Source organism: Pannonibacter sp. CBAS1226, from assembly GCF_055685825.1.
In genome coordinates this window covers 281,189-338,521 of the sequence record NZ_JBVOUO010000004.1, presented here as the reverse complement: position 1 = coordinate 338,521, position 57,333 = coordinate 281,189, and the positions used below count along the sequence as shown (strand labels likewise).

Annotated in this window: 51 protein-coding genes (1 of these 51 running past the window's edge); 27 read left to right on the top strand and 24 right to left on the bottom strand. The window is 63.7% G+C overall.

The window, feature by feature from the left end; genetic code table 11:
* The first annotated feature begins 43 nt into the window (after positions 1 to 43).
* Positions 44 to 1,048 (top strand): helix-turn-helix transcriptional regulator, encoded by a 1,005-nt coding sequence (locus AC0CMF_RS14180; RefSeq protein WP_040678141.1) that lies wholly within the window; start codon positions 44 to 46, stop codon positions 1,046 to 1,048.
* A gap of 104 nt (positions 1,049 to 1,152) precedes the next feature.
* On the opposite strand, the gene AC0CMF_RS14175 is transcribed toward AC0CMF_RS14180, so the two are convergent.
* Entirely contained in the window at positions 1,153 to 1,446 is a 294-nt protein-coding gene (locus AC0CMF_RS14175; RefSeq protein WP_019963598.1) for a response regulator transcription factor, read from the bottom strand.
* A gap of 161 nt (positions 1,447 to 1,607) precedes the next feature.
* On the opposite strand from AC0CMF_RS14175, the gene AC0CMF_RS14170 reads away from it, so the two are divergent.
* Entirely contained in the window at positions 1,608 to 3,044 is a 1,437-nt protein-coding gene (locus tag AC0CMF_RS14170) for a helix-turn-helix domain-containing protein (RefSeq protein WP_123193437.1), read from the top strand.
* A gap of 279 nt (positions 3,045 to 3,323) precedes the next feature.
* Here AC0CMF_RS14170 and AC0CMF_RS14165 read toward each other — a convergent pair whose 3' ends face one another.
* Positions 3,324 to 4,031, bottom strand: coding sequence for a GntR family transcriptional regulator (locus AC0CMF_RS14165; protein ID WP_058898161.1), 708 nt, complete (start codon positions 4,029 to 4,031; stop codon positions 3,324 to 3,326).
* A gap of 104 nt (positions 4,032 to 4,135) precedes the next feature.
* On the opposite strand from AC0CMF_RS14165, the gene uxaC reads away from it, so the two are divergent.
* From uxaC to AC0CMF_RS14120, 9 genes are all read left to right on the top strand, one after another.
* Positions 4,136 to 5,545: a glucuronate isomerase gene (uxaC, locus tag AC0CMF_RS14160; protein WP_123193436.1), complete on the top strand. Its 1,410-nt coding sequence runs from the start codon at positions 4,136 to 4,138 to the stop codon at positions 5,543 to 5,545.
* Positions 5,546 to 5,575: 30 nt separating this feature from the next.
* Positions 5,576 to 6,556, top strand: a complete 981-nt coding sequence (locus AC0CMF_RS14155; RefSeq protein ID WP_122519123.1) for a TRAP transporter substrate-binding protein — start codon at positions 5,576 to 5,578, stop codon at positions 6,554 to 6,556.
* A 74-nt stretch (positions 6,557 to 6,630) separates the two neighbouring features.
* The gene (locus tag AC0CMF_RS14150) at positions 6,631 to 7,143 is read left to right on the top strand and encodes a TRAP transporter small permease (RefSeq protein WP_208977344.1); all 513 of its coding nucleotides are present in this window, start codon (positions 6,631 to 6,633) and stop codon (positions 7,141 to 7,143) included.
* Between the two features lies 1 nt (position 7,144).
* Positions 7,145 to 8,425, top strand: coding sequence for a TRAP transporter large permease (locus AC0CMF_RS14145; RefSeq protein WP_123193435.1), 1,281 nt, complete (start codon positions 7,145 to 7,147; stop codon positions 8,423 to 8,425).
* A gap of 13 nt (positions 8,426 to 8,438) precedes the next feature.
* Positions 8,439 to 8,753 carry a cupin domain-containing protein gene (locus AC0CMF_RS14140; protein ID WP_374629186.1) on the top strand — a complete coding sequence of 105 codons (315 nt, stop codon included), beginning with the start codon at positions 8,439 to 8,441 and terminating at the stop codon, positions 8,751 to 8,753.
* Positions 8,754 to 8,780: 27 nt separating this feature from the next.
* The gene (gene kduI, locus AC0CMF_RS14135) at positions 8,781 to 9,605 is read left to right on the top strand and encodes a 5-dehydro-4-deoxy-D-glucuronate isomerase (protein WP_374629188.1); all 825 of its coding nucleotides are present in this window, start codon (positions 8,781 to 8,783) and stop codon (positions 9,603 to 9,605) included.
* On the top strand, positions 9,602 to 10,342 hold the full coding sequence (gene kduD, locus AC0CMF_RS14130) for a 2-dehydro-3-deoxy-D-gluconate 5-dehydrogenase KduD (protein ID WP_374629189.1): 741 nt from the start codon (positions 9,602 to 9,604) through the stop codon (positions 10,340 to 10,342). Before kduI ends, kduD begins: the two co-directional genes overlap by 4 nt.
* Positions 10,332 to 11,753, top strand: a complete 1,422-nt coding sequence (locus tag AC0CMF_RS14125; protein WP_374629190.1) for a mannitol dehydrogenase family protein — start codon at positions 10,332 to 10,334, stop codon at positions 11,751 to 11,753. The genes kduD and AC0CMF_RS14125 overlap by 11 nt, the downstream gene beginning before the upstream one ends.
* A gap of 12 nt (positions 11,754 to 11,765) precedes the next feature.
* Positions 11,766 to 13,289: a UxaA family hydrolase gene (locus tag AC0CMF_RS14120; RefSeq protein WP_374629191.1), complete on the top strand. Its 1,524-nt coding sequence runs from the start codon at positions 11,766 to 11,768 to the stop codon at positions 13,287 to 13,289.
* Positions 13,290 to 13,482: 193 nt separating this feature from the next.
* Here AC0CMF_RS14120 and lepA read toward each other — a convergent pair whose 3' ends face one another.
* Together lepA and AC0CMF_RS14110 are read right to left on the bottom strand one after the other, a co-directional pair.
* Positions 13,483 to 15,288 (bottom strand): translation elongation factor 4, encoded by a 1,806-nt coding sequence (gene lepA, locus AC0CMF_RS14115; protein WP_122519118.1) that lies wholly within the window; start codon positions 15,286 to 15,288, stop codon positions 13,483 to 13,485.
* A 101-nt stretch (positions 15,289 to 15,389) separates the two neighbouring features.
* A complete protein-coding gene (locus AC0CMF_RS14110) occupies positions 15,390 to 16,316 on the bottom strand; it encodes a LysR family transcriptional regulator (protein ID WP_374629193.1) in 927 nt (308 codons plus the stop codon).
* A gap of 88 nt (positions 16,317 to 16,404) precedes the next feature.
* Here AC0CMF_RS14110 and AC0CMF_RS14105 point away from each other — a divergent pair, with 88 nt between their 5' ends.
* Positions 16,405 to 16,932 (top strand): GNAT family N-acetyltransferase, encoded by a 528-nt coding sequence (locus tag AC0CMF_RS14105; protein WP_374629194.1) that lies wholly within the window; start codon positions 16,405 to 16,407, stop codon positions 16,930 to 16,932.
* 67 nt (positions 16,933 to 16,999) lie between these two features.
* Here AC0CMF_RS14105 and phnE (AC0CMF_RS14100) read toward each other — a convergent pair whose 3' ends face one another.
* The 6 genes from phnE (AC0CMF_RS14100) to AC0CMF_RS14075 all read right to left on the bottom strand — a co-directional run bounded on the left by phnE (AC0CMF_RS14100) (position 17,000) and on the right by AC0CMF_RS14075 (position 23,151).
* A complete protein-coding gene (phnE, locus tag AC0CMF_RS14100) occupies positions 17,000 to 18,331 on the bottom strand; it encodes a phosphonate ABC transporter, permease protein PhnE (protein WP_082675870.1) in 1,332 nt (443 codons plus the stop codon).
* A 1-nt stretch (position 18,332) separates the two neighbouring features.
* Entirely contained in the window at positions 18,333 to 19,211 is an 879-nt protein-coding gene (phnE, locus tag AC0CMF_RS14095; RefSeq protein ID WP_058898169.1) for a phosphonate ABC transporter, permease protein PhnE, read from the bottom strand.
* Between the two features lie 77 nt (positions 19,212 to 19,288).
* The gene (gene phnD, locus AC0CMF_RS14090) at positions 19,289 to 20,188 is read right to left on the bottom strand and encodes a phosphonate ABC transporter substrate-binding protein (protein ID WP_374629195.1); all 900 of its coding nucleotides are present in this window, start codon (positions 20,186 to 20,188) and stop codon (positions 19,289 to 19,291) included.
* Positions 20,189 to 20,252: 64 nt separating this feature from the next.
* A complete protein-coding gene (phnC, locus tag AC0CMF_RS14085) occupies positions 20,253 to 21,089 on the bottom strand; it encodes a phosphonate ABC transporter ATP-binding protein (protein WP_050474329.1) in 837 nt (278 codons plus the stop codon).
* Between the two features lie 276 nt (positions 21,090 to 21,365).
* The gene (locus AC0CMF_RS14080) at positions 21,366 to 22,424 is read right to left on the bottom strand and encodes an aromatic ring-hydroxylating oxygenase subunit alpha (protein WP_186392896.1); all 1,059 of its coding nucleotides are present in this window, start codon (positions 22,422 to 22,424) and stop codon (positions 21,366 to 21,368) included.
* Between the two features lie 130 nt (positions 22,425 to 22,554).
* Positions 22,555 to 23,151, bottom strand: a complete 597-nt coding sequence (locus AC0CMF_RS14075; protein ID WP_374629197.1) for a hypothetical protein — start codon at positions 23,149 to 23,151, stop codon at positions 22,555 to 22,557.
* Positions 23,152 to 23,283: 132 nt separating this feature from the next.
* Between AC0CMF_RS14075 and AC0CMF_RS14070 the strand changes: the two genes are divergently transcribed.
* The 4 genes from AC0CMF_RS14070 to AC0CMF_RS14055 all read left to right on the top strand — a co-directional run bounded on the left by AC0CMF_RS14070 (position 23,284) and on the right by AC0CMF_RS14055 (position 26,014).
* Complete coding sequence (locus AC0CMF_RS14070) at positions 23,284 to 23,661, top strand: tautomerase family protein (protein WP_050474326.1); 378 nt, start codon at positions 23,284 to 23,286, stop codon at positions 23,659 to 23,661.
* A gap of 224 nt (positions 23,662 to 23,885) precedes the next feature.
* Positions 23,886 to 24,704, top strand: coding sequence for a class II glutamine amidotransferase (locus AC0CMF_RS14065; RefSeq protein WP_374629198.1), 819 nt, complete (start codon positions 23,886 to 23,888; stop codon positions 24,702 to 24,704).
* Between the two features lie 64 nt (positions 24,705 to 24,768).
* Entirely contained in the window at positions 24,769 to 25,341 is a 573-nt protein-coding gene (locus tag AC0CMF_RS14060) for a helix-turn-helix domain-containing protein (protein ID WP_122519114.1), read from the top strand.
* 136 nt (positions 25,342 to 25,477) lie between these two features.
* Positions 25,478 to 26,014 (top strand): GNAT family N-acetyltransferase, encoded by a 537-nt coding sequence (locus tag AC0CMF_RS14055; protein ID WP_374629252.1) that lies wholly within the window; start codon positions 25,478 to 25,480, stop codon positions 26,012 to 26,014.
* Between the two features lie 16 nt (positions 26,015 to 26,030).
* Here the strand turns inward: AC0CMF_RS14055 and AC0CMF_RS14050 are convergent, their stop codons facing one another.
* The gene (locus AC0CMF_RS14050; RefSeq protein ID WP_374629200.1) at positions 26,031 to 27,647 is read right to left on the bottom strand and encodes a pyruvate kinase; all 1,617 of its coding nucleotides are present in this window, start codon (positions 27,645 to 27,647) and stop codon (positions 26,031 to 26,033) included.
* A gap of 205 nt (positions 27,648 to 27,852) precedes the next feature.
* Here AC0CMF_RS14050 and AC0CMF_RS14045 point away from each other — a divergent pair, with 205 nt between their 5' ends.
* Both AC0CMF_RS14045 and mepA read left to right on the top strand, forming a co-directional pair.
* Positions 27,853 to 28,944 (top strand): patatin-like phospholipase family protein, encoded by a 1,092-nt coding sequence (locus AC0CMF_RS14045; RefSeq protein WP_082675872.1) that lies wholly within the window; start codon positions 27,853 to 27,855, stop codon positions 28,942 to 28,944.
* 147 nt (positions 28,945 to 29,091) lie between these two features.
* On the top strand, positions 29,092 to 30,105 hold the full coding sequence (gene mepA / locus AC0CMF_RS14040) for a penicillin-insensitive murein endopeptidase (protein ID WP_374629203.1): 1,014 nt from the start codon (positions 29,092 to 29,094) through the stop codon (positions 30,103 to 30,105).
* A gap of 36 nt (positions 30,106 to 30,141) precedes the next feature.
* On the opposite strand, the gene AC0CMF_RS14035 is transcribed toward mepA, so the two are convergent.
* From AC0CMF_RS14035 to phnG, 10 genes are all read right to left on the bottom strand, one after another.
* Positions 30,142 to 31,185 carry a sulfate/molybdate ABC transporter ATP-binding protein gene (locus AC0CMF_RS14035; protein WP_374629205.1) on the bottom strand — a complete coding sequence of 348 codons (1,044 nt, stop codon included), beginning with the start codon at positions 31,183 to 31,185 and terminating at the stop codon, positions 30,142 to 30,144.
* Complete coding sequence (cysW, locus tag AC0CMF_RS14030) at positions 31,182 to 32,087, bottom strand: sulfate ABC transporter permease subunit CysW (protein WP_058898177.1); 906 nt, start codon at positions 32,085 to 32,087, stop codon at positions 31,182 to 31,184. Before cysW ends, AC0CMF_RS14035 begins: the two co-directional genes overlap by 4 nt.
* Positions 32,088 to 32,090: 3 nt before the next feature.
* Entirely contained in the window at positions 32,091 to 32,915 is an 825-nt protein-coding gene (gene cysT / locus AC0CMF_RS14025) for a sulfate ABC transporter permease subunit CysT (protein WP_122519108.1), read from the bottom strand.
* 124 nt (positions 32,916 to 33,039) lie between these two features.
* The gene (locus AC0CMF_RS14020; RefSeq protein ID WP_374629207.1) at positions 33,040 to 34,047 is read right to left on the bottom strand and encodes a sulfate ABC transporter substrate-binding protein; all 1,008 of its coding nucleotides are present in this window, start codon (positions 34,045 to 34,047) and stop codon (positions 33,040 to 33,042) included.
* Positions 34,048 to 34,255: 208 nt separating this feature from the next.
* Positions 34,256 to 34,939: a phosphonate C-P lyase system protein PhnL gene (gene phnL, locus AC0CMF_RS14015; RefSeq protein ID WP_374629209.1), complete on the bottom strand. Its 684-nt coding sequence runs from the start codon at positions 34,937 to 34,939 to the stop codon at positions 34,256 to 34,258.
* 3 nt (positions 34,940 to 34,942) lie between these two features.
* A complete protein-coding gene (gene phnK, locus AC0CMF_RS14010; RefSeq protein ID WP_208977349.1) occupies positions 34,943 to 35,704 on the bottom strand; it encodes a phosphonate C-P lyase system protein PhnK in 762 nt (253 codons plus the stop codon).
* A 14-nt stretch (positions 35,705 to 35,718) separates the two neighbouring features.
* Complete coding sequence (locus AC0CMF_RS14005) at positions 35,719 to 36,609, bottom strand: alpha-D-ribose 1-methylphosphonate 5-phosphate C-P-lyase PhnJ (RefSeq protein WP_374629211.1); 891 nt, start codon at positions 36,607 to 36,609, stop codon at positions 35,719 to 35,721.
* Positions 36,606 to 37,706: a carbon-phosphorus lyase complex subunit gene (locus AC0CMF_RS14000; RefSeq protein ID WP_374629212.1), complete on the bottom strand. Its 1,101-nt coding sequence runs from the start codon at positions 37,704 to 37,706 to the stop codon at positions 36,606 to 36,608. Before AC0CMF_RS14000 ends, AC0CMF_RS14005 begins: the two co-directional genes overlap by 4 nt.
* Positions 37,706 to 38,320 (bottom strand): phosphonate C-P lyase system protein PhnH, encoded by a 615-nt coding sequence (phnH, locus tag AC0CMF_RS13995; RefSeq protein ID WP_374629213.1) that lies wholly within the window; start codon positions 38,318 to 38,320, stop codon positions 37,706 to 37,708. Before phnH ends, AC0CMF_RS14000 begins: the two co-directional genes overlap by 1 nt.
* The gene (gene phnG, locus AC0CMF_RS13990; RefSeq protein WP_374629253.1) at positions 38,320 to 38,781 is read right to left on the bottom strand and encodes a phosphonate C-P lyase system protein PhnG; all 462 of its coding nucleotides are present in this window, start codon (positions 38,779 to 38,781) and stop codon (positions 38,320 to 38,322) included. Before phnG ends, phnH begins: the two co-directional genes overlap by 1 nt.
* Positions 38,782 to 38,935: 154 nt before the next feature.
* Between phnG and phnF the strand changes: the two genes are divergently transcribed.
* Positions 38,936 to 39,646, top strand: a complete 711-nt coding sequence (gene phnF / locus AC0CMF_RS13985; RefSeq protein WP_055454415.1) for a phosphonate metabolism transcriptional regulator PhnF — start codon at positions 38,936 to 38,938, stop codon at positions 39,644 to 39,646.
* A 115-nt stretch (positions 39,647 to 39,761) separates the two neighbouring features.
* Entirely contained in the window at positions 39,762 to 41,297 is a 1,536-nt protein-coding gene (gene murJ / locus AC0CMF_RS13980; RefSeq protein ID WP_472481989.1) for a murein biosynthesis integral membrane protein MurJ, read from the top strand.
* Positions 41,298 to 41,376: 79 nt separating this feature from the next.
* Here murJ and AC0CMF_RS13975 read toward each other — a convergent pair whose 3' ends face one another.
* From AC0CMF_RS13975 to AC0CMF_RS13965, 3 genes are read right to left on the bottom strand one after another with little or no spacing between them, the layout of a single operon-like run.
* A complete protein-coding gene (locus AC0CMF_RS13975) occupies positions 41,377 to 44,469 on the bottom strand; it encodes an efflux RND transporter permease subunit (RefSeq protein WP_472481987.1) in 3,093 nt (1,030 codons plus the stop codon).
* Positions 44,466 to 45,551: an efflux RND transporter periplasmic adaptor subunit gene (locus tag AC0CMF_RS13970; protein ID WP_472481985.1), complete on the bottom strand. Its 1,086-nt coding sequence runs from the start codon at positions 45,549 to 45,551 to the stop codon at positions 44,466 to 44,468. Before AC0CMF_RS13970 ends, AC0CMF_RS13975 begins: the two co-directional genes overlap by 4 nt.
* A complete protein-coding gene (locus AC0CMF_RS13965; RefSeq protein ID WP_472481983.1) occupies positions 45,548 to 46,621 on the bottom strand; it encodes an efflux RND transporter periplasmic adaptor subunit in 1,074 nt (357 codons plus the stop codon). Before AC0CMF_RS13965 ends, AC0CMF_RS13970 begins: the two co-directional genes overlap by 4 nt.
* Before the next feature lie 216 nt (positions 46,622 to 46,837).
* Between AC0CMF_RS13965 and AC0CMF_RS13960 the strand changes: the two genes are divergently transcribed.
* From AC0CMF_RS13960 to AC0CMF_RS13930, 7 genes are all read left to right on the top strand, one after another.
* Positions 46,838 to 47,455: a TetR/AcrR family transcriptional regulator gene (locus AC0CMF_RS13960; RefSeq protein ID WP_374629215.1), complete on the top strand. Its 618-nt coding sequence runs from the start codon at positions 46,838 to 46,840 to the stop codon at positions 47,453 to 47,455.
* 331 nt (positions 47,456 to 47,786) lie between these two features.
* Positions 47,787 to 48,893 carry a hypothetical protein gene (locus AC0CMF_RS13955; RefSeq protein WP_374629216.1) on the top strand — a complete coding sequence of 369 codons (1,107 nt, stop codon included), beginning with the start codon at positions 47,787 to 47,789 and terminating at the stop codon, positions 48,891 to 48,893.
* Positions 48,894 to 49,266: 373 nt separating this feature from the next.
* Positions 49,267 to 50,355 carry a hypothetical protein gene (locus AC0CMF_RS13950; protein WP_374629218.1) on the top strand — a complete coding sequence of 363 codons (1,089 nt, stop codon included), beginning with the start codon at positions 49,267 to 49,269 and terminating at the stop codon, positions 50,353 to 50,355.
* Between the two features lie 171 nt (positions 50,356 to 50,526).
* Positions 50,527 to 51,387, top strand: a complete 861-nt coding sequence (locus AC0CMF_RS13945) for a BrxR family helix-turn-helix transcriptional regulator (protein ID WP_374629220.1) — start codon at positions 50,527 to 50,529, stop codon at positions 51,385 to 51,387.
* Positions 51,371 to 53,563, top strand: coding sequence for a sigma-70 family RNA polymerase sigma factor (locus tag AC0CMF_RS13940; RefSeq protein ID WP_374629221.1), 2,193 nt, complete (start codon positions 51,371 to 51,373; stop codon positions 53,561 to 53,563). Before AC0CMF_RS13945 ends, AC0CMF_RS13940 begins: the two co-directional genes overlap by 17 nt.
* 40 nt (positions 53,564 to 53,603) lie before the next feature.
* The gene (locus AC0CMF_RS13935; protein WP_374629223.1) at positions 53,604 to 55,070 is read left to right on the top strand and encodes an ATP-binding protein; all 1,467 of its coding nucleotides are present in this window, start codon (positions 53,604 to 53,606) and stop codon (positions 55,068 to 55,070) included.
* Positions 55,067 to 57,333, top strand: partial view of a Z1 domain-containing protein gene (locus AC0CMF_RS13930; protein WP_374629224.1) — the 5' portion only. Its footprint extends 601 nt past the window's final position; 2,267 of the gene's 2,868 nt are visible here — the first part of the coding sequence; the start codon lies at positions 55,067 to 55,069; its stop codon lies beyond the right edge, outside the window. The genes AC0CMF_RS13935 and AC0CMF_RS13930 overlap by 4 nt, the downstream gene beginning before the upstream one ends.

The window sequence follows — 57,333 nt, the reverse complement described above, 5'->3', positions numbered from 1 at the left end:
TCATTCTGATTCTTTTTTGTTACCTGAAAACCGGCAGGCCGACATGAACCCGATCGAACGTGCCCTTGGCATCCTGCTGCTGCTTGGCAGCGGCAAGCTGGTGACGGCCACCGCCCTGTCGGAGCGGTTCCAGGTGTCGCTGCGCACCATATACCGGGATGTGGACCGGCTCATTGCGCTTGGCGTGCCGGTGGAGGCAGAGCGCGGGGCGGAGGGCGGTTACCGCCTTGCCAAGGGCTATATCCAGCCGCCCGTCGCCCTGACGCGCCGCGAGACGGCGGCGCTGCTGATCGTGCTGTCGGTGGCGCGCGGCCTGCGCACCACGCCGCTGGCGGCTGATCTTGAAACGGCGGAGCGCAAGCTCATCGCTTCCCTGCCCCGCCCGGCGCAGGAGCTGCTGACAAACGGCGAGCGGATCGTCGGGGTCGAGCCGCTGCCGCCGGACATTTTCCATGATTCGCCCTCGATCGAGCCCAATGCAGGCTGGCAGGAAGCGCTGGACCGGTTCATGGAAGGGCTGCTGGAAGGCCGCCGCGTGCGCTTCGAGCATCATAACCCCAGCCGGACGGAACCGCGCGCCCATGAGGTGGAGCCGCTGGGCGTCATCTTCGACCGGGATCTTTGGTATCTGGCAGGCCGCTCCGTCGAGGCGGATGACCTCAGGATCTACCGGGCCGACCGCATCTTCAACATGGAGGTCAGCGGCCTGCGCTTCCGTCCGCCGAAGGAGTTTTCGGTGCAAGCCCTGCTGAATGGTGCCTGGCTGTCCCGCGCCATGCGGCGCTGGCAGTCGGAAGACCCGTCCGGCATCATTCTGGTGAGTGATGAGCAGGCCCGCACGCTGGCACGGGACTGGTACTACCGGCATGCGGTATTTTCACCGGCGGGAAACGGCAAGGTGCGAATCACCCTGACGGACACAACGCAGGCCCGGCTGTTCCCGCTGCTGCGCTGGCTGGGCCCGGGCGCCGAGCTCATCGAGCCCAGCGCCCTCCGGCCTCTCTTCGCGGCGGAACTCGCCGCGATGTCCGCGGCCCATCAGGGATGAGCGGCGGCTTCCTCCCAGAAGCTGTTTGCCTGGTGGGCTTTAGCCAAGGCCCAGGGATGCTGTTACATCCGGCCTTGGCGAGGCTCAGGCGCCGCACGGGCTTGTCAGCAGCCGCCCTCGGCGCGAATCAGCATTGCCACCGCGTGAATGCGGTTCTTGGCGCGCATGCGGCGCACGGCGGCGGCGATGTGGGTCTTCACGGTGGCGACGCTGATGTCGAGGCGGTGCGCGATCTGCTTGTTGATCAGACCGTCGGCCAGCATGCGCATCACGTCCTTCTGGCGCTCGGTGAGCAGGGCAACCCGCTCCTGCGATACCGTCAGCCCGGCAACAGGCTTCGGCATCACCGGATGCAGTTCGACCGGATGGTGCCAGCTCTCCACGACTTGATCCAGCATGTGCGCTCCCTTTCGTTGCAGGCCCGTCCGGCGGCGCCTCCCGGGCAACCACCTCCTCCCGGGCCTGTGTGATGCAAGGACCATAGCCATTTGGCGGGCCTTCTGCGATATGCAAAAGTGTGTCATGTTAAACTGTAAAATCTTCGCAATTTGAGAAACCGATGGCCAGAAAGCTTTTTGCCGGACATGTGCTGCGCAAGCTGCGCGAACGGGCAGGTCTCACGCAGGTGGCCTTTGCCAGCCGGCTGGATCTGTCGCCCTCCTATGTGAACCAGCTGGAGAGCAACATCCGTCCGGTCTCCGCCTCGGTGCTGATCGCCGTCAGCCGTGAGTTCGGTGCCGACCTCGCCAGTTTCGAGGCGAGCGATCTTGACCGGCTGGTGGCCGACCTTGGCGAGGCGCTGGCGGACACCCGCTTTCATGACGGCAGCGTCGGGTTGCAGGACCTGAAGAGCGTCGCCACCCACACGCCGGACTTCGCCCGCGCCTTTCTGGATCTCTACGGCACCCTCAGGCGCATGAGTGAGCAGCAGGCCTCGCTGGACGATGCCATTGACGCCCATGGGGAGACCAGCGGCCGCGCCCCGCGCATGACCCCGCCCTATGATCAGGTGCGCGACCATTTCCACTATATCGACAACTATGTCGATGCGCTGGATGTGAGCGCCGAGGAGCTGGCCAGCAAACTGAGCCTAGCCTGGACGCCGGACCGGTTCGGCCGGCTCAGTGCCTGGCTGCGGGACACCCACGGCGTGCGGGTGGACGTCACCGAACGGCAGGCGGCAGATGGCGCCATCGTCGCCTTTGATGCCCGCGCCCGGCTCGTGACGCTGGACCGGGGCCTGCCGCGCCCGGCCATGGAATTCCAGCTGGGCTGTATCGTTGCGGATCTGACGGCGGAGAAGCTCATTTCCAGTCATGTGGAAAAGGCCGGTTTCTCCACGCTGGCGGCACGGGAGATCTGCCGCCTTGCCTTGCGCAACTATTTCGCGGGCGCCCTGCTGCTGCCTTACGGCGCCTTCCTGTCCCTCGCCAAATCCTACCGGCATGACCTCGACCGGCTGATGGTGACGACGGGGGCAAGCCTTGAGCAGATCTGCCACCGGCTCTCCAGCCTGCAGCGAACGGGGGAAAAGGGTGTGCCCTTCTATTTCCTGAAGGTGGACCGGGCAGGCAATGTCATCAAACGGCACAGCGCCACCCGCTTCCAGTTCGCCCGCTACGGCGGCTCCTGCCCCGTGTGGAACGTACATGAGGCCTTTGAGCTGAACGAGGGCCGCGTCTCGGCGCAGGTGGGCGAGATGCCGGACGGCACGCAGTATCTCTGCCTGGCCCGCAGCATTTCCAAGCCCGCCACCCGGTTCGGCGAGCGCGAGCGGCGCTATGCCCTCGGCCTTGGCTGCGAGCTGAAATATGCGGACATGCTGGTCTATGGCGATGAACTGGGCCTGACGGACCGGGTGAACCCGGCCCGCATCGGCATCAACTGCCGCATCTGCCCCCGCGCCAGCTGCCCGGAACGGGCCTTCCCCGCCCTCGACAAGGAAATCCAGGTGGAACGCGACTCCCGCGGCATCGTGCCGTTTTCATTGCGGTGACTGAAACAGAAGCACAGCGGCCAGAGTTGCCACAATCCCCTCCTCCGGCACTGAGTCACCCCGGCCAAGCGGAGCGCGAGCCGGGGTCTACTCGTTTGCAGAGAGCTTCCGTTGTCTCAAGCCGCAGTGCAGAGCGAACTTAAGTTAGCCCCTGCGCCGCGCTTCAGTTTCACCGCTCTGGAAGCGAGTGGCCCCCGGATCTCCGCTCCGCTGCGTCCGGGGCGGCGCCGAGTCTGTGGCGGGGCAATCCCGTCTCATCCCCCCTGAAACCGCTTCCCCTCACGCCTCTCCCGTCTCATGGGCGAAGTACTTCATGTGGCCGGCGCGGATGCGTTCCAGTTGCTGGCGGATGCGGGCAAGGTGGCTGCGCATCTGGGCAACCGCCGCATCGGCGTCGCGCTGGCGGATGGCCTCCAGCACCCGGCAATGATCGTCAAAGGCATCCTGCGAGGCGAAAGCCAGCGATAGGAACCGCACCCGGTCCATATGCGCCTTGTTCTCGCGGATCATTTCCCAGGCATGGGCGTGACCGGAGCGTTCGCAGATCTCCTTGTGGAAGAGATCGTCCAGCGCATGAAAATCCAGCGGCCGCTGGCCTGTGACGGCTTCGCGCTGCTGCTCGATGATATCCACCAGCGCCTGATGATCTGCCTCCGTCAGCTGGGCACAGGCCACGCGCACGGTTTCCGCCTCGATGGCGGTGCGGATGAACTGCGCCTGAAACACGGCACGCTCGGAAATCACCGACACGGATGTGGCCCGCTGCGGCCGGATGTGCAGGAAGCCGAGCTTGGACAGACGGTAGAAGGCATCGCGCACCGGCTGGCGCGAAACACCCATGGCCCTGGCCACGTCGATCTCCGAAATCTTGGCGCCGGGCGGCAGTTCCAGCGACAGGATCTGCCGGTGGAGCTGCTCGAAAACCGCATCGGCGACGAGCGGCCGCCCGACAGGTTCCAGCGCTTGCAGGTGTAGCGAATCCGGCATTTTTTCCTCCCATTGACTCCTTTTGGATACTAGCATATTAGCTGAAATACGCGAAGAAAAGAGCCGTTCTCCGGCTTAAGTCATCACTCGGGAGGAGAGCAAGCGTGGCGCTGCTGGATTCTGACAGATTGTTCCCCGTTGAACCCGGCGTTCGCAGCATTGCGCGCGGCCTTTACGAAGGCGTGAAGGATCTGCCGATCATCAGCCCGCATGGTCATACGGACCCGCGCTGGTTTGCAGAAAACAATCCCTTCCCGGACCCGGCCCAGCTCTTCGTCACCCCGGATCACTACGTCTTCCGCATGCTCTGCTCGCAGGGCATCAAGCTGGAGAGCCTCGGCGTGCCGCGCGCCGACGGCGGCTGGACGGAGACCGATGGCCGCAAGATCTGGCGCATCTTTGCCTCCAATTATCACCTGTTCCGTGCCACTCCGTCGCGCATGTGGCTGGATCACGCTTTCCAGGACGTGTTCGGCGTGACCAAGCGCCTGTCTGCGGAAACCGCAGACGAGACCTATGATCACATCGCCGATTGCCTGCAGCGTCCCGAGTTCCGCCCCCGCGCCCTGTTCGAGCGCTTCGGCATCGAGGTGATCGCCACCACGGAAGGCGCCCTGGACGATCTGAAGTGGCACCGCATGATCCGCGAAAGCGGCTGGAAGGGGCGTGTCGTCACCGCCTACCGCCCGGATCAGGCTGTTGACCCGGAATATGCCGGCTTCACCGAGACCGTCGAGAAGCTGGGCGAATTGTGCGGCACCGATGCCACCACGTGGTCCGGCTATCTGGAAGCGCACCGCATCCGCCGCGCCTATTTCAAGGAGCAGGGCGGCGCCACCTCGAGTGATCATGGCCATGCCACGGCCCGCACCGAGAATCTGAGCGAAGCTGAGGCGGCTCATCTTTTCGACAAGGCGCTGCGCGGCGCATGCACTGCGGAGGAGGCAGATGCATTCCGCGGCCAGATGCTGACCGAGATGGCCCGCATGAGCATTGACGACGGCCTCGTCATGCAGATCCACTGCGGCAGCTCGCGCAACCATTCCGGCCCGGTGCTGAGCACCTTCGGCCGCGACAAGGGCTTCGATATCCCGAGCCGCACCGACTATGTGCGCTCGCTCAAGCCGCTGCTCGATGCAGTCGGCATGCGCGACGATGTGTCGATCATCGCCTTCACGCTCGATGAAACCACCTACTCGCGCGAGCTTGCACCGCTCGCCGGCGTTTACCCGGCACTGAAGCTGGGGCCCGCCTGGTGGTTCTTCGACAGCCCGGAAGGGATGATGCGCTACCGTCAGCAGGTTACGGAAACTGCGGGCTTCTATAACACCGTCGGCTTCAACGACGACACCCGTGCTTTCTGTTCCATCCCCGCCCGCCACGATGTGGCCCGGCGCGTGGATTGCGCTTACCTCGCCCATCTGGTCGCCACAGGGCGGCTGGACCAGGACGAGGCGGGTGAGGTTGCCTATGACCTCACCTACAGGCTTGCCAAGCAAGCCTACCGGCTCTGAGGAGGGCCGTTCACTTGGGAGGAGAACCAAATGACATTCATGAAGATTGCGAAAGCCACACTGCTGGCAAGTGTAATGATGACCGGGGCTGCAACGGCCTGCGAGGTAACGCTCCGGTCATCTGATACCCATCCGGACGGCTATCCGACCGTCGAGGCCGTCAAGGCCATGGGCAAGATGCTCGAGGAGCGCACCGGCGGCAAACTCTGCATCGAAGTGTTCCACTCGGCTCAGCTCGGCCAGGAGAAGGACACCATCGAGCAGACGAAGTTCGGCGTCATCGACATGAACCGCGTCTCGATGGGCCCCTTCAACAACCTCGTTGAAGAAACCAAGGTTGTCTCGCTGCCCTATATCTTCCGTTCGGTCGATCACATGCACAAGGTGATGGATGGCCCGATCGGCGAGGAAATCCTGACCGCCTTTGAACCGCATGGCTATGTCGGCCTCGCCTTCTACGACGGCGGTTCGCGCAGCTTCTACAATGCCAAGAAGCCGATCGAAACCATCGACGACCTGAAGGGCATGAAGGTCCGCGTCATGCAGTCGGACATCTTCGTCGACATGATGTCCGCCCTCGGCGCCAATGCCACCCCGATGCCCTATGGCGAGGTCTATTCCTCGATCCAGACCGGCGTCATCGACGGGGCAGAGAACAACTGGCCGTCCTATGAATCCTCCGGCCACTTCGAGGTCGCCGGCTACTACACGCTGGATGAGCATCTGATCGTTCCGGAAGTGCTGGTGATGTCCAAGGCATCCTGGGACAAGCTCAGCGCCGAAGACCAGGCCGCCGTCCGCCAGGCCGCCAAGGACTCCGTGCCGATGATGCGCGAGATGTGGCAGGCCCGTGAAAAGGCATCTGAGGACAAGGTGCGCGCTGCCGGTGCCACGGTCGTCACGGACATCGACAAGCAGCCCTTCATCGACGCGATGAAGCCGGTCTACGAGAAGCACGTGACGTCCGACAAGCTGAAGGATCTCGTTGCCCGCATTCAGGCAACCGAGTGATGTGAAGCCCAAACCCGTGCCGCGCCCTGCGGCACGGGCCTTCTTTTGCGTGGAGACGTCAGGTGCAGGACACCATGAAATCAATCGCGCAGGCTTTGGGCCTCATCGCTCGCCTGGCTCTCTGGCTGGCTGGCGCCGGTCTCGTCCTGATGACCGCCATCATTTCGGCTCAGGTTTTTTTCCGCTACGTTCTGAACGACAGCCTCATCTGGAGTGAACCGCTCGCGGTCATTCTCATGGGCTGGTTCATCTTCTTCGGCGCGGCAGTCGGCATCCGGGAAGGCTATCACCTCAGCTTCGACGTGCTGCTCTACGTCATTCCGGTGAAAGCCAAACTGGTTCTCTACACCGTGTCGGATTCCCTCGTCGCCCTCTTCGGGGCAGGCATGTTCTGGTACGGGCTGCAGCTTGCCCTGTCTGCCTGGAACGTGAAGCTGCCGTCCATCGGCATCTCCGGTGCCTATGATTTCGCCCCGCTGATCGGCGGCGGAATTCTCGTCTTCCTGTTCTCGCTGGAGCGCATCGCCCGCCGGGCCGCAGGCCTGCCAACCGCCCGCTTCGGCGAAACCGACATGCAGGAGGCCTGAGATGGAACTCTGGATTCTGTTCGGCTCTTTTGCCGTTCTGCTGCTCATCGGCACGCCGGTGGCCTTCTGCCTCGGCATTTCCTCGCTGATGACGGTGCTCTATCTCGGCATGCCGCCGGTCATCGTGTTTCAGCGGCTGAATTCGGGTGTCTCCGTCTTCGCGCTGATGGCAATCCCCTTCTTCATCTTCGCCGGCGAACTGATGGTGCGCGGTGACATCGCCCGCCGTCTCGTGGCTCTTGCGGGAGCGGCTGTCGGGCATCTTCGCGGCGGCCTTGGCCAGGTGAACATCACCGCCTCCGTCATGTTCGGCGGCATCTCCGGCTCCGCAGCGGCAGATGCTTCGGCCATCGGCGGGCTGATGATCCCGCAGATGAAGGAGCGCGGCTACGGCGTCGACTATGCGGTCAATGTCACGGTGGTCTCTTCAATCATCGCCCTGATGATCCCGCCCTCGCACAACATGATCATCTATTCGATCTCGGCAGGCGGGCGTATCTCCATCGCCGATCTGTTCACGGCAGGCATCATCCCCGGCTTCCTTCTGGCACTCAGCCTGATGATGGCGGCCTGGTGGGTGGCACGCAGCCGTGGCTATCCCACCGAAGCCTTCCCCGGCTGGCAGGCGCTTGGCTGGCTCTTCGCCAATGCCATTCCCGGCCTGCTGCTCATCGGCATCATCTTCTTCGGCGTGCGCTCGGGCGTCTTCACCGCCTCCGAAAGCTCGTGCATTGCCGCCGTCTATGCCCTTGTGGTGACGGTGCTGGCCTACCGGACCATGACCTGGGAGAATTTCACCGCCTCCACTTTCGCGGCGGTGCGCACCACGGCCATGGTGCTGTTGGTCATCGGCTGCGCGGCCTCCTTCGGCTGGCTGATGGCCTTCCTGAAGGTGCCGGCGGAAATGGTCGCATTGCTGCGCGGTATCTCCGACAATCCCATCATCATCCTGCTGCTGATCAACGTCGCCCTGCTGTTCCTCGGCACGTTCATGGACATGTCGCCGCTGATCGTCATCACCACGCCGATCTTCCTCCCGGTGGCCACCGCCTTTGGTGTCGATCCGGTGCATTTCGGCGTGATCCTGATCCTCAACCTCGGCATCGGCCTGTGCACCCCGCCCGTGGGCGCCGTGCTCTTCGTCGGCTGTGCCGTGGGGCGGATCTCCGTCTGGGATGCCATCAAGACCATCTGGCCCTTCTACGGGGCGGCCATGGCCGTGCTGATGCTGGTCACCTATGTGCCGGCATTCTCGCTCTGGCTCCCTTCACTCTTCCATTGAGGCTGACTGTCCCATGCTGAAGACCTATCCCGCTGTCCCTGCAGATCCTGGCGTCACCCGCCAGGTTCTGTCCGAAAGCCCGGAACTCATGGTCGTTGCCTTCCGCTTCGGCCATGAGGGGGCCGAGGGCAAGCTGCACAACCACCCGCACATCCAGTCCACTTATGTGGAAAGCGGCCGCTTTCTGTTTCAGGTGGACGGCAAGGAGACCGAGGTGGGACCGGGCGACAGTTTCGTCATCCCCTCCATGGCCGTCCATGGCTGCCGCTGCCTTGAGCCCGGCACCCTGATCGACACCTTCACGCCCCGCCGTGACGATTTTCTCTGAGTTTGAAGTTAAGGAAGGACCCGTTCCATGCTGACCGTCGAAACCCGCCACGCCATCGATCCGCAGACCGCAAAGCGGATGGACACGGAAGAGCTGCGCAAGCATTTCCACATGGGCAACCTGTTTGCTGCCGGAGAGATCCGCCTTGTCTACACCCACTATGACCGCATGATCGTCGGCGCCGCCGTGCCCTCGGGCGCGCCGCTGATGCTGGATCAGGTCAAGGAATGCGGCACCGCCAGCATCCTCGACCGCCGCGAGATGGCCGTCGTCAATGTCGGCGCCAGCGGCAAGGTCTCTGCAGCAGGCGAAACCTACGCCATGGAACGCGGCGACGTGCTCTATCTGCCGCTGGGCTCCGGCAAGGTGACCTTCGAAGGCGAAGGCCGCTTCTACATTCTCTCCGCGCCCGCACACGCTGCCTATCCGGCACGCCTGATCCGCATCGGCGAAGCCGAAAAGGTCAAGCTCGGCTCGGCCGAGACCTCCAACGACCGCACCATCTACCAGTTCGTGCATCCGGCGGTGATGACCTCCTGCCAGCTCGTCGTCGGCTACACCCAGCTGCACAACGGCTCTGTCTGGAACACCATGCCCGCCCACGTGCATGACCGCCGCATGGAAGCCTACCTCTACTTCGACATGAAGCCGGAGCAGCGCGTGTTCCACTTCATGGGCGAGCCGCAGGAGACCCGCCATCTGGTGATGAAGAACGAGGATGCGGTGGTCTCCCCGCCCTGGTCCATCCACTGCGGCGCAGGCACCGGCAGCTACACCTTCATCTGGGCCATGGCCGGTGACAACGTCGACTACAAGGACGTGGAAATGGTCGCCATGGAGGATCTGCGGTGAACCCCTTCTCGCTTGAGGGCAAGACCGCCCTTGTGACCGGTGCCAATACAGGCATCGGTCAGGCCATCGCCATGGCGCTTGGCCGCGCCGGGGCGGACGTCATCTGCGCGGGACGCTCGTCCTGTGCGGAGACCGTTGGCCTCATCGCTGGCAGCAAGGGCAAGGCGCGCGAACTGGTGCTCGACTTCGCCGACCCGATGGCCGCCCGTGACGTGTTCGCCGCCGAACCGGTGGACATTCTCGTCAACAACGCGGGCATCATCCGGCGCGCCGATGCAGTGGATTTCACCGAGGCCGACTGGGATGAGGTGATGGACGTGAACCTGAAGGCCGTGTTCTTCACCTGCCAGGCCTTCGGCAAGGCCGTTCTTGGCCGTGGAGGAAACGGCAAGATCGTCAACATTGCCTCGCTCCTGTCATTCCAGGGTGGTATCCGGGTGCCGTCCTACACGGCCTCGAAGCATGGTGTTGCAGGCATCACCAAGCTTCTGGCCAACGAATGGGCGGCGAAGGGCATCAATGTGAATGCCATCGCCCCCGGTTACATCGAAACGAACAATACCGAAGCACTGCGGGCGGACCCGGTGCGCAACAAGGCCATCCTTGAGCGTATCCCTGCCGGCCGCTGGGGCCAGGCCTCGGACATCGGCGAAGCCGCCGTGTTCCTTGCCTCTCCGGCTGCCAATTACATCCATGGTACAGTGCTGAATGTTGACGGAGGCTGGCTTGCCCGCTGATCTGGAAATCGAACGTGTCGTGAATGCCAAGGTGGGCATCGTCCACCTGGGGCTTGGTGCCTTCTACCGCGCCCATGGTGCCATTTTCATCGAGGAAGCCGTTGCCCGCTCCGGCGGCAACTGGGCCATCACCGGCGTTTCGCTGCAGAGCCCGACGACGCGCGACCGCATGGCACCGCGCAATTTCGAATACACCGCCGTGGAGCTGGGCCCCGATGGGGAAACCCGCCGCGACGTGCGCATCATCCGTGATGTGCTGGTGGCCCCGGAAAGCCCGGACGCCGTGCTTGCCGCCATGGCCAGCCCCGATGTGAAGATCGTCACCCTGACGGTCACCGAAAAGGGCTATTGCCACGAGCCGAGCACCGGCCGCCTGAACCAGTCCCATCCGGACATCCAGAAGGATCTGGCGAACGCCCTGCCCGTCTCCGCGCCGGGCTATCTGGTGCGTGCCCTGCAGCGCCGCTTTGCCGCCGGTCTTGCGCCCTTCACCGTCATGACCTGCGATAACCTGCCCCACAACGGCAAGGTGGTGCGCGGCGTCGTGCTGGATCTCGCCCGCCTCATCGACCCGGCCCTTGCGGACTGGATCGAGCGCGAAGGCCGCTTCCCCTCCACCATGGTGGACCGCATCGTCCCGGCGACCAAACCGGAAGACATCGAGCGCCTGTCCGCTGTCACTGGCCGCAATGAAGACGGCCTCGTGGTGCATGAGCCGTTCCGCCAGTGGGTGGTCGAGGATGACTTCGTGGCCGGCGAGCGCCCGGACCTCGGCGCCGTTGGCGTCGAGCTGGTGTCCGATGTGGCCGTGTACGAGCACATGAAGCTGCGCATGCTCAACGGCGCGCATTCCTCGCTCGCCTATCTCGGTTACCTCTCGGGCCACAAGACGATCGCCGACACCATGGCCGACGAGGCTCTGGCCGGTTTCGTCACCCGCCTGTGGAGCGAGGAGATCATCCCCGCGCTCACCCCGCCGCCGGGCGTGGATCTCGCCGGCTATGCGGCAGCCCTCAAGGCACGTTTTGCCAACGCCGGCATCCGCCACCTCACCTGGCAGATCGCCATGGACGGCAGCCAGAAACTGCCGCAGCGCATTCTCTCCACCCTGGGCGAGAACCTGAAGGCCGGCCGCAACAGCCCGCGCCTGATGCTCGCCGTGGCTGCGTGGATGCGCTATGTGGGTGGTGTGGACGAGACGGGTGCGCCGATCGAGGTGAAGGACCCGCTGGCCGCACGCCTGCGTGAACTCTTCGACAGCGCCGCAACGGCGGAAGGCAAGGCGGCCGCCCTTCTGGGTGTGCGCGAGATCTTTGATCCCGCCCTTGCCAGCCAGCTGCAGGCCCCGGTGGCGGAGGCCCTTGGCCTGCTGCTGAGCCAGGGTGCCCGCAAGACCTTGCAGTCCCTGTAACCGAGGCAAGCCATGAGCCAGCTGATCGTTCTTCATCCCGACGACAATGTGGGTATCGTGAAGGAGCGCCTTGCCGCAGGCAGCGATCCTCTCGGGCTGGGTGTGGCTCTCGCCACCCCCCTCACGCCGGGCCACAAGGTGGCCCTGACCGCAATCCCCACAGGAGCGGAAATCCTCAAGTTCGGCCAGATCATCGGCCGGGCAAGCAAGGACATTGCCGCGGGGGAGCACGTGCACACCCACAACTGCGCCTTCGGGGACCACGATCAGCAGTATCAGACCGGTGCCGATCTGGAGCGGGCGAAGGCTGCCGTGCCCTCGCCCGCCCCGCGCACCTTCGACGGCTATGTTCGCAAGGACGGCCGGGTTGGCACCCGCAACTTCATCGCCCTGTGTGCCACGGTGAACTGCTCTGCCACCGTGATCCGTCGGGCAGCCTTCGAGCTGGAAAACTCCGGCGTGCTCGAAGACTATCCGAATGTGGACGGCATCGTCGCCTTTGCCCATGGCACCGGCTGCGGCATGGCCTCCGAGGGGCGCGGCTTTGATATCCTGCAGCGCGTGCTGTGGGGCCATGCCACCCATCCCAATGTGGGCGCCGCCGTCTTCGTCGGCCTCGGCTGCGAGGTGATGCAGATCGCCCGCATGAAGCACACCTTCGGGGCGGAAGGGGCCGACCATTTCCACGGCCTGACCATCCAGGACACCGGCGGCACCCGTGCCACCATCGCGGCCATCAAGGCCAAGGTGCTGGAAATCCTGCCCGAGGTGAACAAGGCACAGCGCCAGCCCTGCCCTGTCTCGGCCCTGCGCATCGGCTTGCAGTGCGGCGGCTCGGACGGCCTGTCCGGCATCACCGCCAACCCTGCGCTTGGCAAGGCATCGGACATGATCGTCGGCCTTGGCGGCACGGTGATCCTGTCGGAAACGCCGGAAATCTACGGTGCCGAACAGCTGCTGCTGCGCCGTGCTGCCTCGCAGAAGGTGGCCGATGATCTCATCGGCTGCATCCGCTGGTGGGAGCATTACACCGAGATGAACGACGGCAGCATGGACAACAACCCGAGCCCCGGCAACAAGGCGGGCGGGCTGACGACCATTCTGGAAAAGTCGCTGGGCGCCGTTGCAAAGGCTGGCTCCACGCCGCTGACCGCCTTCTACGACTATGCCGCACAGGTGACCGAGCCCGGCCTCGTCTTCATGGACACCCCCGGCTATGACCCTGTCTCGGCAACGGGGCAGATTGCGGGCGGTGCGCAGCTGGTGGTCTTCACCACGGGCCGCGGCTCTGCCTTCGGCTCCAAGCCCGCACCGACCATCAAGGTGGCCACCAACGACATCCTGTTCAATGCCATGCCGGAAGACATGGACCTGAACACCGGTGACGTGCTGTCGAAAGGCATCAGCCTGGAGGCAAAGGGCGAGGAAATCCTCGACATGATCCTTGCGGTTGCCTCGGGCCAGAAGTCGAAATCCGAAGCCCTCGGCCTCGGCGACAACGAGTTCGTGCCCTGGCAGGTTGGTGCCGTGATGTAATACCAACTCTCGATGAGCTTGACTTATCGAGAGTTGGTCAAGCCCGTGCGGCGCTTGACCATTTTCAAGGCGTGATGCGTCAGCATCGAAAGCCTTGGTACAATGAAAAAGGCATAGCGCTGGCGCCATGCCTCGGAAGATCCTTGCGGACTGAAACAATACCCGGCAGAGCAGGCTCGCCGGGTATTGTGTTTCACTCGTCCATCTTCAGGGCCTTGATGAAGGCTTCCTGCGGGATCTCGACCTTGCCGAACTGGCGCATGCGCTTCTTGCCTTCCTTCTGCTTTTCCAGAAGCTTGCGCTTGCGGGTGGCGTCGCCGCCGTAGCACTTGGCGGTCACGTCCTTGCGCAGGGCGGCAAGGGTTTCGCGGGCGATCACCCGGGCGCCGATGGCAGCCTGGATCGGGATCTTGAACATGTGCCGCGGGATCAGATCCTTCAGCTTCTCGCACATGGCACGGCCACGGCGCTCGGCCTGGGAGCGGTGGATCAGCATCGACAGGGCGTCGACCGGCTCCTCGTTGACGAGGATCGACATCTTCACGAGGTCGCCCTCGCGGTAATCCGACAAGGAATAGTCGAAGGAGGCATAGCCCTTTGAGATGGACTTGAGGCGGTCGTAGAAGTCGAAGACGACTTCGTTCAGCGGCAGGTCATAGGTGACCATGGCACGCGAGCCGACATAGGCCAGATCCACCTGCACGCCGCGCCGCTCCTGGCACAGCTTCAGGATTGAGCCGAGATACTCGTCCGGCGTCATGATGTTGGCGCGGATCCACGGCTCGCGGATCTCCTGGATCTTCACCACATCCGGCATGTCCGCCGGGTTGTGCAGCTCCATCTCCGAGCCGTCGGTCAGCGTCATCTGGTAGACCACCGAAGGCGCCGTGGCGATGAGGTCGAGGTCGAACTCGCGCGACAGGCGCTCCTGGATGATTTCCAGATGCAGGAGGCCAAGGAAGCCGCAGCGGAAGCCGAAGCCCAGTGCCGCAGAGGTTTCCATCTCGAAGGAGAAGCTGGCATCGTTGAGGCGCAGCTTGCCGACGGCAGCGCGCAGATCCTCAAAGTCTCCCGCATCCACCGGGAAGAGGCCGCAGAACACCACCGGCTGCGCCGGCTTGAAGCCCGGCAGCGCCTCGGCGCAGGGCTTGCGTTCGTCGGTGATCGTGTCACCGACGCGGGTATCGGCCACTTCCTTGATGGAACCGGTCAGAACGCCAATCTCGCCGGGGCCGATCTGGTCCACCTGCAGGAACTTCGGCGTCATCACGCCGACGCGGTCCACTTCATAGGACGCATTCGTGCCCATCATGCGGATGCGCTGGCCGCGCTTCAGCGTGCCGTCGATGATGCGCACCAGCACCATCACGCCCAGATAGGGATCGTACCAGCTGTCCACCAGCATGGCCTTCAGCGGCCCGTCCCTGTCGCCCTTCGGCGCCGGCAGACGGGTGACGATGGCTTCCAGCACGTCCTCGATGCCAAGGCCGGTCTTGGCGGAGATCATCACGGCATCGGTGGCATCGATGCCGATCACTTCCTCGATCTGCTCCTTCACCCGGTCCGGCTCGGCGGCGGGCAGGTCGATCTTGTTGAGGACGGTGACGATCTCGTGGTTGTTGTCGATGGCCTGATAGACGTTGGCCAGCGTCTGGGCTTCCACGCCCTGGCTGGCATCGACCACCAGCAGCGAGCCCTCGCAGGCCGCCAGCGAGCGCGAGACTTCATAGGCGAAGTCCACGTGGCCCGGCGTGTCGATCAGGTTCAGGATATATTGCTGCCCGTCCTTGGCATTATAGACGAGGCGCACGGTCTGCGCCTTGATCGTGATGCCGCGTTCCCGCTCGATGTCCATCGAGTCAAGAACCTGATCGGTCATCTCCCGGTCCGTCAGCGTGCCCGTCATCTGGATGAGACGGTCCGCAAGCGTGGACTTGCCGTGGTCGATATGGGCCACGATGGAGAAGTTGCGAATATTGGAAATGGGCTGGCTCGTCATGGTTGCCCGTTTACCACTCCCTTTGGCTTCCGCAAAGGGGATTGCAGTGGTTGGAGCATGGGTTTCCGGCGTATTTTTTAACCCTGATGCGAAGACTTGACTCAAATCCCGGGCCGGGGCGGCAAATCACGGCGCAGGATGGTGCCGAACCGGGCTGCTTCGTCCGCAATTTCGAGGGCAAAGTCGAGCAGCATTTCCTGTTCGAGTGATTTGCGCGACTGCACCACCAGCGCGATGTCACGGGTCAGCGGCTCGAAGTCGGCGGGGCGGATTTCGACGAGACGCCCCGCCGCCAGCGACGCTTCGACCGCCGAGCGGACAAAGAAGCCGATCCCCTCTCCCGCCTCCACCAGATAGCGCCCCGGCTCCGTTGGCAGCTCCACACAGGAGGGAGCGGCGAGGGTCAGCGACGTCATCCGCGCCGGTGCGATCTGCCACCAGCGCAGATTGAGGAAGCGCGGCGCAAGGCGCAGAGCCTCCTGCATGTCCGGTGCCTCGCCGATCCGCTCCGCCACGGCAGGGGCCGCCACCAGCGGCAGATCCTCGCGCAGCACGAACAGCGGCTCCACATGGGTCAGCAGGGGATCGATGTTGGGCCAGCACATGACGGCCAGATCCACCTCACGCTCATGCAGCATGGTGGCCACATGTGTGTGGCGGCCATCGCGCACAATCACATCCACCCCGGCATGACGGCGCTGAAACCGCAGCAGCGCGCGGCTGACCAGCGGCATGATCATGGTGCTGAGCGTACCGATGGCGACACGTCCGCGCTCGGCGCGCTTGAGCGCCTCGCGCGCCTCCTGCATCACCCCCAGCATGCGCCGGCAATAGGGCAGGAAGCTGATGCCCACATCCGTCAGGCGCACATTGCGCCCGCGCAGGAACAATGACCCGCCCACCGCATCTTCCAGCGCCTTGATGCGCATGGAAACGGTCGCCTGCGTGACATTGAGCCGGGCAGCGGCGCGGGTGAAGCTGCCATCGCGCACGACACGGTCGAAGGTGTGGAGCTGATCGAAGTCCATCGATTGAATTTTCTTATGGAAGAGATAATTTCTTTTGCGTTGAGAGGGTATAGAAGACGAAAATCTAATGCAATCCGGAACCCGAGCCATGCAACTGCGCCCCGCCACTCACGAAGATCTGCCCGCCCTTCTCGACCTGCACAACACCGCCGTGCGGGAGCTTCGGGCCATCTGGACCGACCGGCTTGAAACGCTGGAGGACCGCAAGAAATGGCTGGAGGGCCGTCAGGCCGCAGGCCTGCCGGTGATCGTCGCCATCGATGAGGATGGCGGCTTGCTGGGCTACGCCAGCTATGGCCCCTTCCGTGCCAAGGAGGGCTACAACCTGACCATGGAGCACTCGATCTATGTCAGCAAGGCGGCGCAGGGCAAAGGCACCGGCAAGGCGCTTCTGGCAGAGCTGATCGAACGGGCCAAGGCCGCCGGGCTGCATACGCTGGTGGGCGCGGTGGATGCGGACAATGCCTCCTCCCTCGCCCTGCACGCCAGGTTCGGCTTCACCGAAACAGGCCGCCTGCCGCAGGTCGGCTTCAAGTTCGGCCAGTGGATGGACCTGATCTTTGTCGTCAAGGTGCTGTCAGACACCGCCGCCCCGCCGGCTGGCTCTGCAGTCTGATACCCACTCCCGGTGAGGCAGCCTCACCGGGATGTTGTAGTATTCGCCCCTGCTCACTCGCCCCAGCTCACTCGCCCTTGATCAGCTTCTTGCGCAGCCAGCCGGACAGGCTGTCCATGGCCATGACCATCAGCACGATCAGCGTCATGTAATAGGCCACCTCTTCCCAGTCGCGCTGGGTCTGGATGGCCTGCGTCAGCAGCAGGCCGATGCCGCCGCCGACGATGGCGCCGATGACCGTTGCACTGCGGGTGTTGGATTCAAGGAAATAGAGCGCCTGGCTGAGCAGCACCGGCATCACCTGCGGGATGACGCCGAAGCGGGCGCGCTGCACCGCATTGGCGCCGGTGGAGCGCACGCCCTCCACCTGTTTCTCGTCGATGTTTTCCAGCGCTTCGGAGAAGAGCTTGCCGAAGCTGCCCGTGTCCGTGATCATGATGGCCAGGGCACCGGTCATCGGCCCGGGGCCGAAGGCGCGCGACAGGATGATGGTCCAGATCAGGCCATCCACGCCGCGGATGAAGTCGAACACGCGGCGGGCGGCAAAGCGGAACGGCCCCAGCGGGTTGAAGTTACGGGCCGCAAGGAAGCTGAGCGGGAAGGCGATCAGCGCGGCACCAGCCGTGCCGAGGAAAGCCATCAGCATGGTTTCAAACATGGCCCACATCACATCCCCATGCCGCCACATGCGGTTGGTCCAGAAGTCATGCAGCATGGCCGGCGCATTGGCCAGCTCCGGATTGAGCCGCTCGCCCCACAGGGCAAGGTTCATCAGCTCAAGCGGGCCCTTGCCGTAGAAGGGGCTGTCGAGGGTGAAGAAGAACAGCTCCCAGCCCGGGAAATAGCGGAAGGTTTCCACCTTGGAGCGGGTATAGGCAAAACGCCCGGCCTTGGTCGTCACGGACACGCGGGTGTCCGAGGCATTGATCCAGTCCGGCAGCGGCTGCGGGGCCGTCAGCTTCAGGCCATTGCCTTCGGGCTGGATATCGATGACGCCATACCCCGGCACGTCATAGCGCGCCCCTGCCGCGTCATAGGTGACGACGTGGCCATCGCCCAGATCGACCACGGTCGTGGTGCCGTCACTGGTCACCCAGTCCGGCAGCATGCCTTCCGGATAGGTGCCCTTGTTTTCACCTTCGACGGCCACGGACAAGGCGCCGTTGCGGTTGTCGCGCGTCACATGCACCTTGTAGGACCAGAAATCGGCCAGCAGGATGGCCGCATTGTCCAGTCTTGCCCGCTGCGCAAGGCCCGCCAGATCGAAGGCAAAGGCCGCATAGGCGAGATAGGCCAGGATCAGCCCCGGCACCGCGAAGGCTGCGATGCGGCGGTTACGGAAGCGGGTGAGGATGGTGCTGTTGAGGTCCGCCGTCTGCGGCATGTCCATGGTGGCCATGTCAGTGTCCTTTCACCAGCCTATGACGGGCATGGTCCGACAGCCGGTCGATCAGCACGATTGTCACGAAGAGCATCAGGAAGATGGCCACCACCTCGTCGTAGCGGCCCTGGCCCCATTGCATGGCGATCTTCAGGTCATAGCCGATGCCGCCGGAGCCGACGAAGCCCAGAATGGCGGAAGCGCGGACGTTGATCTCGAAGCGCATCAACGCATAGGAGAGCCAGTTCGGCGACACCTGCGGAATGACGCCGAGCCACATCTTCTGCATCCAGGAGGCGCCCACGGAGGCGAGGCCTTCCACCGGCTTCAGATCGGCGTTTTCCGCCACTTCCGAGAAGAGCTTGCCAAGCGCGCCTGCCGTGTGCAGGGCGATGGCGATGACGGCGGGCACGGGGCCGCCGCCGAGAATGAAGACGAGCACCAGCGCCACGACGATCTCCGGAATGGCGCGCAGGGCGTCCATCATCCGGCGGAACAGCGGTACAAGACGGGGCCAGCGGGCCAGGCTGCGGGTGGCCAGCAGCGCCAGCAGCATGGCGGCCAGCGCGCCCATGAGTGTTGCCGTGGCGGCGATGTTCACCGTTTCGATCAAGGAGGCAAAATGATCGGCCATCAGGCCGGGCAGGACCGCCCGCTTGGCCCAGGCCTCAGCCAGCACTTCGGAGGGAAAGTCGAAAACCTGCGACAGGCCGTTCCAGAAGCCGCCGGCATTGCGCCCGTCGGCCATGATCCAGCCGGAGGAGAACAGCATGATGAAGAACAGCAGCAGCACGCCGCCATAAAGGCGCTTGCGCCGCGTCATCTCCAGATAGGCTTCATGATGCGAGGCAACGCCCTTGCGGCTGCCGCCATCAGCTCCGTACGCGAGATTGGTCATGGTGCCCTGAAATGGTGCCCTGAAAAATGCGAGTGCCGGGCTCCATCACTGGAGCCCGGCATGGATATGCGGAAGGCTTACTTGGCTTCCTGCAGCTTGCGGGCTGCGATGATGCCGAGGTAGGCATCATGGGTCACCGGCACCAGATCCTGGGCGTCGCCATGCGACAGGGCATAGGCGCACTTGGGATCATCCTGCCACATGGTGTCGGCAATGGCGGTGACCTTGGCCTTCACGTCGTCCGGCAGAGCCTTGCGGATCACGAAGGGGCCTTCCGGGATCAGCTTGGACTTCCAGATCTCGACGAGATCGTTCATGTCCACGATGCCGGCGTCAGCTGCCTTGCGGAAGGCGCCGGAGTTGTAGCCGTCGTCCCATTCGCCAAGGCCGTCGGCCCAGCTCACAGCGGCATCAAAGTCGCCATTGGCGACGCCAACGATGGACTGCTCATGGCCGCCGGAGAAACGCACTTCACCGAAGTACTGGTCCAGCTTGCCATAGGTGTCCTGCAGCTCTGCGCCCGGGACCAGATAGCCGGAGGTGGAGTTCGGATCGGCGAAGGCAAAGCGCTTGCCCTTGGCGTCTTCGATCGAGGTAATGCCGCTGTCCTTGCGGGCAAAACCGATCGAGTAGTAGCCGGTGGAGCCGTCGAGATTCTGCTTGGTCAGAACCGGCTCAACGGCTTCAGCGTTGGTCAGGTAGATCTTGGCATAGGCCGAAGCGCCGAGGCCGGCGAAGTCGATCGAACCGCCGAGCATGCCCTGGATCACGCCGTCATAGTCGGCCGGGGTGAAGAGCTTGACCGGAACGCCGAGGGCTTCTTCCACCTTGACGCGGAAGCACTCGTTCGAGGTCATGCGGTCCTGGGCGTTTTCACCGCCGAGGATGCCGATGTTGAACTGGGTGATCTTTTCCTGCGCACCGGCAACGGTGGTGCAGGCAAGCGAGAGGGCAGTCGCCAGAAGCAGCTTCTTCATGAGAACTCCATTTTCACAGAATAGGGGCCTGAACCGGCTTGGGTCCGGTTTCAGGCCGGGACCGTCAGGACACCATCGCGGCGGCGTAGGCGGGCTGGGACCACGCCGGGTCGTCAGCCTTTGCATCCGCCGGAATGCTTGTGGAGGTGGCAGCTTCGTTGAAGCTGTCATCGGCTCCGTAAATCTCGCGGGCAACGCTGGTCGTCAGTTCGTCCGCCGTGCCGTCAAACACCACTTCGCCGTCGCGCATGCCGATCACCCGGTCGCAGTAGCGCCGCGCGGTGTCGAGCGTGTGCAGGTTGGCGATCACCATGCGGCCGTCTTCCACGTTGATCTTCTTCAGCGTGTCCATGACGATCTGCGCATTCATGGGATCAAGGCTGGCGATCGGCTCGTCAGCCAGAATGATCTTCGGATCCTGCATCAGGGCGCGGGCAATGGCGACGCGCTGCTGCTGGCCGCCGGAGAGAGCCTCCGCCCGCTTCGGCGCCTGCTCGGCGATGCCAAGCCGGTCCAGAATTTCGAGCGCCTTGAGAATATCGGCGCGGGACCAGAGGCTGAACATCGTCTCGATCGTGGAGCGGCGGTTCAGGATGCCGTGCAGCACGTTGGAGGCCACATCCATGCGCGGCACCAGGTTGAACTGCTGGAAGATCATGGCGCACTGGGACTGCCAGGCCCGCGAGGCCGCCCCCTTCAGCGCCAGGATGTTGCGGCCCTCAACCAGGATTTCACCGGCACTGGCATCCGTCAGGCGGTTCATCATGCGCAGGAACGTCGACTTGCCCGCTCCGGACCGGCCGATGATGCCGACGAAGGCGGGACCGGTGACTTCGAAACTGATCCGGTTCACAGCGGCCTTCTGACCGAACAGACGCGTTACTTCCCTGACTTCCAGCATTGGCCACCCCTTTTTGCTCGGCGTAACCTAGTGCTCCTGTGTGACAGTTTCTTGTAGGAAGCATGAAGATCATGCGAATAGATTTAGCCAGTTATCTTTTTCATTATTTTATGCAGCAATATGCTGAAATAAAAAGAGAAATCCTGAAGGGTTTATTCTTCGGCTAAATATCAACCCTGCACTGCGCTGTTCAGATGACCTGCAGGCGTTCACAAAAATCCCGGCCTTCGGGGGAGGGCCGGGAGGTTGATGACAAGGCAGGCTGTGGCAGACGTTTCAGCTCATCCAGCGCAGCTCACGGCCACGCACCGGATTGACGAATGCGCGCCCTTCGGCCTGTGAGGCGGACCATTCCCGCTTCAGCTGCATCCACCAGCGCCCTTGCGTATCTGCATCATTGATCAGCATGAGCTTGGGATTGTACTCCAGCCCCTCACGCTGCTGGATGACGACGCGGCGGTCCTGACCGAGGAAGACATTCATCAGGTGGCGGATCAGCGGCTTGAACGGCCCGATCCAGCCCATGCTGGCCCAGAACATCTGCCGCACTTCCGTCTCGTCCTCGCTCACCGGGGTGATGGTGGTCAGGCCGACGACGGAGTGCTTCGAGCCCTTGATATGCTCGATGCGCAGGCCCGGCAGCATGTAGCGGATTTCCGTGGTCACATCATCGCCCAGCAGCTTGTAGGCAATGTTCTGCGGCGGCAGCTTGTGGCGCACCATGGCCCAGCCCAGTTCGGACGGCTCGAACAGCTTGCGCTTGGGACGCAGCTTCGCAGCGTTCTTCTTGAACCACCAGGAGGTATGCACGAAGGCCGCGTGGGTGGGGTCCATCAGGCCGAGGGCCGCATGGTCCACCGAACAGACGAAGTGCTGCATGATGTGCAGGGCCGGGCCCTGCTCCACCGCAAAGTCCGGCAGCATCGGCGGCTGCGGCTGACGGCCTTCCGCCGGGCTTTCGCCATTGGCGGCGAAATAGACCCAGATCAGCCCCTGCTGCTCCACCACTGGATAGGCGCCGCAGGTGATCTTGGAAAAGTCGATGGTCTGGTCTTCGTGGGTGGAGGGAATATCGACGCAGACGCCATCCGTATCAAAGCGCCAGCCGTGATAGCAGCATTGCACGGTCTCGCCGTCGAACTTGCCGTGGCGCAGGGGGATGCCCCGGTGCGGGCAGATGTCGCGCAGGGCGAACACCTTGCCGGCCTTGTCCCGGCCCAGCAGCACCATGTCACCCATCAGCTTCTTGCCGGTCATCGCACCGGGTTTGATCTCCGCACCCGGACAGGCCACGTACCACAGACCGCGCAGAAGTTCCGCCTTGAGATTATCCACCTGAAGTCACCCTGAAACCGGCCGCCGAAGCCTCTTTTGTCCGGGTGTACCCGAGCAGGACGGCAGGCTCAAGGCTTCGATGCAGCGGCCCGGTCCGCAGCATTACGGATGCTGGCCGGACAGGAAGGCCTCAGGCGGCGCTGGAGAGAAGCGTGCCGATCTGTTCGCGCGTGCCGGCATAGAGCGAGGAAACCGACGCGCTCTGGTAGCTGGAGGACACGCCATTGCCGCTGACATTGATGCTGCCTGCGCTGGCGGAACGGGCCGAAAGGCCGGTCGCGCTGTCATAGGAAACGCGGTCATAGGACACGAAGGAGGCAGAAATCTTCTGACCGCCGATCTCGCCTTCGATCAGTGTCTCCGTAATGGTTGCGCTTTCGTAGGCAACCGACGCGGAACCGGAGCTGCCGCTCGCATTTTCACCGATGGCCGAACGGATCTTGTTAGCGGTATCCGTATAATCTTCAATGCTGGCGAGAGATTTCTTCCCGCTTTCCTTTTCGTCAGTTTTGCCCTTCTGCGCAGCGTCGCGCAGGGCATTGATGACGACAGCATCTTCTTCAGCTTTTTTGGCTGCAGCTTCCAGAAGAGAAGTACTTGCGCTATCTTTGGTTGAAGGTCCGGAGCCAGCCTTGCCTGCCGCCGGGTTGCCGGACGCACCAGCGGAGGACTGGGTCACGGAAAGCAGGCTGGCGGAGGTTGTCGTCGTCTGGATCGAAAGCTGCATTCCGGGCTCCATCCTGGGCTGCGGGCGGCGAATCTGAAGTGGAGTTTCGGGGGAAAAGATTAACGCATCATTAACCAATCTTTCGGGGGCTGGGGGGCCGGGCCGGGGAGGATTGAAACGGAGGAAACGATTATGCCGGTCACACAGATCTTCTCGCTTCCCGGCCGCAGCGCCGAGGAAAAACAGCTCATCATGGAATGCATCCATGAGGCGCTGATGACCCGCTTCGACATCCCTCATGACGACCAGTACATGGTCTTCAATGAAAAGACGCGGGAGGACTTCTTCTTTGGCTCGTTCCCCGAGATGGAGCGCAGTGATGCCTTTCTGCTGATCCAGATCACCGTCAGCAACACCCGCAGCGTCGAGATGAAGAAGAACCTCTACAAGGCCATCTGCGACAAGCTCGGCCGCAAGGCCGGCGTCCTGCATGACGATGTGATGGTCTCCCTCATCGAAGTGCCGCGTGACTGCTGGTCCTTCGGCCGGGGCATTGCGCAATACACCTGACCCATTCCGCTCTGGAACGCGCGGCCCAATCTCCCCGCGGGGGCGAAAAATATCGAAGTGTTAATGCTTGGGTGGGACGATTCCCCAGGATAGGACGGATCCTGACGGAAAATCCGTATCCAATCCCGGCTCACTGTCCTTAATCTTGCCGGGATTGGAAGGTTGCTTCGCTGGCTGCCGCCCACTCCCTCCCTGTCGCAACAGTTTGCAGGTCGCCCCCAACCATGTGCCGTCTGGCTGCCTATCTCGGAACCGAGATCCCGCTCGAAAACATCATTGCCAAGCCCCGGCATTCCCTGCTCGTGCAGAGCCTGGATGCGCAGGAGGCAAAGCTCAGGGTCAATGGCGACGGGTTCGGCATTGCCTGGTATGGCCATGCAGCAGAGCCGGGCTTGTTCAAGGACGTGCTGCCGGCTTGGGCCGACACCAATCTGCAGAGCATCTGCCGGCTGGTGACGTCGCGGCTGTTTCTGGCGCATGTGCGCGCAGCGACGACAGGAGCGACGTCACGGGACAATTGCCATCCCTTCGCCCATGGCCGCTGGGCCTTCATGCACAATGGCAACATCGGTGATTTCGCCCGCATCCGCCGCGAGATGGAAATGCTCATCAATGAGGATTTCTACGCGCTGCGCCGTGGCACGACGGATTCCGAACTCTTCTTCCTGCTGCTCCTGACCAACGGCCTGGAGGAGAACCCGCGTGCCGCGCTGGATCTGACGCTCTCGCAGGTGCTGGATATTGCGGGCCGCCGCACTACCGGCGAAAAGCCCATCCGGCTCACCTGTGTCTTCACCGAAGGCACGGAGCTTTTCGCCTTCCGCTACGCCGATGATGCGGCTGCGCCCACGCTTTACATCTCCGAATGCCTGGACCACGGCGGCCGCGCCTTTGCCTCGGAGCCGCTGGAAGGCGCCTGCGCGCGCTGGCGTCCGGTGGAACAGGGCCACCTTTACCGCCTGTCCGCGACCGGTGTTGAGCAAACGCCGCTGGCCGTGCCCCTGAGCGGCACGGCAGAGCGCGTTCTGGAAGCGGCCTGCTGAGTTTTTTCCGACCTGCCCTCATCCTCGCTTGACTATTTTCCATATTTGGGATTTAATCCCAAATATGGAAAACAAGAAATCAGACCAGGCCGAACTTGATCAGCAGATTGCCCAGCGCCTGCGCCAATTGCGCCAGGAAAAGGGGCTTTCGCTTGATCAGCTGGCGGCCCTCAGCGGCGTCAGCCGCGCCACCCTGTCACGGCTGGAAAATGCCGAAGTCAGCCCGACCACGGCCGTTCTGGCCAAGCTCTGCACCGCGCATGGGCTGACCCTGTCGCGGCTGATGCAGATGGCGGAGGATGCCTTTCCCGCCGTGGTGCGGCGGGAGGCCCAGCCCGTCTGGACCGATCCGGAAACCGGCCACCGCCGCCGTGTCATCTCTCCCCCCACCAGCGCGCTGTCGGGTGAGGTGCTGGAGTCCGTTCTGCCGCCCGGCACATCCATCACCTATGAGGCCCCTCCCCGTCCCGGCCTTGAGCACCATCTGGTGATGCTGGATGGCAAGCTGACCGTGACACTCGAAGGCGAGGCGCATGAGCTTGCGCCGGGGGACTGCCTGCGGTTCCAGCTCTATGGCGGCAACAGCTTCGAAACACCGGCAGAGACCGGCGCCTGCTACCTGATTTTCATGGTTTGAGACCAACTCCCGATGAGCTTGACTCATCGGGAGTTGGTCAAGCCCGTGCGGCACCTGAGCAATTTCAAGGCGTGATGCGCCAGCATCGAAAGCCTTGGTACAAGCCCCCCTACGTAGGAGATCTTCCTTGTCCGGTATGACCCTTGACCTGCGCCGTAGCCCGGCGCAGCTGGATGATGCATGCCTTGATGGCCTTGCAGACGTGCTTTTCGGCTGCGTCAGCGGCGGGGCCAGCGTCAGCTTTGTGGAACCCTTCACGCGGGAGGACGCCCGCCGTTTCTTTGAACAGAAGGTGGCCCCGTCCGTCGCCAGCGGCGACAGTGATCTGCTGCTGGCCGTTGTGGAGGGCCGCATTGCCGGAACGGTGCAGCTAGCCTGCGACACCCCGCCCAACCAGCCGCACCGGGCCGATGTGCGCAAGCTGCTGGTTCATCCGGACTTCCGCCGCCGTGGCATCGCAGAAGCCCTGATGCATGAGGTGGAGCGGCTGGCCCGCGAGCGGGGCCGCAGCTTGCTCACCCTCGATACCCGCGAGGGCGATTCCGCCGAACAGCTCTACCTCAAGCTCGGCTACCAGATCCTCGGCCGCATTCCCGCCTATGCCAATCACCCGCAGAGCGGTGAGCCGGAGGGCTGCACCTTCTTCTACAAGGTGCTGGCGTCTCCAGGCTGATAACCCAAGGTGAAGCCTACCAGCTCTGCAGGCTGCGCAGCAGGTGGGCCTTCTTGTGCATGTGCCCGCCCATGCGCGTCAGCAGGCCTTCCAGCACGGCAATGCCCCGGAAGAGATGCGGGCCCTTGTTGAGCATGACGCATTCGGCACGTGCCGCCATGGCGGCGTCGGTCATTTCCCCGCGCGAGGCGATCCCGGTCTTCATCAGGCTCTCCATCACCTGCGTCGCCCAGATCACCGGCACATGCGCGGCTTCGCAGAGCCAGAGGATTTCCTCCTGCATCTCTGCCAGCCGGGCAAAGCCGATTTCCACCGCAAGGTCGCCGCGGGCAATCATCACGGCGGTGGGCTGGCGCCCGGCAGCGCGCACCAGCATGTCCGGCAGGTTGCGCACGGCGCGGCGGGTCTCGATCTTCAGGACAAGGCCGATGCTGCGCCAGTCTTCCGGGCGTTCCCGGGCAAGCGCTGCCTGCAGCTCTTCCACGTCTTCCGGGGTCTGCACGAAGGAGAACTCCACCCCGTCTGCATGGCGCGCGACGAAGGGCAGCAATTCCCGGTCATCGGCGGTCAGGGCCGGCACCAGCACATCGCTGTCGGGGAAGTTGATGCCCTTCTCGGGCTTCAGCTTGTAGCCTTCGATTTCAGGACCGGTGTCGATGCCCAGCACCAGCCCCCAGTCCTGTGCCGACAGAACGGTTGCGGCCAGCTTGCCGTCATCGATGAAGACACGGTGCCCCGGCTCGGCCGCTTCCAGGGCCTGACCCAGCTCGCATTCGATCGCCGGCAGCTTGCGCGGCGCCGCGTCAAGGTGGCCCGGACGCACCACAGCCAGTTCACTTTCCGGGAAGACCCGGCTGCCGTTCTTGCCTTTCTTCAGGGCCCCGGTGCGGATTTTCGGGCCCGGCAGATCCATCATCACCTTCATCCGGCGGCCGGTGGCATGGGCGGCGGCCTCCACATGGGCGATCATCGAAGCCCAGGCGCTTTCCCCGTCATGGGCGCAGTTGATGCGCACCGCTTCCACACCAAGATTAGCCAGCTTAATAAAGAAGGAGGGATCACCGGCAGCTTCACCCGGAACCGTGACGAGCAGCCGTGCCGGGCGCGTTTCCTGCAAGGCGCCCAGCAGAGCATCGGCCCTTTCCCGGATGCGCTCCTCACCGGCGAAGAAGTGTTCAACCTGCGCCGCGGAAGAGGCGGATGCCGCCAGCCCCTGTCCCGTGGCAGCGCCCAGCAGGCGCTCCACCGCATGGAGCGTTGGCATCACGCGGCTCTCCGCCCGGCCGAGGGAGGACAGGCCCGCCGCCATCAGCCGCCTTTGCAGCGAGCGCAGATCCCTGTGCCGCAGGGCAAGATAATGCGAGAGGTTCGCCGCGCTCGGGGCAAATTCCGGCGTCTCCACCCAGCCGTCCCAACGCGTGGCCAGTGCAGCGCCATCTGCGGCGACGGAGGCGGCAAGCTGGGCCACATCTGCCTGCAACTCCACCAGTGCAGGATCTGCGGGCGGCACCGTGCCCTCTGACGCCTTCGGCTTTGACGCCGCAGGCTTGCGTGTCCGGGCCGGGCTCTTGCGGGCAGTTGCAGGCTTTGCATCAGCGGCAGAATTTACGGCGGTCATATCATGCTCATCCATGGCGCACCTCCGCCGTTTTGGTAGCATCCGCCCATGACAGAACCTTGACCTTGCGCAAGCGGCACGGAAAACACGCCGTCTTCCGCCTTCCCTTCGTCGCAATCCTCGTCAACACTCATTGCCGGGTACGGGACAGCGCCCGGCAGTGATCTTCACTCGGGGGAGAGGGATCTGTTGGCCGGGGAGAAGACCAAGGAGGCCTGCGGTGAGCAGAAAGGCGAAGCATTTCATCCTGTCCATGGACGGCGGCGGAATCAGAGGCATCATCCCCTTGCGGATTCTCGAGGCTCTCGATGGGCGCCTGCGCCGTGCGGGCGTGACCCGGCCCCTGCACCAGATTTTCAGCCTGATTTGCGGCACCTCTGCCAGCGGCCTTGTTGCAGCGGCCCTTGCCGCACCGCGCAACGGCGGCGCCGGGGGAGAAGCGGCGGGCACCCTGTCGGACCTGCGCCATTTCTTCGAGGTCGAGGCGCGCGAGCTGTTCACCTATAGCTTCAGCAAGCGCCTTGGCCGCTTTGTCACCAACCCGCTTGGCCTCTTCGACGAGCGCTATGATGCCCGCCCGCTGGAGCGGATGCTCAAGGACCGGTTCGGCTGGACCTCCATGGCCAGCGCCCTCACCCATGTGATGCTGCCGGCCTATGACATCGAACGGCGCAATCTGGTGATGATGTCCAGCGCGCCGGGGACCGATGGGGCGCGGCCGGATGATTATTACTTCTGGGAAGCGGTGCGCGCCTCCATGGCCGAGCCGTCGTTCTTTGAGCCTGCCCGCATCGACAATCTCACCCGGGGCTGCAACGAGGCGATGATCAGCGGCTCGGCCATGCTCGGCAATCCGGCGCTGGCCGCCTATGCGCAGGCCCGCCGCATGGGCTGGGCTGCAGAAGATATCGTGGTGATCTCGCTGGGCACCGGCCATGCCGGCGGACGGGCCTTCGAATTCGGGCCTGCCTGCCGCTGGGGCGCGCTCGGCTGGATGCTGCCGTCGAACGGCGCACCGCTGCTCTCGGTGCTGCAGGACGGGCATGCGGCCGCCACCGCCGGTCTGGCGGAACAGGTTTTCGCCGATCTCGACGGCCCCGCCTATTACCGCTTTGACGGCGAGCTGCCGCCGGAGGCCGAGGAGATGGACAATGGCCGGCCTGGCAATCTCATCCTGCTCAACGGCGCGGCCGACCGGATCATCCGCGATCAGACGCTGGTGCTGGATGAACTGGCGGCACTGATTGCAGCCAGCTACGAAGAGGCTGAGGAGGCCGGCACGACTGCCGGAAAGGAGCGGGAAGCAGCCTGAAAGGGGGCTGAAAAGGCGCATGAAGGACAGGCCCGAAAGCGGCCGCTGACATGTCCGTGATCGCGGCAGCCTTGCCCTCAGCGCCCGACTCTGTTGAGATTCAAAGGGCACGGGCCATCATGGCCCGCGCCACGGATTTCAGTGCTCATGGCTTATCGTTCCTGTGTTCCCCGGCCAACTGCGGCCCGGCGCCTTGCCTTCGCCCTCGCTGCTTTGGGGCTTTCCGGCCTGTTTGATGCTGCCCAGGTGGTGGAAGCCTCCGGCACGCCTGTGGCAAAGCCGGCCGCACGCGAGGCGGCGGCGTCACGGCAGCCGCGCAATCTGGATCCCAATGCTCCGGCCAAGGATTATTTCGGCGCCATGAGAGACCCGGCGCCGCTCGCCTCCCGCGCCATCGGCTCTTACGCCAAGGGCTGCCTTGCCGGGGCCTCGGCCCTGCCCATCAATGGCCCCTCCTGGCAGGTCATGCGCCTGTCGCGCAACCGCAACTGGGGCCATCCGGCCCTGATCAGCTTTCTGGAAGACTTCGCGACGAAGGCCCCGAAAGTGGGCTGGCGCGGGCTGCTGGTGGGCGATCTGTCCCAGCCGCGCGGCGGACCGATGACCTCCGGCCACTCCAGCCACCAGATCGGGCTGGATGCGGATATCTGGCTGACGCCGATGCCGGACCGGGTCTTGAGCCGGGACGAGCGGGAGAACATTTCCGCCATCTCCATGGTCAAGCAGCCGCAGGATGTGGCAGGTGCAGACCGCAGCGTGGACCCGCGGCGCTGGACCGATACTCATGCGGCGCTGATCCGCCTTGCAGCGAAAGACCAGCGGGTTGCACGGATCTTCGTCAATCCGGCAATCAAGAAGGCCCTGTGCCAGTTCGAAACCGGCGACCGGGCCTGGCTGCGCAAGGTACGGCCCTGGTGGGGCCACGACTATCATTTCCACGTGCGCATGTCCTGCCCGGCGGGCAGCGTGGGCTGTGCCGATCAGGACGAGCCGCCGCAGGGCGACGGCTGCGGCACGGAACTGGCGTCCTGGCTGGCGGATGGCCCGTGGGTGCCGAAGATCGACCCGGAAACCGGCAAGCCGCCTCCCGTACAGAAGAAACGCCCGCTGGCCCTTGCCGCCCTGCCGAAGACCTGCGGCGAGGTTCTGACCGCACGGTGAAAGCTTGGGGTCGCTGAGGACCGGCGGGTCTGAAGCTCAGAGCCCGGCCAGCGGGAAGATGTCGGCCTTGCGGATGGTGAGGCGTCCGGTTTCGCCAGCGTTGACATCCGTGGTCGACGGCACTTCCAGCTCCAGAGCCTCTTCCGGTGCACCGTTGCCGGTGGCGCGGACGATCAGGCGGCGGCCGCCCGGATGGTCGATGACGCGCTGCACGGTGGCAGGAATGCCGCCGTCCGCTTCCCTCTGCCAGCCAAGATCCGCGGGGCGGACGTAGATTTCCACCGGCCCGCTCGCCTCTCCGCTGGCGCCCACCGGCTGGCCATCCACCAAGAGCATGCCCTCGCGGGCCTCGCCGGTGAAGCGGTTGGCATCACCGAGGAAGCGGGTGACGAAGGGCGAGGCCGGGGTGCGGCAGACATCGCGCGGGGTGCCCTGTTGCTCGATGCGGCCTTCATTGAGGATGACCACCCGGTCGGCCAGATCCAGCGCCTCTTCCTGATCGTGCGTGACGAACAGCGTGGTGATGCCCAGCTCGTCATGGATCTCGCGCAGCCAGCGGCGCAGGTCGCGGCGCACATTGGCGTCGAGTGCGCCGAAAGGCTCGTCCAGCAGCAGCACCTTGGGATCAACGGCGAGCGCCCGGGCAAGGGCGACACGCTGGCGCTGGCCGCCGGAAATCTGCGAGGGGAAGCGGTCACCGAGACCGGCAAGGCGCACCAGCGACAGAAGTTCCGCTACCCGGTCCGCGATTTCCTGGCGGCTGCGGCGGGTCTTGGAGACCTTCATGCCGAAGGCGATGTTCTCTGCCACGGTCATATGCGGGAAGAGGGCGTAGTGCTGGAATACAAAGCCCACACCCCGGTCGCGCACGGGGATGTTTGTGGCATCTTCCGTGCCAAAGAGGATGCGCCCCTCATCGGCATATTCAAGGCCCGCCACCATGCGCAGGATCGTCGTCTTGCCGGAGCCCGAAGGACCGAGCAGCGCGACCAGCTCGCCGCTTTCGATTTCCAGCGAGACACCGCGCACCGCGCGGAAGGTGTTGAAGGTCTTCACCACAGTGTCGAGGACGATTTTCATGGCTTTTCACCCTTGGCCTGATCACCGGAAAGCGGAGCACCGGCAAGCGCCGGGCGGGAGGCACGGCCTGCACCAACGCGTTCCAGAAGCAGCTTGGCGATGATTGTGACCAGCGCCAGCACCGTGAGAATGGCGGCCGCCGCAAAGGCGCCAGCCGTGTTGTAGTCGTGGTAGAGCAGTTCCACATGCAGCGGCAGCGTGTTGGTCTGGCCGCGGATATTGCCCGACACCACGGATACGGCGCCGAATTCGCCCATCACACGGGCGTTGCACAGCACCACGCCGTAGAGCATGGCCCAGCGGATGTTCGGCAGCGTCACCGTCAGGAAGGTGCGCCAGCCCGAAGCGCCCAGCGAGGTCGCCGCCTCTTCCAGATCGCGGCCCTGCGCCTGCATCAGCGGGATCAGTTCGCGCGCAACGAAAGGCGCGGTGACGAACATGGAGGCAAGCACGATGCCCGGCAGGGCAAAGAGGATCTTGACGTCCGCCGATTGCAGCATCGGCCCGAACAGGCCCTGCAGCCCATAGACGAACATATAGGCGACGCCCGCCACGATCGGCGAGATGGAGAAGGGGATCTCGATCACGACGATCAGCAGCCGCTTGCCGGGAAAGTCGAATTTGGTGACGGCCCAGGCTGCGGCAATGCCGAAGGCCGTGTTGATTGGCACGGCAATGAGCGCGGTCAGCACCGTCAGGCCGATGGCATGCAGCGTGTCCGGCTGGGCGATGGTGGCCGCGAAGAAGCCGAAGCCCTTGCTGAAGGCCTGCGCGAAGATGACGAGCAGCGGCGCCAGCAGCACGATGGCGCCAACGCCCAGCACGATGCCGATCAGCGTGCGGCGGATCGCCGGGCTGTCGCCGACGCGGGGCGGCTTGCGGGAGGTATGGGCATGCGCCATGGCTCAGCCCCTCGACATGTAGCGCAGGGCGCGGGCCTGCAGCAGGTTGGTGATGGCCAGCATGACAAAGGCGGTGATCAGCATGACCGAGGCGATGGCGGCGGCAGCCTGATATTCGTATTCCTCCAGCCGGATGAAGGCGAGAAGCGCCGTGATCTCGGTCTGGAACGGCTGGTTGCCGGCGATGAAGATGATGGCGCCGAACTCGCCAAGGCTGCGGGCAAAGGCAAGCGAGGTGCCCGCCAGCAGCGCCGGGGTCAGCAGCGGCAGGATCACGTTGCGGAAAATCCGCGCATCCGAGCCGCCGAGCGACTGGGCTGCTTCCTCCAGTGCCGGATCAAGATCCTCCAGCACCGGCTGCACCGTGCGCACGATGAAGGGCAGGCTGGTGAAGGCCATCGCCACCATGATGCCGAGCGGCGTGTAGGCCACCTTGATGCCGAGCGGGGCAAGGAACTGCCCGATCCAGCCGGTCTCCACGAAGAGCGTGGTCAGCGCAATGCCGGCCACCGCTGTCGGCAGGGCAAAGGGCAGGTCCACCATGGCATCGATCAGCCGCTTGCCGGGAAACTCGTAGCGCACCAGCACCCAGGCCAGAATGAGGCCGAAGACCAGATTGAACAGCGTTGCCGCCAGCGCGGAACCGGCCGTGACCATGTAGCTCGCCACCGCCCGTTCGGAGGAGACAATCTGCCAATAGGCCGTGGGGCCGAGGCTGGCGGCCTTGTAGACCAGCGCGCCCAGCGGCAGCAGCACGATCAGGCTGACATAGAACAGCGTGACGCCGAGCGATAGCGGCAGTCCCGGCAGGACGCGGCGGTGCCTCATCCGGCTTCTCCTGGTGTGGCGGTCCTCAGGTGACGGTCCTCGGGTTACGGGGCGCGGCCCCTTTCAAGCCGAAACCGGCAGGCACGGGCCCGCCGGTCTCAGATGCTGTGATTGCGCAGGGAAATCAGCGGTTTCCGAACAGCTTGTCAAGCTTGGCGCCGGAGGCAAAGTGCTCTTCCTGTGCCTTGTCCCAGCCGCCGAAGACGTCTTCCACGGTGACGAGGCGCACTTCGGGGAAGCTGTCCTTGAACTCGGCCTTCACCGCTTCATCATGCACCCGGTTGCCACGGGCAGCCACGATGCGCTGGCCTTCCGGCGCATAGAGGTAGTCGAGGTAAGCCTTGGCGAGATCGCGGGAGCCGCGGGCATCCACCACACGGTCCACGATGGCGACCGGGAACTCGGCCAGAATGCTGACGGACGGGGTGACGAGATCGAACTTGTCTTCGCCGAATTCCTTGGCAATGCCCTTGGTCTCGGCCTCGAAGGTGATCAGCACGTCGCCGGTGCCGCGCTCGACGAAGGTGGTGGTGGAGCCGCGCCCGCCCGTGTCGAAAACCGGAACATTGGCGAAGAGCTTGCCGATGAACTCGTCCACCTTGGCCTCGTCACCGTTGAAGGCTTCACGGGCATAGGCGGTTGCCGCCAGATAGGTGTAGCGGGCGTTGCCGGAGGTCTTCGGGTTCGGGAAGATCACCTTCACGTCGTCACGGACGAGATCGCTCCAGTCCTTGATGTTCTTCGGGTTGCCCTCGCGCACCAGGAAGGCCGGCAGGGAGTAGAAGGGAGAGGCGCTGTTCGGGAAGTCTTCCACCCAGTCCGCCGACACGGCACCGCCCTTGACGAGGGCATTGATGTCCGTGGTCTGGTTGAAGGTCACCACATCGGCTTCCATGCCTTCCAGAATGGCGCGGGCCTGCTTGGAGGAGCCTGCGTGCGACTGGTCAATGGAGACATCCTTGCCTGTCTTTGCCTTGTAATCGGCAATGAAGGCCTCGTTGACCTCGACGAAGAGTTCGCGGGAGATGTCATAGGAGGCATTGAGCAGCTTGTCTGCGGCAGAGGCCTGCAGCGGCGCGGTCAGAAGTGCGGCGGCAGCAGCACCGGCTGCCAGAAGAGCCTTGAACGTCATGATGGGAACCCCCGTTTGATGTTGCCCAAAGCATAATCAAGGCAGGGCAGGACACGAGGCATGGCGGTCTTCGGCAGGCGCCAAGAGGAAAAACCTATGCCAAATTGCTGCCAATCCGGGGTGTGCTGTTCCTGTTGACAGCAAAGGACCGGGAGGAGGACGCAGGATGGCCTGCGTCCTTAAAGGATGCGCGGAAGGTGCACCCGGATCACGCCGCCGCTTTGGGCGTGAAGCCGGTTACATCCACCAGCCGGGTGCAGATGCGGGCGCGGGCTTCCTCGTCGTGGAAGATGCCGACAATAGCCGCACCGCGCGCCTTGGCTTCGGTAATGAGCGAGAGCACCACTTCCCGATTGGCGGCATCAAGGCTTGCGGTGGGCTCGTCCAGCAACAGGGCCGGATAGGCATGGGCAAAGCCACGGGCGATGTTGACACGCTGCTGCTCCCCGCCGGAGAAGGTGGTGGGGGAAAGCTGCCAGAGCCTTTCGGGGATATTGAGCCGCCGCAGCAGATCCGCAGCGCGCGCCCGGGACTCCACCAGCGGCGTACCCAGTTGCAGCAGCGGCTCGGCCACCACATCCAGCGCGGGCACACGCGGCACCACGCGCAGGAACTGGCTGACATAGCCCAGCGTTTCGCGCCGCAGGCGGATGATCTGGCGCGGCTCGGCCTTCGTCACATCGGTGCCGCCCACGAGGATCTGCCCGCCGGCGGCCAGATAATTGCCGTAGATCATCCGCATCAGCGTGGACTTGCCTGCACCCGACTGGCCGGTGAGGCCGATGCACTCGCCCGGCTCGACGGTGAGGCTCGCCCCTTCCATCACCGGGATCACGGCGCTGCCCTGATTGTGCAGGGTGAAGGACTTGGACAGGTTTTCAATCCGGATCATGGCCTACACCTGCAGGACGGAGGAAACGAGAAGCTGGGTATAGGCATGCTGCGGATCGTCCAGCACCTGATCGGTGAGGCCCTGTTCCACCACGCGGCCGGATTTCATCACCATCAGCCGGTCGGCGAGAAGCCGCACCACGGCAAGGTCATGGGTGACGATGATCACCGACAGGCCGAGGTCGCGCACCAGCCCGCGCAGCAGATCGAGAAGCCGGGCCTGCACGCTCACGTCCAGCCCGCCGGTCGGCTCGTCCATGAAGACGAGGCGCGGGCCGGTGACCAGATTGCGGGCGATCTGCAGGCGCTGCTGCATGCCGCCGGAAAAGGCGGAGGGGCGGTCATCGATGCGGTCGGCGGCGATTTCCACCCGTCCCAGCCAGTCCGTGGCCTTGTCGCGGATCGCGCCGTAATGCCGGGCGCCGACAGCCATCAACCGCTCGCCCACATTGCCGCCTGCCGAAACACCCATGCGCAACCCGTCACGCGGGTTCTGGTGCACATAGGCCCATTCGGTGCGCGACAGCCGCCGTCTTGCGGTTTCCGCCATGGCCAGCACGTCGCGCCCGTCATAGAGCACGGCGCCTTCATCCGGCTGCTGGTGTCCGGCAAGGCAGGACAGCAGGGTGGACTTGCCCGAACCGCTTTCCCCCACGATGCCCAGCACCTCGCCGGGATAAAGATCGAAGGACACATCAGCGCAGCCGATGCGGGCGCCATAGCGCCGGGTGAGGCCGGACACCTTCAGAAGCGGTGTGTCCGTGATGGTCTGGTGAAAGCTCATCGCACCATCTCCCCTGCCCCGGCAACCGGGCTTGCACTCAGCCGCCCGGTGTGGCCGCAGGCCTGCCGCTGGCCGCAAAAGTCAGTGTCGGAACAGACGTACATCCGGCTGCCCGCGTCATCGGTGATCACCTCGTCCAGATAGCTGTCTTCCGCCCCGCACAGGTCGCAGGCATGCGGCGCTTTGCCGGGAACGAAGGGGTGATCGTCAAAGTCGAGGCTGACCACCTGCGTGTAGGGCGGCAGGGCATAGATGCGCTGCTCGCGCCCTGCTCCGAAAAGCTGGATCGCCGGATTGCCCGAAAGCTTCGGATTGTCGAATTTCGGGATCGGCGAAGGGTCCATCACATAGCGCCCTTCCACCTTCACCGGATAATCATAGGCCGTGGCGATCTCGCCATGGCGGGCGATGTCTTCATAAAGCTTCACATGCATGAGGCCGTATTCCTCCAACTCATGCATCTTGCGTGTTTCCGTCTCACGCGGCTCCAGAAAGCGCAGGGGCTCGGGGATCGGCACCTGATAGACGAGGATCTGGCCCTCGGTCAGCGGCGTTTCCGGAATGCGGTGGCGCGTCTGGATCAGGGTTGCCTCATCGGTCCGCTCGGTCACGGCAACGCTGGCCGTGCGCTGGAAGAAGCGGCGGATGCTGACCGCGTTGGTGGTGTCGTCCGCTCCCTGATCGATCACCTTCAGCCGGTCCTCCGGCACAAGGCAGGCCGCCGTCACCTGCACACCGCCCGTCCCCCAGCCATAGGGCATCGGCATTTCGCGGCTGGCAAAGGGCACCTGATAGCCGGGAACGGCAATGCCCTTGAGGATGGCGCGGCGGATCATCCGCTTGGTCTGCTCGTCCAGATAGGCGAAGTTGTAGGCATCGTCGGTCATTCGGCGGCCTCCCTGTCAGCGGTTGCGTTGCGGGCAGCTTCCGCTTCCGCCCGCAGGCGGCGCACCAGTTCCAGCTCCGCCTGGAAATCCACGTAATGCGGCAGCTTGATGTGCTCCAGAAAGCCTGTCGCCTGGATGTTGTCGCAGTGAGACAGCACAAATTCCTCATCCTGCGCAGGGGCGCCGATGTAGTCCTCGCCCAGTTCCTGCCAGCGCAGGGCCCGGTCCACCAGCGACATGGCGATGGACTTGCGCTCCGACTGACCGAAGACAAGGCCGTAGCCACGGGTGAACTGCGGCGGCTCGGTGCGCGAGCCGGTGAACTGGTTGACCGTTTCGCATTCCGTCAGCTCGATTTCACCTATTTCGATGGCAAAGCCCAGCTCCGGAACATCCATCTCCACCGCCACCGTGCCGATGCGCAATTCGCCGACGAAGGCATGAGTGCGCCCGTAGCCGCGCTGGGTGGAATAGGCGAGCGACAGGATGAAGCCCTCATCCCCGCGCGTGATCGCCTGAAGCCGCAAGGGGCGGCTGGCCGGCAGCTCCAGCGGCTCGCGGGTCAGGTCCGGCGGGGTGGCATCGCTCAGCGGCTCCTCCTGAATGAGCCCGTCACGGCCAAGAAAGCCGGTGACATGCGGCACCGGCCCGCCCTCCGCCGGGGCCTGCGGGGCCGGGTCAACGTCCCCTTCGGCGGCCAGTTTGAAGTCGATCAGCCGGTGGGTGTAGTCGAAGGTCGGCCCGAGGATCTGCCCGCCCGGCAGGTCCTTGAACGTGGCCGAGACCCTGCGGTCCACGGCCATGCCGGCCGTTTCCACCGGCAGCGAGGCGCCGAAGCGCGGCAGGGTGGTGCGGTAGGCGCGGATGAGGAAGATGGCCTCGATCAGATCGCCCCGCGCCTGCTTGATGGCGAGGGCGGCAAGATCGGGATCATAAAGACTGCCCTCTGCCATCACCCGGTTGACGGCGAGCTTCAGCTGCTCGCGGATCTGCGGCACGGTGAGTTCGGCGACGGTGGTGTCCCCGCGCCGCTCCTCCGCCAGCCATTCATGGGCATTGCCGATGGCGCGTTCGCCACCCTTGACGGCGACATACATCAGCAAGCCTCCACGATGGTTGTGCGCGGCAGCCCGGCGATCTGGCGGCCTGCGGTCAGGAAAAAGTCGAGCCCAAGCGGAAAGAGTGCATGGTTCTGCCGGAACAGCTCCGGATCGGGCAGGTTCAGCAAGGCTTCATCCGCAATGCCCGGCCCCGTCAGGCGGCAGCCTTCGGCAGCAAGCCGTTCCACTTCCAGCACCAGCGTCGCAGAGCGGTCCGGATAATCCGGGTCGCCGATGGAGAACTGCTCCATGAAGGGCTTCAGGTCCTCAAGGCGTCCGAGGGCAAAGCGGATGCTGGCGGCATCAGCCCCTGCCTCAAGGCTGGCCGCCGTCAGCACCGGGGCGCCGGTGTGGAAGGTGATCCAGCCGCGCATCGCCTCGCAATCCGCGTCACCTGCCAGAAACACCGGCGTCGTGGTGTCGGCAAGGGTCAGGAGCACGGTTCCGGCGGCTGGAGAAACGGGCAGCGGTGGCTGGGCCGCGTCCAGCATGTGGATGGTGCCGGGGCGAGCAAGCGCTTCCAGCAGGCAGCGGAAGGCGCGCGCAGCCTCGATGGGCGCTTCGGCAAAGCCGCCAGTCAGGGCACCGGTCTGGTCGTTGTTGGGCGTCATCAGTCTTCTCCGCGCACGAGGGTGAAGAAATCGACCTTGGTGGCCGCAGCCTTTTCCGCCCGCAGCTGCCGGGCGCTGGCGGCCTCTGCGGCCAGCACATCCAGCACGCGGGCCTGAAGGTCAGCGGCAGCCTCTGTCTGCATCAGCGCATCCACGCAGGCCGCGCGGGTGGCATGGGCCTTGCCGCGCCCCTGCGCGTAGGCATGGCCCACCTCGCCGCCGGGGAGCTGGACGGAGCAGCGGGTGATCGTCATCTCACCCAGATTGAAGGGCGCGCCCGTGCCGCCCATCCGCCCGCGCACCATCACCGCCCCAACCTCGGGACGGCGCAGCAGCGTATGGTCCGGCAGATCCGGAAACAGCACGGCCAGACGCGCCGGATTGGCCTTGGCCAGCAGCGACAGCCAGACCTTGCGCTGGCTGTGCGGCTCGTCCTCCTGGGGGGAAACGGCGGGCTTCATCGGCACCTCGACATCTTTGGATCCTGTCTATATAATAGTAGACAACTAGACATATTGATATCGCAAGGGGCCATCCGGCTCAACCGCCGTCTTGTGAAATTTTTGCGACGGGCGGCTTTCAGCATCGGGCAGGCAGAGACTTCGGGGCAGGGCAATGGCGCGCAGCGCAATCTGGAAATCCATCGTGGACACGCTTTCGGCGGAGATTGCCGAAGGCCACTACAAGCCGGGGGACAAGTTGCCGACGGAAGCGCAGCTGGCCGCCCGCTTTGGCGTGAACCGGCATACGGTGCGCCATGCCCTGGGCGCGCTGGCAGAGGCGGGCACCGTGCATTCGCGGCGCGGGGCGGGCGTCTTCGTCACCATCCAGCCGACGGACTATGCCATCGGCCGGCGGGTGCGGTTTCAGCAGAACCTAGCCGCCAGCGGCCGCCTGGCCTCGCGCCGCATCAGCCTGATGGAAACCCGGGCCTGCGGCGAAAAGGAAGCCGAAGCACTGCAACTGGCTCCCGGTGACCCGGTGCATGTGGTGGAGGGCGTATCCCTGGCCGATGGGGTGCCGCTGGCGCTGTTCCGCTCGGTCTTTCCGGCCGCGCGCGTGCCCGGCTTCCTGCAGGCCATGGCGGGGCGGCAGTCGATTACCGAGGCGCTGGCCGATTGCGGCATCGCCGACTACACCCGCGCCCAGACGCGCCTGACAGCCAAGCTGGCCCGCCCCGTGCAGGCCCTGACGCTGCAGATCGCCGAAGCCGCGCCGATCCTGCGCTCCGTCTCGGTCAATGTGACGGAGGATGGCAAGCCGATCGAATATGGCATCACCTGGTTTGCCGGGGACCGCGTGTCCCTCACCATGGCACCGGAATAGGCCGCCGGAGAACAGAAGACCCAAGCGGCCGCGGCGTGACGGCGGCGCGGATATGGGGTAAGCAGCACGCCGCAGCCGGGCGCGGTGTCCGGCCTGATGTGCGGAACGTTAAGACATGCTGCGTCGCCTTGGCCTTATCGGCGGACTGACCCTTCTGAGCCGGCTGCTCGGCTTCATCCGCGACCTCATCATGGCTGGCGTGCTTGGGGCAGGCCCTATTGCCGATGCCTTCATGCTGGCCTTCCGCCTGCCGAACCACTTCCGCGCCATCTTTGCCGAAGGGGCCTTCAACGCGGCCTTCCTGCCCACTTATGCTGCGACGCTGGAAAAGGACGGACCGGACAAGGCACGCCATTTCGGATCGCAGATCCTGTCCTGGCTGATGCTCGCCAATCTGGCGCTGCTCGCCTTTGCCTGGGTGGCAACGGGCACGCTGATCACCCTGCTGGCGCCGGGGCTGGGCGCAGAAGACCCCGCCCGGCCCATGGCCATCGAGCTGACGCGCATCACCTTCCCCTATCTCCTGTGCATGTCCATCGTGGTGCTGCTGTCGGCGGTGCTGAATGCGGAGCGGCGCTTTGCTGCGGCCTCGGCTGCGCCCGTGCTTTTGAACATCGCCATGATCGGCACGCTGCTGGCCGTCAGCCAGTTCCCCGATGCAGGCAGCGCGGCGGCCTGGGGTGTGCTGGCGGGCGGCATTGCGCAGGTTCTGCTGCTGACGGCAGCCACCTTCCGCAGTGAGTTCTCCGTCAGCTTCTGCCTGCCGAAGCTTGATCCGGGCGTGCGCCTGTTCTTCCGCCGCCTCGGGCCGGCGCTGCTTGCTTCCGGCGTCGTTCAGATCGCCATCTTCGCTGACACGATCCTCGCCAGCTTCCTGCCCTCCGGCGCCCTCTCCCACCTCTATTATGCCGACCGGCTGTATCAACTGCCGCTGGGTGTCATCGGCATCGCGCTGGGAACGGCGCTGCTGCCGGAGGTGAGCCGGGGCGCAGCAGCCGAGACGGACGAAGCCCGGCAGAAGCTGCGCGCCACCATGGATCAGGCCTTCAACATCTGCCTTGCCGTCGGGCTGCCGGTGGCGGTGCTGATGGCGGGGCTCGGGGAACTGGCGATTGCCGCCTTCTTCCAGCGTGGAGCCTTTGATGCCGCCGCCACCGCCGGGGCAGGCGCGGTGCTGCTGGCCTATTCGCTCGGCCTGCCTGCGGCCCTGGCTGTCCGCTCCCTCGTTGCCTCCTTCCACGGGCGCGGCGACATGGTGACGCCGCTGAAGATCCTCGCCGTGGCAACCTTGGTGAATGTCGCGCTGAAGGCCACCCTCTCCGGTCCCTGGGAAGCAGCTGGCCTTGCGGCAGGCACCTCCGCAGGCGTGTGGATCTACGCCATGGGGCTTTATCTGACGGCACGCCACCGCGACTACATGGGCACCCCGCCCGCCCGGCTGACCGTTCTGCTGCTGACCGGTACCGTGCTGATGGCGGGCCTGATGCTGCTGCAGGACCAGACGCTGGTGCTGTTCTCGAGCCTGCTGCCGCAAAGCCTCGGCGCGCTCGTGCCCTTTGCCACGCTGACGCTGCTGGCAGGTGCCGCCCTCACCATCTACGCAGCGATCCTCTACCCGGCACGTGGTTTCCTGCGCCGCCGCCGGCGCTGATTTCCTTCTTCCTTCAAATGGAAAACGGGCGGCCAGTCTTCCGGCTGGCCGCCCGTCTTCTTTCAACTCACCCCTGACCTCAGGCGTGTGCGGCTCCACCCTCGTGCGCGTCACCATGCGGCTCTGCCGGGCTGTCATCGCGCGGAATGCGGAACCAGGCCACATAGAGCGCCGGCAGGAACAGGAGCGTCAGAACCGTGCCCACCACGATGCCGCCCATCATGGCATAGGCCATCGGCCCCCAGAACACCTCGCGGGAGATCGGGATGAGCGCGAGCGTCGCTGCCGCGGCCGTCAGCATGATCGGCCGCATGCGGTGCTCGGTTGCCTCGATCACCGCCTTCCATGCCGGCATGCCCTCCTGCCGCAGATGCTCGATCTGCACCACAAGGATGACCGAGTTGCGGATGAGGATGCCGATGAGGGCAAGGATACCGAGGATGGCGACGAAGCCCATCGGTGCATTGCTGAGCAGCAGCGCCGCCACCACCCCGATGAGGGCAAGCGGTGCCACGGCGAACACCAGGAACAGGCGGCTGAAGCTCTGCAGCTGGATCATCAGGATCGTGGCCATGATGAACAGCATCAGCGGAGCCACGGCCGCAATCGGCCCCTGCGCCTCGGCGCTCGATTCCACCGAACCGCCGATCTCGATGTTGTAGCCGGCCGGAAGCTCCTTCTGGAACTGCTCCACCTGCGGCTTCAACTGATTGACAATTGTCGCCGGCTGGGTCGATCCGATCACCGCAGCCTTCACCGTGATGGTGGGGATGCGGTCACGGGTGGCGATCAGCGGCTGTTCCACCTCATTGCGGAACCGGGCGACCGTCGACAGCGGAATGGACTTGCCGCTGGTGCTGGGCAGCTGCAGGTTCTTCAGCGTCTCGACGGAGCCCCACTCGGAGGCCTGGGCGCGGCCGATGACATCAATCAGGTAGATATCGTCCCGGACCTGGGTTGCCGAGGAGCCCTGCACGATGCTGCCCAGCGCCGAGGCAATATCCTGCGAGGAAATGCCGAGCTGGCGGGCCTTGTCCTGCAGCACATCCACCTTCACCACACGCGTGGGCTCGTTCCAGTTATAGGCGACGTTTGAAAGCAGCGGATGGGCGTTGAAGATGGTGCCGAACTTCTGCGCCAGCTGGCGCACCTGCTGCACGTCCGGGCCGCTGATGCGGTACTGGACGGGCTTGCCCACCGGCGGCCCGATGTCCAGAAGCTTCACGAAGACATCGCTGCCGGGGAAAGTTTTCGCCGCATAGGCCTGCAGATCCGCGCGCAGCCGGTTGCGGGCCTCCAGATCCTTCGTGACGATGACGATCTGGCCGAACCACGGGGCCGCCGCCTGTACGTCATAGGACAGGATGAAGCGCGGCGCGCCCTGGCCGACATAGGTTGACCAATGGTCGATATCCGGATTGCCGGCCAGCTTTTCCTGCTCCAGCTGGGCCATCTGCCGGTTGGTTTCGGCAATCGTGCTGTTCTGAGGCGTGTTCCAGTCGATGATCAGCTCGACGCGGTCGGAGGCCGGGAAGAACTGCTGCTGGACGAAGTTCATGCCGCCAACCGAAAGGCCGAAGGCCGCGACAGTCAACATGATGGTGACCCAGCGCCAGCGCATGGCAAGCTTCAGCATCCAGGCAAAGGCCGCAGCGGTGCGGCCCTTTTTCTCATGGTGCGCCTTCATCGTCTTCGGCAGGATCGTCACACCAAGGAGGGGCGTGAACAGAACCGCCACGATCCAGGACACGATCAGCGACACGGCAATGACGACAAAGAGCGTGAAGGTGAACTCGCCCGCCGCACTGCTGTTGAGCCCCACCGGGATGAAGCCCGCGACCGTCACCAGCGTTCCGGTGAGCATCGGGAAGGCGGTGGACGTGTAGACGTGGGTGGCCGCTTTCCTGAGGGTGTCACCCGCTTCCAGCCGCGACACCATCATCTCCACGGCGATCATGGCATCATCCACCAGAAGGCCCAGCGCGATGATCAGTGCGCCCAGCGAAATGCGCTGCAGCGAGATGCCGGTGTATTCCATGAAGACGAATGTAATGGCCAGCACCAGCGGAATGGAGATCGCCACCACCAGGCCGGCGCGCATGCCAAGGCTGATGAAGCTGATGGCCAGAACGATGGCCACCGCCTCGAACAGGGCCTTGGTGAAGCCGGAGACAGCCTCCTCCACCACTTTCGGCTGGTTCGACACCAGCTCCACAGTCACCCCGACCGGCAGATCCCGGACGACGCGCTGCAATTCGGCTTCCAGCTCCTCACCGAAGGTCAGCAGGTTTGCCCCTGCCTTCATGCCAATGGCAAGGCCGATGGCAGGCTGGCCCTTGAAACGGAACAGCGAAGACGGCGGGTCCACATAGCCGCGGCTGATCGTGGCAATGTCCGTCAGCGGGAAGTAGCGGTCATTCACACGCAGGTTGATTGCCTTCAGGCTTTCTTCCGAGGTGAACTGGCCGTTGACGCGCAGGGCGATCCGCTCGGCTCCGGCCTCGACGAAACCGGACTGGGTGACAGCGTTCTGCGCCTGCAGGGTCTCGACGATGGCCCGCTGGTCGATGCCCAGCGCCGCAATCTTGCGGGTGGAGAACTCCAGAAAGATCACCTCGTCCTGCGCACCCAGAATGTCGATCTTGCCGACATTTTCCACGGTCAGCAGCTTGGCGCGGGCATCTTCCACCAGATCGCGCAGCTGGCGCTGGGTCAGGCCATCTGACGTGAAGGCAAAGATGTTGCCATACACATCGCCGAAGGAATCGTTGAAGAACGGCCCGAGCACACCGCTGGGGAACTCACCCTTGATGTCATTGATCATGTTGCGGACGCGCAGCCAGTTGCCGGTCACGTCCTTCGCCTTTGTCGTCGGCAGAAGCTCCACGAAGACCGTCGTCTGGCCGGCCCGCGTTTCGCTGCGGGTGTAGTCCAGCGCCTCGAGTTCCTCAAGCTTGCGCTCGATCCGGTCCGTCACCTGCAGCCGCATTTCCTCCGCAGAGGCGCCGGGCCACTGGGCGCTGACGATCATGGTCTTGATCGTGAAGGCCGGATCTTCCTCGCGGCCAAGGTTGATATAGGAGAAGACGCCCGCCAGCAGGAAGACGATCATGAAGTACCAGACGAGGGAACGGTGCTCCAGCGCCCAGTCCGAGAGATTGAACTTCTTCACTTGACCGTCTCCTGATCAACTCGAATGGCCTGGCCTTCCGTGAGCATGTTCACACCTGCCACGACCACGCGGTCGCCCGCCTCAAGCCCTTGCAAAACCGCAACCCGGCCGCCTTGAGCGGCCGTTTCATCCACGCTCACCTTGCGGGAGACCACCTTGCCGGCGGCCTCGTCCACCACCCACACCGACTGCGCATCCCCTTCCGCGCGGATGGCGGATGCCGGAAGCCAGAACCGGGCTTCGGAGTGGACATCGGCAAAGGCCATGATGACGGCACCCAGCCGCAATGCCTCGGGCGGGTCCACCAGTGTCAGCCGCACGCGCCGGGTGCGGGTCGCCCCGTCAGCCTCCGGGCCGATTTCGCGCACGATGCCTTTTGCCTGCACCCTGGGGTCGAGCTGCAGGGCCACACCAAAGACGGCCCCCGGCTTCAGCGTGCCGCTGGCTTCCTCGGGCACGTCGATCACCGCATCGCGCTCGTCCGGCTTGGCCACCGTCACCACGGTCTGCCCGTCGGTGACGACCTGCCCCACTTCCGCCGAGGTGCCGGTGACAACTCCGTCGAACTCGGCCAGCAGGCGGGCATAGCCCAGCTGCTCCTGCGCCTTGTCCAGATTGGCTTTGGCCCTTGCCACGGCCGCCTCGGCAATCTTGCGGTCCTGCTCGGCCGTCTCGAAAGTGGCCAGAGCACCGGACTGGCGCTCGAACAGGGTCTTCTGCCGCGCTTCGGTGGTGATGGCATTGCTCAGCTGGGCATTGGCATTGACCAGATCGGACTGGGCGCTTTTCACCGCCAGTTCCAGTGACACCGGATCGATGGTGGCGAGCACATCGCCCTTGCGGACGATATCGGCCGTCTGCACATCGCGGGTGACGATGCGGCCGAGCACGCGGAAACCGTAGTCCGTCTCGACACGGGCCGCGACGGTGCCGGGCAGGGTCAGACGGGTGGCAGGCGCTTCCTCCACCCGCACGGACAGCACCGGGCGCACCGGTGCAGCCTCTTCGGCCTCATGCGGCTCGCATGCCGCCAGAGAAAAGCCGGCGAGCAACAGGAATGAAAGACTGGCAGCGCGTCTCATTGGGCGGCCTCCTCAAAACTGACGGTTTCGCCGGGGCTTAGGAATTTGGTACCATTGATGACCACCAGTTCCCCCGCCGTGACGCCTGAGGCGACCGTGAAGGCACCGCTGCTATAGGCCAGCACCTCGACCGGGCGCAGCAAGACCTTGCGCTCTGCCGGGTCCACCACCCAGACAGCCGTGCGCCCGGCATCCGAGGCCATGGCCGCTGCGGGAAGTTCGATCACAGGCACGGGCTGATAGCTCAAGGTGGCGGTCACCGGACTGCCAAGGCGCAGAGAGGCGGTGTCCTCAAGCTGCATCTTCACCCGGATCGTGCCGGTGGACGGGTCAATCGCCGGGGAGATTTCGCGGATGACCGCCTTGGCCGGCGTGCCCCCGCTCAGGGGCGAGACCAGCACCAAAGGTTCCAGCTTGCGGTCCAGAAAGACCGATTCATCCAGATTGAGCACCACATCGAGCGGGCCGTCATGGGCAAGGGAGAAGACCTGCTGCGAGGCCTGCGCCACCTGCCCCACCTCGGCGCTGCGGGCGGTGATCACCCCGTCCGCATCGGCCTTGAGGCTGGTCCGCTCAAGCGCATCGCGCGCCCGGCCGGCCTGCGCCTGCGCGGCTTCCACATTGGCCTGCGCGCGCGTCAGCTGCTCCTGGGCGCTGTCCAGCGAGGCCCGCGTGGTCACGCCGCTTTCAAACAGCCGCTGCTGCCGGTCAAAGGCCTGCTGCGCCTGCGTGCGTTCGGCCATGGCGGAATTGAGCGAGGCAACCGCCACGTCCAGATCCGCCTGCTGCTCGCTCGGATCGATCCGCGCCAGCACCTGACCGGCGGTGACGCGGTCGCCCACATCCACCAGCCGCGCGATGATCCGGCCCGTCACCTGAAAGGAGAGGTTCGACTGCACCCGGGCGCGGATTTCCCCCGTCGCCGTCACCGTGTCCGGCACGGAGACCTCGTGCACCTTCGTCACCTGAACCAGCCGCTCAGGCTTCTGCTGCGGCTCACCTTGCGGCCCGCAGGCCGCCAGAAAGGCGGCAGCGAGCATCCAGGGAATATGTGTGGCTATCCGTCGCATGATTGCCCCTTCGTAGAAAGATGCGGCAAATTATTATTGACTGACTCGAAGGTCAATGAAAAAACAGCAATCAGGTAAATGCCACGGCTCGATGAGCTTGCCTCACCGGGCAATGGTCAAGCCCGTGCGGCGATTGAGCCTCTTCAAGGCGTGAGGCGCCAGCCTCGAAAGCCTTGATGGAAATGCCGCGCCAGAACAAAAAACGGACCCGGAAGAATGACACCAAAGGCCAAGCTCACCCGCGCCGAACGCAAGGCCCTGCGCCCCGCTCAGATTCTGGATGCGGCCTTTGAGGAATTTGTGACACACGGCTTCACCGCCGCACGGGTGGAAGACATCGCCGAGCGCATCGGCGTGACCAAAGGCACGGTCTATGTCTATTTTCCCACCAAGGACGAACTGTTCACCGCCATGCTCAATCACATTGCGGTGCCGCTGGAAGATCTGGTGGCAGAAACCCGCAGCCTCACCGGCACCTGCACGGAGCGGCTGCAGCGGCTGATCCTGCTCAGCTATGAAAAGGTGGTGGAGGACCGGCGCATGCGCGAGCTGATGCGCTTCGTCGTTTCGGAGAGCAGCCGTTTTCCGCAGGTCATCGACCTGCACCACACCCAGTTCGTCGAGCCGCTGATGGACCAGATCCAGCGCATTCTCGACGAAGGCATCGCCTCAGGCGAATTCCGCAAAAGCCCCGCCGCCACCGCCAGCGTCATCGCAGGTCCCGTGCTGGCGATGATGATCGAACATCTCATCTTCGCCGGCCGCCAGCCCATCGGCCTCGACACCCACATCACCGGGCATCTGGATCTGGTGATGGCGGGGTTGAAAGCGTAGAGGACACGCCGCTGCAAGCGCTGGCCCGTTGCGGAGCTGCGGACGCGTGTCAATTTTCAGGGAAGGAAATGGCGGAGAGGGTGGAATTCTCGCCAAAGCACTTAAGACGCCAAGCAATTAGGGGGTAGACCGCGAAATTTATGGCGTTTGTGCCAGTACTTTGTACCATCGATTTGCGCAGCAGGCATCAAAATGTCAACATTAAGTACAGTCAAACTATTTGGTTCGGCGGAGAGAATTCATTGCCCATGGACAGCCCCAAAGAGCGGAAAATCGTTTTTAGCCGCCCGCCAATTTACGTCTATTGTATTACTTTGAAATTGCATAGAAAATGACAAAGAAAAGTCTAAACGACGCATTGAAGAACTTGTCCGAAAATGCGTTCGATTTTCTTGAAAAATCGGTTGACGAGATCAAGATTCATCCGAAATATTCGGTCATCCACTTCGCAACGGCGGTCGAGCTTCTTTTGAAGGCGCGCCTGATGCGCGAGCACTGGACTCTTGTCGTGGAACGCGCCTCGGACGTGACGCTGGAAGATTTCCTGTCTGGCAAATGTAAGACGGTGACCCAGGCCGACGCAGTCAAGCGGTTGAATGGCGCATGCAGCGAAAACATTCCAAAGGATGCGATTGCCCAGTTCGCCAAGATCGCGGCGCACCGGAATCAGATGATCCACTTCTTTCACAATGCGGGGACGGCGAAGGCCGACCAAGCCTTGATCGAAGAAATCGTAAAAGAGCAATGCCTTAGTTGGTATTATTTGGAACGCCTACTATCAGAGTGGGGCGATCAGTTCGAAGAATTCGAAACCAAAATCGCAGGCGTCCGCTGGCGTATGAAGCAGAACCGGGCGTTTCTTAGCGTGGCCTTTGACCGCCTGAAACCTAAGATCGACGCCGATAAGAAAGCCGGAACCACGTTCCAAGTCTGTTCAGGTTGTGGCTATGAGGCTGCCGCCGTTACCGGCGTGTCCGACATTCTCTTTGCGAAACAATGCCGAGTTTGCGGCTTGAGTGAGGCTTACCTTGAAATCGCCTGTCCGGCTGAGTGCGGTAGCACTCTGCACATCGAAGCTGATCCCGCTTCGCATACCTGTGAGGAATGCGGACACCATGTCACGGCGGATGAACTGGGAGATGCGCTGAACACCGAGTATTGCGACCCGACGGACTTTGACACGCCAATAAACTGCGCGATGTGTTCCGGGTATCATACCGTTGTCCAGACCACGAAACATTCATATGTACTAAGTGCCTGGAAACCGCCGATTCAGCTCCCATGTGCGGATGGTGCAGCGAACGCCAGATCGGCGGTGGCGATCTGGAATACAGCTACCATTCGGGATGCGAGTTCTGCGACGGACAAGCGGGTTGGATTAAAGACGACTGATGCCAGTTCAAGCTACAGCGAACTGAAGCAACAACCTCTACGCTAGATCCGACACAGCGCAGGGCATGCATCACGAACTTAAATCTCATAAATTATTCGGCAGAGTAGTAAATGGCGGAGGGGATGGGCCTGATATCCAACCTTCTCCACGTTTCACCCGGGTGGCGATGACCGCTAAAGTGGCGCTGCGGGATATTGCTTCCGCGCGAAGCTGTATTGCGGAGAGTTCAAGAATTGTCGCCTTCACAGATACGTAGCCGTCGGGACCTCTACGACCTTGTCTGGAGCAAACCGATGACAGCGCTTGCACAGGAATTCGGGATATCGGATCGGGGCTCGCGAAGGTCTGCAGTGGTCATCGTATTCCCGTACAGCCCCGGGGGTACTGGGCCAAGGTTGCTGCCGGAGAACAACCGAAAGTGCCGCCGTTCCTCGAACTGAGGGATCGAAGCCTCGATCGGGTAAGCATTCGCGGGGCCACCTCAGCTCTTCCTGACGGCGTCGCCGAACTTGCCCGCAAGCGAAAGGCTGAGCGGGAAGTCCGGGCTGCTACCATAAAGGCGACGCCAGAATCCCCAATGCCTCTGGTAGAAAACCCACACGCCTCGGTGGCGAAAAGGGTGAAGTTCCTTCGGACCGGAAAGCCGGACAAGGAGGGCGTCCTCAGCGCCACGGCGCAAGGCCAGTGTGGCGTGATTGTCGGCGCTGCGTCCGCCGAACGGGCTTGCTTCTTCCTCGACGCGTTGGCGCTGACGCTCGACGAGGTCGGGCTGAGCCTGACAGCGGACGGAGAGAAGATGTCCGTTCAGAAGGGCGCGGACAAGATCAGCTTCACCCTGCTCGAACGAACGAGAAGGCTGAAATACGTACCGACCCCAGAAGAAATCGCTCGGGAGGAGAAGAGGAAAGAGAAACAGGGACGGTCCCTTCGGCGCAACGATTGGGACAGCATTTCGTTCGGCAGCAGTCCACCGTGGCCGGAATATGTGACTGCGTGGACCGGCGAACTCGTGTTCTCGATCGATGCGTGGGCGGACGGCCTGCGGAAGACGTGGGGTGACGGCAAGACGCAACACGTGGAACGGATGGTCCTCGAAATAGTCGGCGGCATAGAGCTCATTCTAGAGACCATTCGCGTGCGCCGCGAGGAGCGTGAGGAGCGCGAGAGGCAGTGGAAAATCCTGCAGCACCGGCGACAGCTCGCACAGGCCCGCCTCAAACGCGAGGAGACGCGACTCTCTCACCTACGGCAGATCATTGAGCGGCGTCGGGAGGCCCGCGAAATCCGCGAATGGATCTCCGGCCTGCCGCAGGAAGCCAGCCTAGCCGTCGACTCGGATCTGGGTCGGATGCTGCAGTGGGTAGAGTCACGGTTGGCCGAGCTTGATCGTCAAACCGGACTGGATGCTGCGAAATCCTTTGCGGGCGAAGGCGATCTGTTCCCGGCAGTCGACGAGCTTGAAGATCCGCTTGGCGATCCCCCCGTCAACTCTGGCTGGGGCTACTGAGTGCTTCTCCTCTGCCCAAGCCTTTTATGGCCGCTGTTCGCTTAGATCGAGATTGATGCTGCAAGGAGAAGCATTTCCATTGCCAGATCATCATCCCCTGGCTAGCCTCACGACAACCCAGAAAATGGGCGCGCATAGTTACCATGCGCATCAGGGGGCTGGGAGGCCACGGTGGACAACAAGAGGTCCGAACTTCGCTGGGGAGTCGAGCAGCGTCTCGAGTTCATAGAGTTCCGCCTGTTCTGGGAGGGACATGTGAACCGCAGCGACCTGATGGACCAGTTCGGGGTCTCGGTGAACCAGGCGTCCACCGACCTCAACCGCTACATCGGCTTCGCACCCGACAACATGGTCTACGACAAGAGCGCGCGGACCTACGTCCGTGGCCCCGAGTTCAAGCCCCGGTTCCTCGAACCCGACGCAAGCCGCTACCTCGCCCAGCTTCGGTCGGTGGCGGACGGGATCCTCGACCGCGAGGACTCCTGGATCGCCGATCTCCCACCCTACGCCTCAGCCCCGACCCCGGTGCGCGGCGTCAATCCAGTGACGCTCCGCTCCGTGGTCGACGCCATACGCCGGTCCGAGGCGATCGAGGTGAAGTACCAGTCCCTGTCCAGTCCGCAGCCGCGCTGGCGCTGGATCGCTCCGCACGCCATCGGGTTCGACGGGTTCCGCTGGCACACACGGGCGTTCTGCCTGACCGACGAAGCATTCAAGGACTTCCTGCTCTCGCGAATGCTCGAGATTCGAGAGTGTCGGGAAAGCGATGTGTCCGCGACGGACGACCGCGACTGGAATACTGAAGTCACTCTGGAAATCGGGCCCCACCCCGCCCTTTCCGAAACCCAGGCCAAGGTCATCGCGCTCGACTACGGGATGCTTGGCGGCAAGGCGAAGATCAAGGTCCGGCGCGCGCTGCTGTACTACGCGCTCAGGCGTCTCGGGCTTGATACTGATCCCGGCGCGAGGAAGCCGCAGGACCAGCAGATCGTGCTTCTCAACAGGGAGGTCATTCATGAAGATCATGGATAGACTGTCCCGCATCCTCGGCAGTCGCGACCAAACGACGAGCGAACCGGAAAGCCATGTTCTCGGGCCTTTCGAGATCCGGCTGATCGCCGAAGGGAAGCTCGAGAGGCTTGCCGAATTTGCGGCATCTTCTCGCCTCCACGCCGCCGACCCGAAAGGAGATACACCACTCCACCTTGCCGCGCGCATGGGCAATCTGGCCGTCTGCGATCTCTTCATTCGGTCAGGTGCCGACCCCGGCGCACTGAACCACGACCGACAGACACCTGCGGATGTGGCATTTGCCGAAGGTCACGGGCTCGCCGCGCAGCTTCTGTCTTCGCTTGTTGCGGGGTCTCCGGAGACGGAAACGGAGACGGAGACGGTTGGCGAGCGCGAGGTTTCACTTTTGGTCGAGGATGTCGTCACCGGGCCCGATGGAGTTCCAGAGCATCGTGTCGCCGTTTTTCAGGAGACGGAGCCAACCGATAGGACCGACGACCTGGATGACCTGCTGACTTTCGAAGCTGAGGCAGAACCAGAGGAATTCTTCGATCAGTACGCGGGCGATACGGCATCGGGGACATTCGTAGCGCTCATAAGTTCGTCACCAGTGGTTTCGGATAACGAGGACGGGGATTGGGATCTCGACCTTTCAGCTGCGCCGATTGCTGGAGAAGGCATTGGCTCCAGCGCCGCGGTGACGCCCGATCATGGTGCAGAGAACGACTTCCTGAAAGTCCGGAACCGCGGCCGGCAATCGGTCAAACGCGCTGTCGTCCAGACTGGCACGCGGATGTCGATCGACCCGGAGCTCTGCTTCACTTGGGCAGAGGAGATACTGGCCAAGGGACGGTGCTCCCTCGATGATGTCGACCGCCTTGTCACTCATTGCGAAGGGAATGGTGATCTCGAGGAACTGCGCATCAATCTCCAGCGCAACATGGAAGCAGCTGGCTTCGACCTCGATCAGGCGACGGGGCATGATGCCGGTCTCTGGGACGCTGTTTCAGACACTTCGTCCGATGACCTCGCTGACGCGATCGAGGCAGCCCTTACGCGTCGGACGCGGCTTCCCGGCACACAGCGCTTCGTCATGGACAAATCAGACGAGCTGCAACTGCTGGAGCCCATGATGCGGGCCAAGCAGGAACTCCAGCTGGGCATCTTGGGCTCCGAGACCGCCGTCGAAACGATCCTCGACGTCATGGACAGCATCCGCGCCGGGGCGCGAGACCCCGTCTCGGTGTCCCTGAAAACCATCATTCCCTCGCGCCCGGGCCATGCGGAGACGTCCGAGGTAATGGCCGCCGTGGAGGCCCTGAGGTCATGGCACACCACCGGCCGGGTGATGGACGGCAAACGACGAAGAGAGGCACTTGCTGCGCTCGAGGCATTGGATCTTTCTCTGGCATTCCACAAGGAGTTGGTCCGCCGACTGGAACAGTTCCCGGCGTGCCAAGCCGAGGCCAGTCAGCTGGAAGCCGAAATACTGATCTCCGAATCTGCTACCGAACACCTAATCCGCGAGCATCTGCCTTACGTCCGGCGTTTTGCCTCGCGGAACGTGGATGAAGGCGAGGATCCAGAGGACGTCTTCCAGGTCGCGTTCATGGGTCTGCAGCGTTCCACAAGGCGATTTGATCCCGAACGTGGTTATCGCTTCCTCATCTACGCCACTTACTGGATGCGACAGGCCATCACGCGATGGCGCGCTGATGAAGGCGCGGCGATCCGCATCCCCGTGCATCGGAACGAGAAGATCACCAAGCTCGATCGTGCCCTGGAGAGGCTGGACGTTCGGGTCGGTGGCGCCGTCTCCGACCTCGAACTCGCCGAAGAACTCGAATGGACAATCGACGAGGTCAAACAGTTCCGCGGCATCCCGCGTGAAGCCGAATATCCCGCAAGCCTTGACGACTGGGACAACCTGCTGCCCGAGCCTTCAGAAGCGGATGTCTTCGACCAGGCAGAAACCGAAAGGATCTTGGCAGACGCACTGGCTGAGCTGCCAGAGCGCCAGGCTGATGTGCTCCGGATGCGCTTCGGGATAGGGCGCGAAACCGACATGACTCTCGAGGAAGTTGGCCAGATCTACGGAGTGACACGCGAACGCATCCGCCAGATCGAGGCCAAGGCGCTCGACCATCTTTCTCACCCTGGACGCAAGCGGCGTCTCCAGGCTCTGCTCGGGATGTGATGACATGGGTGTAAGGAATGCTCCTCCTCATGCCGGTTCGATGCTCGAGTCCCTGCGCGGGCTTGGTTATGCTCCTCCCACCGCCATTGCAGATCTGATCGATAACTCCATCGCGGCGAACGCGGGTGAAGTCGGTGTTCATCTCGAATGGGCCGGTCCAGAGAGCTGGGTAAGGATCGTTGATGACGGCGACGGCATGGACGACGCGGCTCTGGAGGCCGGCATGCGGCTTGGCGCACGCGATCCGAGGGCTGAACGCGCCGCCACCGACCTCGGGCGCTTCGGGCTGGGCCTGAAGACGGCCAGCTTCTCTCAGGCTCGTCGCCTCACCGTAGCCAGTCGGAAGGAAGGTGGACCGGTCGTCTGCCTGCGCTGGGACCTCGATCTCATCGGTCAGGAACCCGGGGCCGATTGGCCGCTCTTCGAGGGACCGTCGCCGGGATCAGAGCATTTGCTCGCGCCGCTGGACCAGATGGCCCACGGCACCATCGTACTCTGGGAGAAACTGGACCGTATCGTGACGGATGGCTTCGCGACCACCGACATGATCGAGCTCGCGGATCGCGTGGAGGCGCATCTTGCGATGACCTTCCATCGCCTCATCGATGGCCAACTGCCCATGCTGCGCCTCTCGCTCAATGGCAGAGGATTGAAGCCTTGGGATCCGTACCTCATCGGTCATCCCGGCAAGGCGCTCGAAAGCCCCGAGTATCGGATCCTCCACACCACCGGTGTGACCGTGCAATGCCACGTCCTTCCGCATCGCGACATGCTCAAGCCTGCCGAGCAGGAAGCGGCGGCGGGGCCCGGAGGATGGACGCAGCAGGAGGGCTTCTACGTCTACCGCAACAAGCGTCTCCTTCTCGCTGGGGGGTGGCTTGGCCTCGGCGATGGCGGCAAGCCATGGCCGCGCGATGAAGCTCACAGGCTCGCTCGTATCCGACTCGACATACCGAACAGCGCGGATGCCGATTGGAAGATCAATGTCCTGAAATCGACGGCCAGCCCCCCGGTGCGCCTGCGATCCCAGCTTCATCGTCTCGCAACAGAAACACGCGACACGGCGCGGCGGGTCTTCGCCCACCGGGGACACGTGACTCCGGCCTCAGGCACGCGCCCGAACGCAGTCGCCGAAGCCTGGCAAGTGCGGCGTTCGGCACAAGGAACGTCTTACCGGATCGCTCGTGACCATGATCTTCTCGCCTCGATCCTCGATCGCGCCGGCCCACTCAAGCCCGACATCCTCGCTCTTCTGAGGCTGATCGAAGAGACAGTGCCCGTGCAGCGTATCTGGCTGGATACGGCGGAAGACAAGGAGACGCCGAGAACTGGTTTCACCGGAGCGGCCGAGAACGAGGTGATGGAGACCCTGTCCTCGATGTTTGAAGCACTGGTGAAGTTCCGCGGGCTCAGCCCGACCGAGGCGCGCGAGCGGCTCGGTCGCACGCCCCCATTCGACCGGCACCTCGACCTGGTTGCAGCCCTTGAAGCGAAAGACACGCAATGACGATTTCAAACCAGAAGGCCTTCGATTCAATCCTTTCCATGGCCCAGAACATGCTCCGCCTTGCTGCGGAACGCGCTCAGAGCCCTGTCACTCCGGAAATGATCGAGAAGGAGTTGACGAAGCTCGCGATCATGATGGAGGACGATTTCGCCCTTGTTGATCGGGACGCACTCGTTGACGAACTTATTCGCCGATCAAGCCGCACGGTGGGCGAGAACGCTACCCTGTCGAGCGGTGAGGACCATGTCGCCTGGCTCGATGCGGAAAGGAAGAAAGGCTGGACATACTGGCAGCGCTATTCCGAGTACATGGAGGCGCGCATTCCCTGGACGGCCCTCGACGCCCTCGACGTCGCCACGGATGAAGTCCTGTCGCAACTCGAGGACCCGACCCGGGAAGGCGCATGGGATCGTCGCGGACTGGTCGTGGGCCACGTTCAGTCGGGAAAAACCGGCAACTACACCGGACTGATCTGCAAGGCCGCCGACGCCGGTTACAAGATCATCATCGTGCTGGCCGGCCTCCACAACAACCTGAGAGCCCAGACACAGATCCGCCTCGACGAGGGGTTCCTGGGCTTTGCCACCATCGCTGACGCTGACGAGCTCCCTGCAGTCGGGGTGGGACTGATCGACAAGGACATGTCTGTCCGTCCCAACGCTGCAACAAATCGGAGCGACAAGGGCGACTTCAACACGGCCGTTGCGGCGAAGATGAACATCAGCCCGGAACAGCGACCGTGGTTGTTCGTGGTCAAGAAAAACAAGACGGTGCTCGAGCGCCTGCTGCACTGGATCCGGAACCGTGTCGCCAATCACGTCGACCCCGAAACCGGTCGCAAGCTCGTCACCAACCTGCCTCTCCTAGTGATCGACGACGAGTCCGACCATGGATCGGTCGATACGGGTGAAGACGTCGTGGACGAGTTTGGCAACCCGGATATCGAACATGAACCCAAGACCATCAACAGGTTGATCCGGTCGATCCTCCACCACTTCTCGCGGAAGGCTTATGTCGGCTACACGGCGACGCCCTTTGCGAACATCTTCATTCATGACCGCGGGGAGACACAGGAGCACGGACCGGACCTCTTCCCGGCAGCCTTCATCACCAGCCTTGCGGCACCATCGAACTATGTCGGGCCGGGTCGTGTCTTCGGATCGGCTTCCAGCACGCCCGAAGACCTGCCTCTGGTGCGCCCGCTCTCGGATGACGAGTTTCAACCATGGATGCCGCCACGACACAAGAACGGCTACCGGCCGCGATGGCAGGGAGAGGACCGTGTGCCGGACTCGCTCGCAGAAGCGATCCGCTCCTTCGTCTATGCCTGTGCAGTGAGGAAGCTGCGCGGACAGGGCAGCAAGCATTCCTCGATGCTAATCCACGTTACCCGCTTCACCTCGGTGCAGAACGCTGTCGTCAATCAGGTCGCAGAGTACGTGCGGGATATGAAGGGCCGCTACACCCGCGGCATCGAGCTTGCGGACCTCGAGGCGTCCATGCGCAAGGAATATGAAAAGACCTTCCTGCCAGGCATGCAGGGAATCCGCTCTGCCCTCGTCGAGGGCGAAACGCTGGAGAACTTTTCGTGGGCGGACATTCGTGCCGTCCTCCCCGACGTCCTGTCCGACATTCGCGTGCGCGAGATCAACGGCACGGCGAAGGATGCACTCGATTATGCTGAGAACGATGGCACCGGCCTGAAGGTGATTGCCATCGGCGGCGACAAGTTGGCGCGTGGTCTGACGCTCGAAGGTCTCTGCACGAGCTACTTCCTGCGAACCGCACGCATGTACGACACGCTCATGCAGATGGGGCGGTGGTTCGGCTACCGCGACGGCTACCTCGATGTCTGCCGCCTCTACACATCACAGGAAATGGTGGAATGGTTCGGCCATATCGCCGACGCCGCCGAAGAGTTGCGTCAGGAGTTCGACAACATGGTCGCGGCCGGCGCCACGCCAAAACAGTTCGGTCTGCGGGTGAAATCGCACTCCGTGCTGACCGTGACCTCGCGGGCCAAGATGAGGAACGCTCGCGCTATGCAGCTGACCTATTCGGGCGATCTTCTGCAGGCCATCGTGTTTCCCAACCGCAAGGACGACATCACTGCAAACTTCAATGCCACGGATCGTTTCATCAGCGCACTCGGTCCATCGACGGATCTGAACGATCAGCATTTCGTTCCACAAGGTCAGAAGTGGAACGGTCACCTCTGGCGAGATGTACCCGCCCTGAGCGTCATCTCGTTCCTAAGGGATTA

Coding starts and splice junctions, on each gene's coding strand:
- AC0CMF_RS14180 (WP_040678141.1), top strand. CDS start 44: ATGAACCCGATCGAACGTGCCCTTGGCATCCTGCTGCTGCTTGGCAGC.
- AC0CMF_RS14175 (WP_019963598.1), bottom strand. CDS start 1,446: ATGCTGGATCAAGTCGTGGAGAGCTGGCACCATCCGGTCGAACTGCAT.
- AC0CMF_RS14170 (WP_123193437.1), top strand. CDS start 1,608: ATGGCCAGAAAGCTTTTTGCCGGACATGTGCTGCGCAAGCTGCGCGAA.
- AC0CMF_RS14165 (WP_058898161.1), bottom strand. CDS start 4,031: ATGCCGGATTCGCTACACCTGCAAGCGCTGGAACCTGTCGGGCGGCCG.
- AC0CMF_RS14155 (WP_122519123.1), top strand. CDS start 5,576: ATGACATTCATGAAGATTGCGAAAGCCACACTGCTGGCAAGTGTAATG.
- AC0CMF_RS14150 (WP_208977344.1), top strand. CDS start 6,631: ATGAAATCAATCGCGCAGGCTTTGGGCCTCATCGCTCGCCTGGCTCTC.
- AC0CMF_RS14145 (WP_123193435.1), top strand. CDS start 7,145: ATGGAACTCTGGATTCTGTTCGGCTCTTTTGCCGTTCTGCTGCTCATC.
- AC0CMF_RS14140 (WP_374629186.1), top strand. CDS start 8,439: ATGCTGAAGACCTATCCCGCTGTCCCTGCAGATCCTGGCGTCACCCGC.
- kduI (WP_374629188.1), top strand. CDS start 8,781: ATGCTGACCGTCGAAACCCGCCACGCCATCGATCCGCAGACCGCAAAG.
- AC0CMF_RS14120 (WP_374629191.1), top strand. CDS start 11,766: ATGAGCCAGCTGATCGTTCTTCATCCCGACGACAATGTGGGTATCGTG.
- lepA (WP_122519118.1), bottom strand. CDS start 15,288: ATGACGAGCCAGCCCATTTCCAATATTCGCAACTTCTCCATCGTGGCC.
- AC0CMF_RS14110 (WP_374629193.1), bottom strand. CDS start 16,316: ATGGACTTCGATCAGCTCCACACCTTCGACCGTGTCGTGCGCGATGGC.
- AC0CMF_RS14105 (WP_374629194.1), top strand. CDS start 16,405: ATGCAACTGCGCCCCGCCACTCACGAAGATCTGCCCGCCCTTCTCGAC.
- phnE (WP_082675870.1), bottom strand. CDS start 18,331: ATGGCCACCATGGACATGCCGCAGACGGCGGACCTCAACAGCACCATC.
- phnE (WP_058898169.1), bottom strand. CDS start 19,211: ATGACCAATCTCGCGTACGGAGCTGATGGCGGCAGCCGCAAGGGCGTT.
- phnD (WP_374629195.1), bottom strand. CDS start 20,188: ATGAAGAAGCTGCTTCTGGCGACTGCCCTCTCGCTTGCCTGCACCACC.
- phnC (WP_050474329.1), bottom strand. CDS start 21,089: ATGCTGGAAGTCAGGGAAGTAACGCGTCTGTTCGGTCAGAAGGCCGCT.
- AC0CMF_RS14075 (WP_374629197.1), bottom strand. CDS start 23,151: ATGCAGCTTTCGATCCAGACGACGACAACCTCCGCCAGCCTGCTTTCC.
- AC0CMF_RS14070 (WP_050474326.1), top strand. CDS start 23,284: ATGCCGGTCACACAGATCTTCTCGCTTCCCGGCCGCAGCGCCGAGGAA.
- AC0CMF_RS14065 (WP_374629198.1), top strand. CDS start 23,886: ATGTGCCGTCTGGCTGCCTATCTCGGAACCGAGATCCCGCTCGAAAAC.
- AC0CMF_RS14060 (WP_122519114.1), top strand. CDS start 24,769: ATGGAAAACAAGAAATCAGACCAGGCCGAACTTGATCAGCAGATTGCC.
- AC0CMF_RS14055 (WP_374629252.1), top strand. CDS start 25,478: ATGACCCTTGACCTGCGCCGTAGCCCGGCGCAGCTGGATGATGCATGC.
- AC0CMF_RS14050 (WP_374629200.1), bottom strand. CDS start 27,647: ATGGATGAGCATGATATGACCGCCGTAAATTCTGCCGCTGATGCAAAG.
- mepA (WP_374629203.1), top strand. CDS start 29,092: ATGGCTTATCGTTCCTGTGTTCCCCGGCCAACTGCGGCCCGGCGCCTT.
- AC0CMF_RS14035 (WP_374629205.1), bottom strand. CDS start 31,185: ATGAAAATCGTCCTCGACACTGTGGTGAAGACCTTCAACACCTTCCGC.
- cysW (WP_058898177.1), bottom strand. CDS start 32,087: ATGGCGCATGCCCATACCTCCCGCAAGCCGCCCCGCGTCGGCGACAGC.
- cysT (WP_122519108.1), bottom strand. CDS start 32,915: ATGAGGCACCGCCGCGTCCTGCCGGGACTGCCGCTATCGCTCGGCGTC.
- AC0CMF_RS14020 (WP_374629207.1), bottom strand. CDS start 34,047: ATGACGTTCAAGGCTCTTCTGGCAGCCGGTGCTGCTGCCGCCGCACTT.
- phnL (WP_374629209.1), bottom strand. CDS start 34,939: ATGATCCGGATTGAAAACCTGTCCAAGTCCTTCACCCTGCACAATCAG.
- AC0CMF_RS14005 (WP_374629211.1), bottom strand. CDS start 36,609: ATGACCGACGATGCCTACAACTTCGCCTATCTGGACGAGCAGACCAAG.
- AC0CMF_RS14000 (WP_374629212.1), bottom strand. CDS start 37,706: ATGTATGTCGCCGTCAAGGGTGGCGAACGCGCCATCGGCAATGCCCAT.
- phnH (WP_374629213.1), bottom strand. CDS start 38,320: ATGACGCCCAACAACGACCAGACCGGTGCCCTGACTGGCGGCTTTGCC.
- phnG (WP_374629253.1), bottom strand. CDS start 38,781: ATGAAGCCCGCCGTTTCCCCCCAGGAGGACGAGCCGCACAGCCAGCGC.
- phnF (WP_055454415.1), top strand. CDS start 38,936: ATGGCGCGCAGCGCAATCTGGAAATCCATCGTGGACACGCTTTCGGCG.
- murJ (WP_472481989.1), top strand. CDS start 39,762: ATGCTGCGTCGCCTTGGCCTTATCGGCGGACTGACCCTTCTGAGCCGG.
- AC0CMF_RS13970 (WP_472481985.1), bottom strand. CDS start 45,551: ATGAGACGCGCTGCCAGTCTTTCATTCCTGTTGCTCGCCGGCTTTTCT.
- AC0CMF_RS13965 (WP_472481983.1), bottom strand. CDS start 46,621: ATGCGACGGATAGCCACACATATTCCCTGGATGCTCGCTGCCGCCTTT.
- AC0CMF_RS13960 (WP_374629215.1), top strand. CDS start 46,838: ATGACACCAAAGGCCAAGCTCACCCGCGCCGAACGCAAGGCCCTGCGC.
- AC0CMF_RS13955 (WP_374629216.1), top strand. CDS start 47,787: ATGACAAAGAAAAGTCTAAACGACGCATTGAAGAACTTGTCCGAAAAT.
- AC0CMF_RS13940 (WP_374629221.1), top strand. CDS start 51,371: ATGAAGATCATGGATAGACTGTCCCGCATCCTCGGCAGTCGCGACCAA.
- AC0CMF_RS13935 (WP_374629223.1), top strand. CDS start 53,604: ATGCTCGAGTCCCTGCGCGGGCTTGGTTATGCTCCTCCCACCGCCATT.